Origin of the sequence: Actinomadura macra NBRC 14102 (assembly GCF_001552215.1) — a bacterium.
Classification (GTDB): Bacteria; Actinomycetota; Actinomycetes; order Streptosporangiales; family Streptosporangiaceae; genus Spirillospora; species Spirillospora macra.
On sequence record NZ_BCQT01000026.1, the window covers coordinates 112,705 to 169,689 of the forward strand.

Below are 56,985 nucleotides of genomic sequence, written 5' to 3' on the forward strand. Positions count from 1 at the left end.
TTGGCGGTCAGCGGCGTGCTCACCGTGTAGTAGAAGTCGACCTCGTCCAAATAGTGGATGTCGGTGACGCCGGCCTTGCCGACGGCACGCCTTTCCTCGTTCTCGCGCAGCAGGCCGAGCGGTGGTCCCTCCTCGTTTCCGGCGGCGTTCCCGCCACCCTCACCGCGCGTGACGGTGAGGACGCCGGTCTTGGCCTTCTCGAACTCGTTCCACTGGCCGAGCGTGGACAGCGTGCCGGCCTCGTCGTCAGGGTGCGCCCCGACGAACAGGACGTCCAGCCGCCCGTCATCGGACGGCGCACCGGTCGGCGCACCGGCGTTCGGTGTGGGCGCCGCCTGGGCGGGCGGGCCCGTCAGCGCGATGGTGGAAGCCGCGAGCGCGGCGGACAGGACTGCGGGTAGGGCGAGTCTTCGCATGAACTCTCCTCTTCTTTCCCTACTCCTTGATGGCCCCCGAGAGCATTCCTGCGATGAATTGGCGTTGCAGGAAGACATAAACGATCACGACGGGGGCGGCGATGATCAGTGCGCCCGCCATGAGCAGTGAGTAGTCGGTCTTGTGCGTCCCTTGGAAGAACGACAGCCCGAGAGGCGCGGTGCGCAGCGCCTCGTCCGAGTTGATGATCACCAGCGGCAGCAGGAACTCGTTCCAGGTCCACATGGTGGTGAGCAGGAGCATGGTGAGGATCGCGGGGCGGCCGATCGGCACCAGCACCCGCCACAGCGTCGTCCAGCTCGACGCGCCGTCGATCCGGGCGGCCTCCAGCAGCGACGGCGGGACGCTGCGGAAGAAGGCCCGCATCCAGAACGTGCCGAACGCGACCGACATCGCGACCTGCGGCAGGATCAGCCCGGCGTAGGTGTTGTCGAGCCCCATCGACCTCAGGTCGAAGTAGAGCGGGACGACGACCGCCTCGGTCGGGATGGTCAGCCCCGCGAGGAACAGCAGGAACAACGCCGACGCGCCACGGAAGCGCATCGCGCCGAGCGCGTAGCCGGCCATGATCGACAGCACCGCCGCCACGACCACGGTGATCGTGGTGACGATGAGGCTGTTGCGCAGGTAGGTGGCGAAGTGACCGTCACGCCACGCGGTCCCGAACGACGAGAAGTCCAGACCCGGGAGCCGCAGCGCCTGCGCCACGATCCCGATCATCGGGAAGACGGCGATCACCGCGAAGACGGCGAGGATCGCGTGGTTGACGAGCCGTTCCCGCCGCGGGTTCATGCGTCCCTCCCTTCCACCAGGCGGCCGATGCCCGCCGTGACGGCGAACGCCAGCACCGCCAGCGTCACCCCGATGGCGCAGCCGAGCCCGACCTCGCCGGTGTTGAACGTGCGGTTGTAGACCTCGTAGGCGGGCACCTTGGTCGCGTCGCCCGGCCCGCCTTCGGTGGCCATGTAGATGAGGTCGAAGTTGCGGATCGCCATGATCGTCGTCAGCGTCAGCGCCACCGACAGCTCACGGCGCAGCGCAGGCAGGGTGACCGCGAAGAACTCGCGGACGGGCCCCGCGCCGTCGATCCGCGCGGCCTCGTACAGCTCCCGGGGGATCTTCTGTACCCCCGCCAGGAACAGCACCAGCGCCAGCCCGATCCCGACCCAGGTGCCGACGAGGCCCACGGCGGGCAGCGCGAAGGTGAAATCGCCGAACCAGCCGCGCCGCCAGTCCGGCAGTCCGAGGGCGTGCAGCCAGCCGAGGACGGTGTTGACCGGCCCATCCGTCGAGTACACCCACCGCCATGCCACGGCCACCGCGACCATCGCGATGACCTGCGGCAGGAACAGCACGGTCCGAAAGAACGTCAGACCACGGATCTTCGTCCGGGACATCGCGCCGACCAGCACGAACGCGATGCAGCACGGCAGGATCGAGTAGAACACGATGAGGATCAGCAGGTGCCCGAACGAGCCCCGCAGAGCGGGGTCGGACCAGGTGCTGGTGTAGTTGGAGACGCCGGCCCAGGTCGCCGTCCCGAGGCCGTCCCAGTGGTACAGGGAGAACTGCGCGCCGCGCACCAGCGGCCACAGCAGGAACCCCCCGTACACCAGCAGGGCGGGCAGGACGTACAGCCAGCCGATCCCCCGGGCCTCGCCGGGAGGCCGGCCCCCGTTGCGTCCCCCCGGGCGCCGCGCGGCACGCGCGTCCGGTGCCTCGCGCCGGGATCCCGGCGTCTTGTGCCGCGCGACGGTCGTCATGTGCGGGCTCCCTAGGTCCTCATCGAGCCGGTCTGTGCCCGGCCCCGTGTCACTTCTTGTTCTGGAAGGCGGTGTAGTCGTCCTGCGCCGCCTTCATGACCGCTTCCGCCGACTTCTTGCCGGCGATGAGCTCCTGGAGCGGACCTCCGAACGCGTCGGTGAAGGTGGGCGTCGCGTAGTCGAGGTAGGGCGTGGTGCCGTCGTTCTTGCTCAGCTCGGCCCAGGCCGTCGACACCTCCCGCATCAGCGCCGCCGACGGCTGCCTGGACGCGGGGAGCACCGGCAGGTTGCCGGTCTCGACCGAGACGTCCATCGCCTTCGCCGAGGTGATGAAGTTGATGTAGGCCGCGGCTACGTCCGCGTGCTTGGACTTGGCCGTGATGGACCAGGGCAGGCTCTCGCCGCCCATCGTCGACACGGGCGCCCCCGCCTGGGACGCGGGCGGCAGCATGAAGCCGACCTTCTCCTTCATGCGGTCGTTCAGGTCGGGCGCCCACCAGGTGCCGCCGAACATGAACACGCCCTCGCCCTTGGCGAAGTTCACCGGCGTGTCGTCCCACTTGATGGAGTTGGCGTTCTTGGTGAGGTAGCCCTTCTTGGACCAGTCGCCGAGCTTCTGCGCCGCCTGGACGTTCGGGCCGTCGGTCCACGCGCCGCCGCTGCCGAACACGAGCTTGCGGACGGACTCCTTGTCGGTCAGGCCGTCCTGGAGGATGCCGTAGAGCTGCATCGCGGCCAGCTTCTCGACGTTGCCGAACGCGATGGGGACCTCGCCCTTGCTCTTCGCGGTGGCGAGCGCCTGGTCGAACTCCGCCCACGTCTTTGGCGGCTGGATGCCGAGCTTGGTGAGCTTCTCCTTGTTGTAGTACAAGCCGACGATCTCACCGTTCAGGGAGACGCCGTACAGCTTCCCCGCGCCGATGAGCTTCCCGTCGTCGGTGACGCTGTTGAGGTCCATCAGGCCCTTGGGGTAGCGCTTCTTCCACCCGTACACCTGGTCGTAGGAGTCGAGCGGCAGCAGCATCCCGGCCTTGACGAACTGCGCCATGGACGCGTAGCCCTGGTTGGCCTCCACGACGTCGGGCGGGTTGTTGCCCGACAGCGCGAGCCGCAGGGTCTTCTGCAGGTCGCTGAAGGACCGCGACACCCGATTGATCTTGACGTTGGGGTAGGTGGCCTGGAACTGGGCGTTCAGCTTCTCGATCTGCTCCTTCAGCCCGCCCTGGACCTCCTGGTCCCAGACGGTGAGTGTCACGTTCCCGGCCTTGGCGACATCGGTGCTCACCGCTGCGGGCGCTTTGCTCTCGGGCTTGTCGTTGGACGAGCCCGGGGCGCACGCCGCGGCGAGCACGGTCACGAGGGCCGCCGCCGCGGCGACCGCCCCTCGCCTCATCAGTGTCGGCATTTCTGCGGCTCCCTGCTTCTTCCTGGTCTTGCCGTGTTCTGGTCTCGCCGTGTTCGGTCGTGCGCCGTCCTGGTCGTGTTCGGTCGTACGTCGTCCTGGTCGTGCGCCGTGCCGTCCTCTCGGTCAGGACGGCTGCCGGGGGTCGGCCCGGAGGGTGGGTTCGGCGCGGACGACGGTGTCGGTCGCCGAGTCGGGGATGTAGTCCACGACGAAGGCGTACGGTTCGAGCTCGGATTCGGGGACCTCGCCGGATTCGCCGAACGCGGCGATCTCGCCCCAGCACGGTGCGCCGAGCGAGCCGCTGCGGTGCCGGACCGACAGGCCCGCGCACAGGTTGGCGAACCGCAGCCGTTCCGCGAGCGGCAGCCCCGCGAGGGTCCCGAACAGGAATCCCGCGCCGAACACGTCGCCCGCCCCGGTCGCGTCGAGCGCCTCCACGGGCAGCGCCGAGGTCTCGGCGACCTCGCCCGTCCGGGAGTCGATCGCGATGGCGCCGTCGCCGCCGCGCTTGACCACCACCACCGGGACACGCTCGGAGAGCGCGCGTGCGGCCTCCTCCGGCGAGCCCGTGCGGGTGTAGGCCATGGCCTCCACGGCGTTCGGCAGGAACACGTCCACGTGCTCCAGCCGGTCGAGGACCTCGCTGGACCACGTCTCGGTGGCGTCCCAGCCAAGGTCGGCGAACACGGTGGTGCCCGCCTTCCGCATCTCCTTGGCCCAGCCCGGCACCGGGCGCTCGATGTCGACGAAGCAGGCGCGGGCAGAGGGCGGCGGGGAGCCGAGCACCGCCCCCGAGGGGTCCGTTGAGGCGTCCGCGCCGTCTCCGGCGCCGGTCCTCGTGCCGGACGCGAGGTCCGGCATGGGCCTGGCGTAGGTGACCATGCTGCGGTCGGAGTCGTAGGCCAGCGACACCGTCACGGGCGTCGGCCAGCCCGGCACCCGCCGGGAGTGGCCGAGATCGACGCCCTCCTGTTCGGCGAGGGTCCGCCACAGGTAGGCGCCGAACATGTCGTCCCCGAAGGGGGCGGCGAGCCCGACGCGCAGTCCGAGCCGGCTCATCGCGACCGCGATGTTGGCGACACCGCCGGGCGCCGAGCCGAGCCCGTCGGTGAACAGCTCGGTCCCGGGCGGCGGCAGGCCGGGCAGCCCGGTGAAGATCATGTCCATGAAGACCTGGCCGGACAGGAAGACGTCCAGGTCGTGCGAGGCGGCGGGGCCGCCGGCGCGGCGGAGCAGGTCACCGGCCGGGCCGCGCTCGGCGCACGGGTCGGCCAGCGACGGCTCGGGCGCGCGCCCGAGTGCCGCCTCCTCCCGCGCGGGTTCCGCGGCCGCGGTGCGGGACGAGGCCACGTTGAGGGTTTCCGCTGTCATGACGCCTCCTCACGAGGGCCGTCGGTACTGGTGGTCATGTCGCTCGCGGTGCGCGTCCCGGTCACAGGACGGCGGTGAGCAGGGACACCGCGGACTCCTGACGGGCGATGTCGGCGCGGTCGTACGGCCCGGCCCAGCTCAGCCCGTACAGGTCGCCCTGACGTCCGTGCGCGTACAGCGAGGCGGCTTGCGCGCGCAGGTAGCCGCGGTACGGGTGGCCGGGCAGGACCGTGTCCAGCTCGGCGAGGTTGCGGGCGAAGATGCCCTTGAACGATGCCTGGTCGGCGTTGCAGGTGCCCGCGGGCTCGCACGGCTCGGTCAGGACGCCGCGGGGCGACAGCGCCGGACTCTTGATCACCGCGTCGGCGATGCGCCGGGCCGAGGCCAGCAGCCGCCGGTCGTGGGTCGCCCTGTACAGCTCCGCGAGCCCGCCGAGGACGACGCCCTGGTTGTAGGTCCAGGTCGTCCCGTGGTTGCTGGCGCAGCCGCCGTCCTGGGTGGTCAGGCCGTCGTTGACCAGGTTCTCGCCGTTGATCATCCCGCTGCGCTCGAACCAGCGCCATGCCTCACGGGCACGGGCCAGGTGGACACGGTCGCCGCGGTCACGGTTGTGCAGGGACGCGAGCAGCTTGAAGTACAACTCCAGGCTGATCGCATTCTTGTAAGACTTGCCGGGAATGTCCCACCAGACGCCCCCGCCGCACGTGTCATCCCAGTACTTGCGGATGTACTCCTCGTCGGTCTTGGCGATGGCGAGGTAGCGCCGGTCCCGGGTGATGTCGTACATCCGGACCATGGCCAGCGCCCACCAGCCGGTGTCGTCGGTGGAGTCGGCACGGAACTCCCCGCCGCCCTCCGGCCACCACGGCAGCGGCTTGCGCTGCTGCTCGATGGTGTTCTTCACCTCGCGCATGTAGCGGGTCGACCCGGTCTTCGCCATGTAGTCCAGCAGGGCCTGCAACGCGTTGCCCGACTGCCACCAGGGCGATTCGGGCTGCCAACGGCCCGACTCCCGGTCGTAGAACCGCATCATCGCCTCCACCGACGCCGCCGCCCTGGCCCGGGCGTCCGACCGGTGCGGTGACGCCTGCGCGGGCAGGGCGCCCACGAGCAGCGTCATCGCCACCGCGCCGGCGAGAGCGCCCGCGAGGAGACGGGCCCCGCGCAGTCCGCCGGCGATCAGTCCTCTGGTCATCGTTCGCGCTCCTGTCGGGGGGTCGGGGCCGGCGGCCGGCCGCAGGTCACCTGCGGCCTCCGGCCGTGAAGACCGCCGCCACCTCGGGGATGCGGTCGATGTAGCCGTCGAGCAGCCGGCGGCCGACCGACACCGAGTCGACCAGGGGGTGCAGGGCGAACGCCTTGACGGCGTCCGTCCGCGAGCCGGTGAGGGCGGCGCCGATCGTCAGCCGCTCCACGGCCTTCACCTGCTGCATGAGACCGGTCTGGTGCAGGTCGGGTTGGTCCAGGACGAGCGGGTGGATCCCGTTGGCGTCCACGGTGACGGGGACCTCCACCACGGCGTCGGCGGGCAGCGCCGTGACGGTCGAGCCGTTGCGGACGTTGAGGATCATCGTGGCGGGCTCGTTACGGCTGATCGCGGCCATCACGCTGAGCGCGACGCCGGCGTACCCCTCGTCCACGGGGTCCACCCCGGCGTGGTCGTCGAGGGCCTCGCCGGTTTCCGCGCCCTTCATCTCGGCCATGTAGCTGGCACTGCGGGAGGCGACCGTCTCGCGCCACATCTCCAGCGCCGCGCCGCCGGACGCCGCCGCGATCCGCTCGTAGAACGCCCCCTGCTGCGTGGCGAGGAACTCGCCGCGGGTCTGCGGGGCGTCCAGGGTGGCGCGCACCGCCTCCCGGTTGAAGTAGTAGTAGTAGAGGTACTCGTTGGGGATGACGCCGAGGTCACGCAGCCACTCGCGGCCGAAGACGACGCCCTCCTCCAGCGAGCCGAGGAGCGTGTCGTCGGCGAGCAGGCGGGGCAGCACGTCCACACCGTCGTGCAGGATGCGGCGCATCCAGCCGAGGTGGTTCAGGCCCACGTAGTCGAGCTGGAGCGGCGCGGGCTCCAGCCCGAGCGCGGCTGCGACCCGCGTCCCGAGCCCGGACGGGGTGTCGCAGATGCCGAGCACCCGGTCGCCGAGCACGCTCTGCATCGCCTCGGTGATCATCCCGGCGGGATTGGTGAAGTTGATGACGTAGGCGTCCGGGGCCAGCGCCTTGACGCGGCGGGCGATGTCGACCATGACGGGGATGGTGCGCAGCCCGTAGGCCAGGCCGCCCGCCCCGGTGGTCTCCTGTCCGAGGACGTTCAGGTCGAGTGCGACGCGCTCGTCGCACACCCGCCCGGCGATCCCGCCGACCCGGACGGCGGCGAAGACGAAGTCGGCACCCTCCAGCGCCTTGTCCAGGTTCGTACTGGTGTAGACCGCCGGCGCGTCCTCGGCGCCCTCGGCGAACGCGGCGAGCACCGCCGCCATCGCCTCCAGCCGTCCCGCGTCGGAGTCCTGGAGCCAGACCTCCTCGATGCGCGGAGAGCCGTGGTCGTTCAGCAGGGCCTGGTACACGTAGGGCACCCGGAACCCGCCGCCGCCGAGAATGGCCAGCTTCATGCGATGAACACCTTCCCGCCCGCCTGCCGGCAGAGCTCAAGAGTCTGTGGGTCGGCACCGGGCGTGGTGACCAACGTGTCGATCTGCGCGAGGGAGCACACGCGCAGCGACCCGGTGCCGGGGAACTTGGCCTCGCCCGCGACGAGGACCACCCGGTCGGCGGCCTCGATCATGGCTCGCTTGAGCTGCGTCTCGATCTCCATGTCGTCCACGACGTGGCCGTTCGGCCGGACGCCGGTGCAGCTCAGGAAGACCAGGTCGGCGCTGACCTGGCGGAGCGCCGCCTCGGGCAGCGACCCGACGAGCGAGAGGTAGTTGCGCCGCACGACGCCGCCGAGCAGGCACACCCGGACGGCGTCGTCGTCGCGCAGCTCGTCGAACACCGCGAGGTTGGCGGTGATCACGGTGATCGGCCGGCCGCGCAGCCGCCGGGCGATCAGCCGGGTGCTGGTGCCGATGTCGAGCACGACGACCATGTCGTCCTCGACCAGGGAGGCGGCGCGCTCGGCCACCGCCTCCTTCTCGGCGCTGTCGCGCTGCGCCGACGCCGCGAAGGAGATCTCCGGCGCCGCCGCCTGCGGCGACAGCGCCGCTCCCCCGTAGGTGCGGACGAGTTCGCCGTTGCGGTCCAGCACGTCGAGATCACGCCGGATCGTCGACTCGCTCACCTGGAGGGTCTCGGCCAGCTCACGGACGGAGGCCGCCCCCTTCGTACGCAGGGACGACACGATCTGCGCACGACGCATGCTCGATGTCACGCAGGGGAACGTAACACTTCTGCGCGACTTCAGTCATCAGTCGTGGTGTGTTTGCTCGAACTCCGTCAATCACCTCGCTGACGTGCATGGAGTCGGTCAGACGGACCGTCAGGTCAGGGTTGCGCGTCAATCGTGGGAACGTTCCATAGACACAGGAACCGCCCGCGGTCGCTACCGCGGACGGCCCGGTGCGGCTCCCCTGTCAGAACCGGCTGTCAACCCGGTCGGGAACGGCCAAGGTCACGATCCGGTGAAGACGCCGATGCCGTTGGCGACGGCGCGCTCGGCGCCGTCGGAGGGCGTGTTGCGCACGGTCACCTCCGATTCGTCGCCGCGGCGCGCGGCGAACGTGGTGGAGCCGCCGCCGTCGAGGTTGATCCCGTCGTCCGCGCCCGTCTCCTCCAGCAGCGCGGCCAGCTCGGCGACGGTCAGCCCGCCGCTCTTCGCCGACCTGCCGTCCACGACGAGCAGGGAGAGGTGGCGGCCGTCGCCGCTGACGCCCGCCGCGGTGCGCGGGGCCGGGCCCTTCGGGTCCAGCCCGTCGAGCGGTTCGCCGTCGCGCAGGATCGGGAAGCCTCCTATCGCGAACTGGAGCCGCTTGGTCCCGGTGAACCGGTAGCTGACGCGCACGTGCTGCCCCGGCCGCAGCCCCCGCAGTTCGCCCGCCGCCTTGCCCCGCCCGACCAGGACGGTCGTGCCCGCCGGGATCGCGCCCTCGCCGATCGTGTCCGTCACCTTGACCACGACGCCCTGCCGCACCGTCACCTCGGCGGTGTCGGTGTCGCACGGGTCGTTGCGGCGGGTGTCACTGCCGCAGACCGCGCGCAGCCGCGACACCGTGCCCCACTGGCTGGTGAACGCCCCGGCCGTCCCGACCGGAAGCGCGTACTGGTTGAGCCCGCGCAGGGGGACCGTGACGTCCCCGGCACTGATCGTGCCGGTGAGGTGCAGACGTGCGACCCGGCCGCGCCGGTCGGCACCGACCCCGATGACGTCTTCGGCGGAGGTACCGGGCGGCAGCGCCGGCCCGAACCGCTGCCCGTTCGGGACCGCGGCCTTGCGCGGCTCCCCCTTCTCGACCTCGGGGCCGGACGCGGCACCGGTCGCGGGCACACCCGGACGGGTCTCGCTGACGTTGAAGAAGTCGCCGTTCACTCCGGCGAGCGCGTCCTGCGCGTCCGCCATCTGCGAGACGGTCCGGCGCGCGGCGACCACGGGCGGGTGCAGCAGGCCCACGCGGACGCCGGGCGCGCGCAGGTCGACGTCCAGCAGGTCGCCGAGCACGGGCCCGCCCATGCCGGACGTCTCGAAGGTCTTGAAGACCACGCCCGGTGCCAGCCGGGTCACCGAGGTGTAGCGGGGCGGGGCCACCGCGACCGGGCCGGCGGGTGCCGCGGTCCCCGACCGCGCGTCCGGCCGCTCGCCGGATCCCGCTCCGTCCGGCCCGGCACCGCCCGGCGGTCGTGGGGTTCCGGCGGCGCCGGCCGGGACCGCTCCAGCCAGCACGACCACCGTTCCGGCCGCGAGTGCGGCCGCAATCCTCGTCACCACAGCAACGCCTTTCCCAGCAGAAACAAGGGCCTGTTGATAATGGCGTGCCGGAGGTGAAGGAACGAGGATTTGCGTGCCAACATACTTTGAAGATCACCATGCGGTGCCGTATACGCCCCGGTAGCCGGGTATTCGACGGTTGTCGGCGTCCGCCCTCATCCTCCGCCGTCAGACCGACGTCCAGGTCGACTCGTAGGCCGCGACGGACTCGGTGACGGCGTGGGCCCTGGACTCCAGGTCGCGCGCTACGGCCGCCAGCCGGGCCGGGCCGTCGTCGGGCGTCATCGCCCGCAGGTGCGGGCGGATGAGGTCGCCCAGTTCCAGCCTGGTGCGCTCGTTGCGGAGCAGGGCGTCGAAGAACTGGTCGGCGCAGGCGAACAGCGAGCGGACGGCCGCCGCCGACTCCTCCCGCAGTGCCACCGTCAGGCGTTTCAGGACGTCCTCGATGATGGCCGTGAGCGTCTCCGCCAGCCACCGCGCGGTCTCCTCAGCGCTCTCGGTCACCGGGATCATCGCCGCCGCCCGGTCCGGGGAGAGCCCGCGCACCTCGCCGCGCCGCCGGCTGAACGGAATCGTGGTACTCACATTGATCTCGGCGGGGATCGTCCACGGAGCCAGGCTGACACCGAACTGCAGGCCGGCGCCGGAGGAGTCCGCGGACGCCGGACCGGATCCCGGACCGGACGGCGCGGCGGGCTCTCCCGCCGTCGCGGGGCCGTCCTGGTCGATGCCGACGGCGATCGGCTGGACGACGCGCAGGAACAGGCTCTGGTTCCCGTAGCTGATGCTGAGGGCCGCCAGATCCTCGATGGGCGCCGCGAGGACGGGCAGCCCCTGCGCACGAAGGGCGGCGGCGAACGCGGGTAGCGTTCGCTCGGGCGGCAGCACCGGCTCGGGCAGCCGCGACCAGAGCGCCGCGGCGACCATGCCCTGGAGCTCCGCTATCGCCTGGGCGAGCGAGGCGTCCACGAGCCGCCGGAACGTCTCGGCCACGAAGTGCCGGGCACGGATGAACTCCTGCTCGACGGCCGCCTTCCGGAAGACGAGGATCTTCTTGCGCACCCGTGCCGCAGCCGGTTCAGGTGCTCGTGGTTGGAGGGCACGTCCAGACCGGACGCGCGCCCGCTCCGGGCGAACTCGTCCCAGGACGGGTATGGAAAGGCCGCGAAGTCCTCGATCCGCTGCGGCACCCGCATCCCGAGCGCCTCGTGCCGGGGCCGGAGGTAGACCTCCCTGAAGTCGTCGAACGTGCGCAGGACGACCTCGGCGCGCGGCGACGGCGAGTTGAAGATGCGGCTGCGGGCGGCGGTCGTGGGCAGCAGGTCGTCGGAGGTCGGCAGAACGTCGGCGCCGTGCTCGTCGAGCCCGGAGATGGCGCGCAGGAGCGTGCTCTTGCCCGCCTGGGTCTGGCCGATCACCCCGATGTTGAGCGTCGGCCGGGTCGCGCGGCCTCGGACGGCCTCCAGCCGGTCGGTCGCCGCGGCCAGCCCGTGCCGCAGCCGTCGCGGCCTGCCGTCGTCGAGGAACGGGCGCAGGGCGGCGGCCAGGTCGTCGGCGCGCCCGCCCACCGGCAGGGACGGGTCGAGCCGGCTCCGTTCGGCGTGCTCGACGAGCGCGCCGAACAGGTCGCACAGCTCCCGCCAGGCCTGGAAGAGCCGCTCGATCCGGTCCCGTTGCGCGTGCCGCGCCGCGAGCGCGGCGGCGATCTCGGCCTGGATCTGCTGACCCTGCATGGTGTCGCCTCCTCGGGAGCACTGGTGTCGGACAGGGAGGCGGGGGGACGGGAGGTCCGGGAGACGGTCGGGCGGAACGAGCTAGGCGGGCCAGGTGGTGACGCTGACCGTCAGCGTCTGCTCTTCGACCGCATCGATGACGAGGAGGGCCAGCCGGTCGGCGCTCTTGAGGCAGTACGTCGCGCCCTCGTGCAGTGCCTGGACCAGGCCCGGCAGCCGCTTCTCCACCCGTGCGCGGCACCCGGCCTCCGTCGCCTGCTCCTTCGGTATCGTCCGGAGGACGGCCGAGGATGAGGCGGCCAGCAGCCGCCCGTCTTTGTACTTGGCGTCTCCCTCCTCGGCAACCGCCGCGGGGCCCGGAGTGAGCCTGAGCCAGTTCGTCTTGGGCACCGCTACCGAAGTCGTCTTCGGCGGCGCGGGCACGGGCACGCTCGTACGGGGGCTGTTTCCAAGGCTGGAGTCGGGCCCGGGGTCGTCCCTTTCCCCGCCGCCCATGACCAGGCCCAGGGCGAGGACGGCGACCGCGGCCATGCCGAGTAGCCCGCCGCCACCGGCGATCGCGGGCATCAGCCAGCGCGGCCGAACGGCCGTTCCCGGGCGAGACGCGGTTCCGGGCCCTGGTGGTCGCGCCTGGCTGACGGAACGCCGCTGCGGGACCGAACCCGGCGGGACGGTCTCGGAGAGCCCCGCCTGCGCGGGCGCGTCGGCGACGCCGAGGTGCGTGACACCGTCGCGGCCGGCCTTCGGCATCGTCGCCCATCCCAGGACGACGGTCATCGGTCGGGTGGCGGCGTTCGCCTCGTCCCACACCCGCTCCCACGCGGACAGCGGGACGACCTGCGGCCCGCCCACCCCGCCCGCCAGAGCCGGCCCGCCAGGAGGATGCGCGGCGGGTGGCGATACCGGCCAGGGGGCCTGTTCGGGGCCGGAGCGGCGCGGCTGCCGGAGCTGGCTCATGGGCGACGTCCACACCGGGCCCATCCACCGCTCGTAGACCGCCCCGGCCCACTGCCGGTAGCCGTCCCGCAGCCGCGGCCAGGTCGGGCCGGGCGGCGGGCCGGCCGGTCCGCCGGACGCCGCCCAGCCGACGAAGCAGTACATCTCGCGGGCACCGTCGGAGTGCATCGAGGCACTGAGGTCGGCGGCCTGGCAGGCGACGCCGACGAGCCGGTGCCCGCCCGAACGGGCGAGGACGAAGCGCGGCCGGTCGCGCAGGCCCGCGCCGTCCGCGACGGTCGCCCGGACGACCTCGTCCAGCCACCCGCGGTGGTCGGCCCCCTCGGGGACCACGCGCCACCAGCTGTCGGCGTACCGGGTGCGGCCGTAGAGGACGGGCGCCCAGCCGGCGCCGGCGGGCTCAGCCACGATGCGTCCCGATCCAGGTCGCCGGCCGCCCGCCCTCGAAGACCGGCACGTGCCGCAGCATGGGGACCAGGGCGGCGGACTCGGCGTCGCAGTGGTCGCGCCAGTGCTTCATGGTGGCTTCGCGACGGTCCAGTTCCTGGAGCCGGACGGCGAGCCGCTCGCGGGCACGCCGCGGCCCCCGTCCGGCGCCGGCGGGGAGTGCCGCCCATTCGCGGCGGGCGCCGCCGCGGTCGGTGCGCAGCGCCGCCAGCCGGGCGTCGAGCTCCTCGCGCTCACGCCGGTAGAAGCAGGCCAGATGGAACAGGACCGGCAGGTGGACGTCGGTCGGGTTCACCGAGTCGGGAAGGACTCCGCCGTCGGCCGTCCGCTCCAGGGACCCGACGCTCACCGGGCAGACGGCGGTGGTGACCCCGGGCGAGAACGCGACGGGCAGCAGCGCGCGCAGTTCGTCGGCCAGGTCGGTGAGCCGGCGGGGCGCATCCGTTCCGGTCCAGTCGATGACGTCGGCCTTGGTGACCACGAGGGTCAGCGAGGGCAACGGGCGTCCTGCGCCGGTGCGCGTCGTCAGCGTGTCGGTGACGACGGTGGACATCTGCTGGGTGAGGGTCTCCCTGGCCACCGCCTCGCGCCGCTCCCGGCCGAGCGGCTTGCGAAAGTGCTCCCCGTCCAGGATGAGGAGAAGGCCGTGCGCCGTGGAGATCTCCCAGAGCAACTGCTCGGCGTCGGGCGACCCGTCCGGGCCGACGAAGCTCGGCAGCGCGCCACCCCGGTAGTCGGCCCAGTGCAGGCGCGCCAGCGGCCGCATTTCCCGTGCGTAGACGAACGTGTGGCTATGCGGCACGGTGTTGGTCGGCTCGGGCAGCCGCCCCCGCTCTCCGAGGTCGCGCCACGCGTCGGCGAGCACGACGTCGGAATTGCGGTCGGCCTCGTGCAGTGTGCAGTGCTCCGCCCCCCGCGACATGGCCGCGTAGAGCGCGAGGAGATAGGTCGTCTTCCCCGCTCCCGGCGCCCCCATCGTGGACAGCCCGATCTCATGAAGTTCCGTCATCAGGCCCCCGCCCTCGCCACCCGGCCCCGCTTCCCCGGCGGGGTCCCTCACTTTTAGACGCGCACCCGTTGGAGAAAGAAGCGGAATGCCATATCAATTCGGATAACACTGACCGGTAACTGAAAAGAATCTTTAGTGATGTTCGAATTGATCATTTCTTTTCGGACCGCCGGATACGACATTGACAGCGGCATGAAAAGAAAGTGAGGAGCGGCGCCAAGAATGGTCAGTGCGCCGCGGCGTTCCAGTCGGGTCCGCACCCGATCGCCACGTCCAGGCCCACACTGAGCGGGTAGGCCGCGGTCATCTGCGAGCGGACCAGTCCGGCGACCCGCTCCCGCTCGCCCGGCGCCACCTCAAGGACGATCTCGTCGTGCACCTGAAGCAGCAACCGGCTGCGCAGGCCGGCCGCTTGGAGCGCCCCGTCCACCCGCAGCATCGCGATCTTGACGATGTCGGCGGCCGAGCCCTGGACGGGGGCGTTCAGCGCCATCCGCTCGGCGGTCTCGCGGCGCCGCCGGTCGTCGCTGGACAGGTGCGGGAGGTACCGGCGGCGGCCGAGGACCGTGCGGGTGTAGCCGGTCACGCGAGCCTCGGCGACGACGTGCTCAAGGTAGTCGCGGACACCGCCGAGCCGCGCGAAGTAGGCGTCCATCAGCGGGCGCGCCTCGGCCACCGGCAGGCCGAGCTGCTTGGCGAGCCCGAACGCCGACAGCCCGTAGGCCAGGCCGTAGGACATCGCCTTGATCTTGCGGCGCATGTCCGGGGTGACGGCGTCCGGCGGCACGCCGAAGACCTGCGCCGCCGTCGTGGTGTGCAGGTCCTCGCCGGACGCGAAGGCCGCGAGCAGCGTCGGGTCCTGCGACAGGTGCGCCATGACGCGCAGCTCAAGCTGGCCGTAGTCGGCGGTCATCAGGAACTCGAAGCCGTCGGCGGGCAGGAACGCCCGCCTGATCCGCCGGCCCTCCGGGGTGCGGATCGGGATGACCTGGAGGTTCGGTTCGGTGGAGGTGAGCCGCCCGGTCGCGGCGACGGTCTGCTGGAACGTGGTGTGGATCCGCCCGTCCGCGCCGATCTCCCGGATCAGCCCGGCGACCGTCGTGCGCAGGCGCGCCTGGTCGCGGTGGCGCAGCAGGATCTGCGGCAGCCCGTTGTCGGCCCGGGTCGCGAGCCAGGTCAGCGCGTCCAGGTCGGTGGAGTACCCCGATTTGATCTTCTTGGTCTTGGGCAGGCCCAGCTCGCCGAACAGCACGTCCTGGAGCTGCTTGGTCGAGCCGGGGTTGAACCGGCGCCCGGCGACCGCGGCGGCCTCGTCCGCGGCCCGCTCCATCCCGTCGGCGAAGTGCCGCTCCAGCTCGCGCAGCAGCGCCCCGTCCACATGGACGCCGGTGCGCTCGGCTCGGGCGAGGAGGTCCGAGAGCGGGAGCTCCACGTCGTCCATCACCGTGTCCATCCCGGCCGCGGTCAGCTCCGGGGCAAGCTTGCCCGCCAGGTCGAGGACGGCCCCGGCGCGCAGCATCGTCCCGGCGGCGCCCTCCTCGGAGGGGCGGCGGCCGAGATGGCGGGCCGCGAGGTCGGCGATGCCGTAGGCGGCCAGGCCGGGCAGGAGGAGGTAGGCGGCCATCGCGGTGTCGGACGCGACGCCGCCGACCCGCCAGCCGTGCTCGGGCAGCACCCGCAGCAGCGACTTCACATCGTGCAGCGCCTTCGGGTGGCCGGGGTCGGCGAGCCAGCTCGCGAAGCCCCGCTCGTCCGCCGCGGTCAGGCCGGCGGGCTCGAAGGACGCGGCGTGGCCGTCGGAGGTGGCCAGCGCGATCCGGCCGATCCGGCCTTCGCCGCGCTCCCAGGTGTGGTCGGCGGCCAGCCCGACGAGGCCCGCCGACGCCCGCGCACGCAGCCAGCCGGCCAGCTCGTCCGGGCCGAGCTCGCGCCCCTTCAGCCTCGGCCGGGATCCGGCCGGCCGCCCGCCGCCGGGGTCGGCGGCGAAGAGCCGCTGGCGGAGGCTGGCGTTGCGGAACTCCAGCTCGTCCAGCAGCGAGGTGAGGGCGGACTGGTCGTAGGGGCGGCGGCGCAGGTCGTCCAGGCCGGCGGGGAGGTCCAGGTCGCGGACCAGCTCGGTCAGCCGCCGGTTCAACCGGACGCTGTCTCGCGCCGCCCGCAGCCTCTCCCCCGCCTTGCCGCCGACCTCGTCGGCACGTTCCAGCAGCGCCGCGAGCGACCCGAACTCGCGAATCCATCTGGCGGCCGTCTTCTCCCCGATGCCGGGGATGCTCGGCAGGTTGTCGGACGGGTCACCGCGCAGCGCCGCGAAGTCCGGATACTGGGCCGGCGTCAGACCGTACTTCTCCTGGACGAGTCCGGGCGTGTAGCGGATCATCTCCGACGCCGTCCGGTAGAAGTACAGCACGGTGACGTTCTCTCCGACGAGCTGGAGGGCGTCCCGGTCGCCGGTGACGATCAGCACGGTGTGACCGGCCGCGTCCGCCTGCGTGGCCAGGGTCGCGATGACGTCGTCGGCCTCGTACCCGGGCGCCCGGACCGTCGCGACGCTCATCGCCGCGAGCAGGTCGTCCAGGATCCTCAGCTGGCTGCCGAACTCCTCCGGCGAGCGCGAGCGGCCGGCCTTGTACTCGGGGAACGCCGCGGTGCGAAACGTCCGGCGGGAGACGTCGAAGGCGACCGCGACATGGGTCGGTCTTTCGTCGCGCAACACGTTGGCCAGCATGTTCGCGAACCCGTAGACGACGTTGGTGGGCTGGCCGGAGGTAGTGCTGAAGTTCTCGACCGGCAGCGCGTAGAACGCCCGGTAGGCCAGCGAGTGGCCGTCCAGGAGCAGCAGGCGGGGCCGGTCGGTCATGGATCCCATCCTGGCACCCGGGGTAGGCGGGCATGAAAGAGCCTTAGGTGATGTTGGAGGGGGACATGGCGAACAACGACGTGGGACGGTTCGGAATCTGGCGCCGGTGGCAGGACATGACCCCGGAGCTGGCCAAGGGCGTCGAGGACCTCGGGTACGGGACGATCTGGATCGGCTCCTCGCCCGGCGGTGACCTGGAGATCGCCGACCGGCTGCTGGCCGCGACCGACCGGATCGTGATCGCGACCGGGATCGTGAACATGTGGGCGACGCCCGCCGAGCAGGCCGCCGCGGCCTACCACCGGCTCAACGCCGAGTACGGCGGGCGGTTCCTGCTGGGCGCCGGGATCGGCCACCCGGAGGCGACGCAGCGCTACCGCAGCCCGTACGAGACGATCGTGGACTACCTCGACCGCCTCGACGCGGAGGGCGTCCCGGCGTCCGGGCGGGTCCTCGCCGCGCTGGGCCCGAAGGTGCTCAAGCTCGCCGCGCAGCGCACGCGGGGCGCGCATCCCTACCTGACCACGCCCGAGCACACGCGCCAGGCTCGAAGTGAACTGGGCACGCGGCCGCTGCTGGCGCCGGAGCAGAAGGTCGTCCTGGACACCGATCCGGCGCGGGCCCGCGCGGCCGGCAGGGCGTTGGTCGCCGGCATCTATCTGGGCCTTGCCAATTACACCTCCAACCTCCGGCGGCTGGGCTGGTCCGATAACGATTTCACCGACGGTGGAAGCGACGCTCTCATCGACGCGCTGGTCGCGCACGGCGACCCGGAGACGGTCGCGGCGAAACTGACCGCGCACATCGACGCGGGCGCCGATCACGTCGCCGTCCAGTTGCTGTCGGGAGGGGACGCCGATCCACTACCGGGGCTGGGGACACTCGCCGAGGCACTGCAATTGCGCTAACGGCAATTTCTCGAGAACATGCAATTACGGACCACCTGAAGACATGATGTTTGCATGCACTAATAAGGGTCTTCCTGCGGCATGGTTAGGCTTGCCTTTTACCTGACCATCCGGCGGGAGGCGCGAGGCGTGAACGCTGATGTCGCGGCCGACGGGCCGCCGCGCGACCCGGCCCCGGCCGACGCCGTGATCGCGCGGCTGAGCCTGCTGGCCATGGCCGGCACCCGGATGGCGGGCGCCCTGGACATGGAGCAGGTCGCGCGGCAGCTCGTCGAGGTGGCGCTCGCCGGGTTCGCCGACACGGCCGGGGTATACGTGGCCGAGCATCTCATCGTCGGCGACGAGATCCCCCGGCCGTCGGGCACCCGGTCGGTCGAGGTGCGGCGGATCGCGCTCGGTGCCGCGCACACCGACCTGGAGGACTGCTTCCCTTCCGGTGAGGTCCTGGTCTTCGCGCCCGACAGCGCGGTCGCCGTCTGCGTCCGGGAGGGCACGGTCCAACGGTTCGCGGAGCTGCCCGCCGACATCGGCACCGCGCACCCCGGGGCGCGAGACCGGCTCGGCGACCTGGCCGACTTCCTGCTCGTCCCGCTGAAGACCGACGCGTCGATCCTCGGGTTCGTCGCGTTCGCTCGCGGCCCGGCCGCGGGCCCGTTCAGCGACGAGCACACCGCGGTCGCCGTGGAACTGACGGCGCTCGCCGCCGGATGCCTGGACACCGCCCGCCGCTACCAGCGTGAACACGCGGCGGCGCGGGCCCTGCAGGCCGGGCTGATGCCGCGGCTCCTCGGCACCGTCCCGGGCGTCCAGGTCGCGCACCGGTCGGTGCCCGCCGGGCACGCCAACCTCGTCGGCGGCGACTGGTGCGACATCGTCCCGCTGTCCGCCGGCCGGGTCGCGCTCGTCATCGGGGACGCGATGGGGCACGGCTCGGCCGCCGCCGCGGCCATGGTCCAGTTGCGCGCCGCCGCCCGGACGCTGGCGATGCTCGACCTCGGCCCGGCACGGATCCTCACCTGGCTCGACCGGATCGCACCGAGCCTCGGGCCGGTCCAGTTCGCCACCTGCGTGTGCGCCGTCCTGGACACCACGACGCGGACGGGCGTGCTCGGCCGCGCCGGGCATCCCCCGCCGATCATGCTGCGTCCGGACGGCGGCTGCGACACCGTCGACATGCCACCCGGCCTGCCGCTCGGTCTCGGTAACACCGTCTACGAGGACGTCCGGGTCCCCTTCCCCGACGGAACGACCCTCGTCCTGTACACCGACGGGCTGATCGAGTCCCGCGACCGCGACCTGGAGTCCGGCCTCGCCGCGCTGCGGTCCGCGCTCGCCGACGCCACCGCGAGCCTGGACGAGGCGTGCGGCGCGGTCGTCGCCAAGCTCGTCTCCACACCGAGCCAGGACGACGTCACGGTGATGCTCGTCCGTGCCCATGACCAGGGCGTGAAGAGCGCGCCAGAGGAGAGGTAGCCCGTGGACGAACCCGACTGGACCTCCGGCATCGACCAGAGCCAGGCAAGTGTCGCGCGTGTCTACGACTACCTGCTCGGCGGGGCGCACAACTTCTCCGCCGACCGGGACGTCGCGCGCACCCTGGAGGCGATCGAACCGCAGGCGCGGACGATCGCCGCCGCGAACCGGGCCTTCCTCGCCCGGGCGACCCGCTACCTGGCGGCGGAGGCGGGGGTCCGGCAGTTCATCGACATCGGCTCTGGCATCCCGACGCAGGGCAATGTGCACGAGATCGTCCAGCGGGTGGACCCGGAGGCCAGGGTGGTCTACGTGGACCACGACCCGGTCGCCGTCGCCCACAGCACCTCGATCCTGGCCGAGAATCAGCACGCCGACGTGGTCCAGGCCGACGTGACCGATCCCGGGTCGATCCTGGAGCACCCGACCGTCCAGAAGATGATCGACTTCGAGGAGCCGGTGGGGCTGCTCCTGGTGGCCGTGCTGCACTTCGTCCCGGACGACCGGGATCCCGGCGCGATCCTCGCCGCGCTGACCGCGCCGCTGTCGGCGGGCAGCCACCTGGTCGTCAGCCATGGCACCCACAGGGAGCACACGGGCGAGGCCGTCCGGCAGGTCTACCGGCGCGCGGTGGCGGGCGGCCAGGCCACCCTGCGCACCGCCGACCAGATCCGGGACCTCTTCGCGGGGTTCGACCTCCTCCAGCCCGGTCTCGTGCACGGACCGCTCTGGCGCCCCGACTCCCCCGCCGACGTCCCGGAGAATCCGGAACGGTTCTGGTTCCTGGCGGGCCTCGGCCGCAAACAGTGAACCGCCCCTGACAGGGCGAGGGACGCGCCCCATGCCGGGCGCGTCCCCCGAGAAGGTCACTCAAAGCGGATCATCGGGAGTCACGCGGTCGCGTACGGGCCCGTCTGCTGGGGCGCGGCAGCCTTGTTCTGCGCGCGCTTCCTGGCGTACTCGTTGCCGTTCACCGTCAGCGTGCTGTTGGCGAACAGTTCCGTGACCGCGGCTGTGCCGTCGATCATCTGGTCGAAGCCGGTGAGGCTCACGTTGTCGTAGCGATCGCACGCCTGGTGGTAGCAGGGGTCGTAGGGCTTGCCCGCGGTGCCGCCGTAGACCGTGGCCTGCTGGGGCGTCTTGATGCCCTCGGCGCCGGTGAAGATGCCGCCGGCGGGGATGCCCGCGGTGATGAACGCGTTGTAGTCCGACCGTCCGTTGAAGGGGGTCGGGTCGGTGGCGAGCTTGCCGGAGCCGAAGAAGTCGTTGAACGCCTTCTCGATAGCGCCGGACCCGGCGGGCGCCTCGACGTTGTTCTGGCCCGCGCTGTTGTCGCCGTCGTAGACGAAGCGCACGAAGTTGGGCGAGGCGAGCATGTCGAAGTTGAGGTCCAGCGCGATCTTGTCGCGTTCGGCCTGCGGAAGGCTGTTCACATAGTGCTGGGAACCGAGCAGCCCCTCCTCCTCAGCACCCCAGAACCCGAACCGCACCTGGTTGCGGACCTTGGCGCCGAGCTTGCCGATCTGCTGTGCCACCGCCAGCAGCGTCGCGGTACCCGAACCGTCGTCGTTGATGCCGGGGCCTTCGGCCACGCTGTCGTTGTGCGCGCCGAGGACGACGACGTTGTCGGCCCGTCCGCGCTTGGTGTTGGCGATGACGTTGGAGGTCTCGCGCTTCTGGGTGAGGGTGTCGGTCTTCACGCGCAGCGTGAGGCCGCCGCCCTGCGCCTGCTTCACGAGGTCGGTGCCGACGGCGTTCGTCGGTCCGACCACCGGAAGCGTGTACGGCTTGCCCAGCGTTCCGGCGACCGGACCGGGCGTGCCGGGGAGCTGGTAGATGACCACGGCGCTCGCACCGGCGGCGACGGCGTTGTCCGCCTTGACGGAGAACAGGCAGCCGCCCCGCTGGATCAGTGCGATGTGCCCCTTCGGGAAGCCGGTGAAGTCGGCGGCCTCACAGCCGCTGCCCGTACCGGTGGCGCCCGGGTCGACGGGGGTCGCGGTGGCCGTGACGTCGCCCGATCCCGAGTACTGGAAGGTCTCGAAGTCGGTGTCCGGCGTGTACGTCTTCGGGGTCGGCGCGGTCACGGCGAACGTCGGCGGGGACTTCTCCTGCCAGAAGTCGAACGTGAAGTTCTGTACCTGAGGCGTGTAGCCGGCCCGCTTGAGCTGGTCCGCGATGTACTTCACGGTGATCTTGTTGCCGGGGAGCCCGGCGGCCCGGTTGCCGCCGTTCGCATCCGCGATCTTCTCCAGGTTCAGCTGGTGATGGCGGACGGCCTTGAGCGTGACGAGCGAGGCCAACTTCGATGGTGTCGGCGCGGCCTGCGCCCCGGCCGCCGTCAGGGTGGTGGCGGCGAGCGACAGGCCCAGGAGTGATGCTAGCGCGGCTTTGCGCATGACTCGGTCTCCGATGACGAGGGGGACAAAGCATCCGAAGCCTGGCATGTGCCAAAAACCGCTACAAGGCACAAATCGGCATCGGTACTGCCGGTGACGACCGGCCCACTGGTCCCATCGCCCCCGGCCGTCCGCACACCTCCGGGAGGACCACCGACGAAACCTCCGGCCGCCACGCGACACGACCAGCAAGATCATGCGTCGTGGCCGTGGAACGACACACATCTGATTAACAGAAGAACGCTGGCGTTCGCTAAATCAAACTAAGTATGCTGCCTCACCGCTTGATGGCGGTTTCGGATGACCAGGGAGTAGCCCAGTGACGCGACCCGGACAGGTGCCCGCCCCTCATGCCGCCCCACCGCGGCTGCGCACCAGGCCGGTGACGCACCGCGTCGCGCTGCTGTTGGCGATCCCGCTGGTGTCGCTGATGGTCCAATGGGGCGTCCCCACGGTCGTCACATGGACGCAGGCGCTCCAGCGCTTCGACTACTCGACCGTCTACGACAAGGTCGGCGTACCCGCCCTGGCAGTCACCGAGGTGATCCAGGAGGAGCGCCTCGCGGCGGTCACCGTCCTGAACAGACGCTCCACCGCGGCCGACCAACAGTTCCAGGAACAGGCGGCCAAGACGGACGGGGTGGTGGCGGCGTTCCGCAAGTCGGCCTTCGCCTCCGGCACCAGGGACGCGATGGACGACGCGGTGGAAGAGCGCGTTCGGCAGCTCAGCGACGTCTTCGACGTGCTGATCGGGCTGCGCGAGCAGGTGCGCGGCATCGGCGGCACGCGGACCGCGGCCGTCAACGGGTACAGCTCGATCGTCGACATCACGATCCGCGTGCTGACGACGCTGGTGAGCGTCGACGACATCACCGTCTCCCAGCACACCAACGCCGTGCTGTACGACTACTGGGCCCGCGAGTTCATGCTGCGGGAGAACGCGCTGATGTCCGGCCTGCGGCCTGGCCGGATGAGCGCCGAGGACCGTTCGTCGTTCGCCGCCTGGGCGGGCAGCCGCGTGCAGATGCTGGACCTCGGCCGGGCCGCGGCGGGCGACGACGTTAAAACGATCATGTACGACCTCCAGGGCAACACCGCCTACACCTCCTACGCGACGATGGAGGGCACCGTCCTGTGGAGCGGCATCGCGCCGAACCCGCGGCGGTGGAAGGCCACGATCGACGCGGTGGCCCCGGCGTGGCAGCGGTCCTCCGCGCTGGCCAGCGACACGGTGAACCGCAAGGAGGTCAAGCCCGCCGGGCAGAAGATCCTGGTCGGCTTCTACGCGGTCGGCGGGCTCGGCCTGCTCGGCTTCGTCGTCTCGGTCCTGCTGTCGATCCTGTTCGCGCGCCGGCTCACCGAGGAACTCCGCGTCCTCCAGCGACAGGCGCAGGTGCTGGCGCACGAGCGCCTGCCCCGGGTCGTGGCGCGGCTGCGGCGCGGCGAGCCGGTGAACGTCGACGCCGAGGCACCTCCACCGGAGACCGGCAGAACACTGGAGGTGACGCTGGTCAGCGAGGCGTTCCATGCCGTCCAGCGCACGGCGGTCAGTACCGCGGTCGGCGAGGCCGACCTGCGCGCGAGCATCAACCGCGTCTTCATCAACCTGTCGTGGCGGAGCCAGTCGCTGCTGCACCGGCAACTCAGGCTGCTGGATGCGATGGAGCGCCGCGCACGCAGCCCCGAGGAGCTGGACGACCTGTTCCGGCTCGACCACCTCACGACCCGCATGCGGCGGCACGCCGAGGGCCTGGTCATCCTGTCCGGGTCGCCGACCGTCCGCGCCTGGGACCATCCCGTCGCCGCCGAGGACGTCGTCCGCGCCGCCATCGCCGAGGTGGAGGACTACCGACGGATCGAGGTGACGGGCGCCTCGTCGGCGGCCGTGACCGGCAACGTGGTCGCCGACGTCATCCACCTGCTGGCCGAGCTCATCGAGAACGCCGCGTCGTTCTCCCCGCCGACCACCGAGGTCACCGTGAAGGTGGAGACGGTCGCCAACGGGCTGGCGGTGGAGGTGGTCGACCGCGGCGTCGGCCTGCACCCCGAGGAGATGGCGGAGCTGAACCGGCGGCTCGCCGCCGACGTCGAGTTCGACCTGGTCGACACCGAGCGGCTCGGGCTGTTCGTCGTCGCGCGGCTGGCCGCCCGGCACGGCATCCGGGTCTCGCTCCAGGCCTCCGCCTACGGAGGGACGACCGCGATCGTCCTCGTCCCGCACGCGCTGGTCGTCCTGGACGAGGACTGGGCGCCCGCGCTCGGCACCTCCGAGATCAGGATGCCCGAGCCCGCCGTGACGGCGACGGCGCTGCGGCCGGGCCGTGCCGCACCACCCGCCCTGCCCGCGCTGCCGGGCCCGCCCTCCTACACGCCGCCGGCGATGCCTCCCGCGCAGCCGCAGCCCCAACCGCAGCCGCCGGCACCGATGCCAATGCCGATGCCCGCTCCGGACACCGATCCACTCGGCCGTTTCGCTGGCCACACCCGGCCGTCCACCGAAGATCCGACCACGTCCAACGGCGAGTCCAGCGAGGTCACCGGTCGCCTCCCACGCCGCGTGCGGCAACGGAATCTGGCCCCCCAACTGCGCAAGCGCCCGGAACGCGAACAACCCGGAGAACCGCGGGACGACTTCGAGGAGCCGAGCCCGGAGCTCAGCCGCGACCTCATGTCCTCGCTACAGTCTGGGTGGCTCCGCGGCCGGGACACCGACGACGAGACCGGCGAACCCGGTGCACGTGACGAATGGGGGGAATCATGACGCAGCAGGCACATGCCGGCGGTGAGCTCGACTGGTTGCTCGACGACCTGGTGGAGCGGGTCGGGGAGGTACGCCAGGCGGTCCTGCTGTCGCGCGACGGCCTGGTCATGGGAGCCTCCGGTGGCGTCACCCGCAAGGACGCCGAGTTCCTCGCGGCGCTGTCGTCGGGCTTCCACAGCCTGTCCAACGGCGCGCGCGAGCATTTCGGGGCCAAGCAGGTGCGGCAGACCGTCGTCGAGCTGGACGGCATGCTGTTCTTCGTCATGCCGGCCGGCGACGGCAGTTGCCTCGCGGTGCTGAGCGACGCGGGCGGCAACGCCGGGCTCGTCGCCTACGAGACCACCATGCTGATCAAGCGTGTGCGGCGGCAGCTGGGCGCCGCGCCGCGCTCGTCCGGCGAGCCGTCGGACCCGTCCGCGCGGACCTGAGCCGCCGTGGATACGCCGAAGGAACGCTGGGTCGGCCGTGACGCCGGACCGGTGGTGCGGCCGTATGCGATGACGCGCGGCCGCACCCGGCCCCGGGGCCCGGCCATCGACCTCGTCACGATCCTGGTCGCCACCGGGCACACGCCCACCGACCGGGTGTGGCTCTCGCGCGAGCAACGGCGGCTGCTGGAACTGTGCCGGCAGCCCTCCACGCCCGCGGACCTGGCCTCGGAGACCGATCTACCCTTACAAGTCGTCCAGATCCTGCTGGCCGACCTGCACCAGTACGGTCTGATCGAAGAGAAGCGGCAGTCCGAGCAGCCCGACCGTCCCGATCCCCGGATATTGATGAGAGTGCTCGATGAACTTCGCCGCCTCTGACACCTTCGGCGCTGTCCCGCCACGAGACACCGACGACATCCCCCAGCACACCCTCAAGATCCTCGTGGCCGGCGGCTTCGGCGTCGGCAAGACGACGTTCGTGGGGGTGGTCAGCGAGATCCGCCCGCTGCGCACCGAGGAGAGGCTGACCGACGCCTCGACCGGTGTGGACGATCTGGACGGGCTGGCGAGCAAGTCCACCACGACCGTGGCCATGGACTTCGGCCGGCTCACGTTCTCCGGCGGCGTCCGGCTGTACCTGTTCGGGACGCCCGGCCAGGAGCGGTTCTGGTTCATGTGGGACCAGATCGCCTACGGCGCGGTGGGCGCGATCGTGCTCGTGGACACCCGCAGGCTGTCCACGAGCTTCGCGTCCATCGACTTCTTCGAGCAGCGGGAGATCCCGTTCGTCGTCGCCGCGAACGTCTTCGACGGCGCACGCCTGTACACCGTCGAGGACATCCGGAACGCGCTGGACGTCGATCCCGAGGTGCCCGTCATGCTGTGCGACGTGCGCCGTCCGGACGTCGCGAAGGGCATCCTGGTCACGCTGGTCGAGCACGCCCTCCAGTCATCCGGGCCACAATGAGGGAGGCGAGCGCGGCGTAGGCGGCGGAGTCGTCCAGCCCCGTGCGGGCCTTGATCTCGCCCCGGTGGATGGACTCCATCACCTGGCCCGCGACAACACCGACGAACGCCGCGTCCACATCCGCGTCCGCGTCCGAGGCGGCCTCGGTGACGAGCCCCTGCACGCGCCGGACGGCGAACCCGGTGTTCCGCTGGTAGATCTCGCGGGCGGGGGCGAAGGCGTCGAGGTCGGCGAAGAACGCGGGTGAGGCCGGGGCGAGCGCGTCGGAGATGGCCCGCAGGTACGCGCCGACACGGTCGCGGGGGTCGGCGCTCCCATCGAGCTCCGCCTCGACCTGCGCGGTCGCTCGGCGAAAGAACGCGCGGACCACCGTGACGATGATCTGCTCCCGGCTGGGCGCCACGGTGTAGAGCGTGCTCTTGGAGCAGTGCAGGACGGCGGCCAGCTCCGCCACGCTCAGCTCGGCGAAGCCGCGGTCGAGGAACACCTCGATGAGCCGCTCGACGAGGTCCTCGCGGCGTCGCTCCGTCCGGGCCCGCCCACCGGCCGCCCGCCCATCCGCCGTACGCCCTGTCAGGGTCCGCGCCGTGCCGTCCATCCATGGACAGTACCAAGAACGGTTCTTCAGTACTCCCACTGGTACTCTGGGCTCGGCGAAAGGAGTCACCGATGCCCGCCACGCGCCACCTGCCGACACCGGAGTCCGCCGACCTCGTCGCGCTCGTCCGCGAGATCGCGGCCAAGGAGCTCGCGCCGCGCGTGGCCGATGCCGAGCGCACCGGGACGTTCCCCCGCGAGGTCTTCACGACGCTCGGCCGGGCGGGGCTGCTGACGCTGCCCTACCCGGAGCGGTATGGCGGCGGCGACCAGCCGTACGAGATCTACCTTCAGGCTCTGGAGGAGATCGGCACGGCCTGGGCGAGCGTCGGCGTCGGCGTCAGCGTGCACGCCCTTTCCTGCTTCCCGCTGTTCGCCTACGGCACCGAGGAGCAGCGCCGGCGTTGGCTTCCGGATCTGCTGTCGGGCGAACGGCTGGGCGCGTACTGCCTGTCGGAGGCGCACGCGGGATCCGACCCGGCCGCGATGCGCGCGAAGGCCGTACGCGACGGCGACTCCTATGTCCTGAACGGCGCCAAGGCGTGGACGACGCACGGCGGCGAGGCCGACTTCTACACGGTCATGGCCCGCACGTCCGATGAGAAGTCGCGCGGTATCTCCTGCTTCCATGTGCCGTCCGGGACGCCGGGGCTGGAGTTCGACGAGCCCGAGGACAAGATGGGCCTGATGGGTTCGACGACCGCGACCGTCCGGCTCGTCGACGCGCGGATCCCGGCCGACCACCTCATCGGCGCGGAGGGCCAGGGCCTGGCCATCGCCCTCGCCGGCCTGGACGCGGGGCGCCTCGGCATCGCCGCGGTCGCCACCGGCCTCGCCCAGAGCGCGCTCGACACCGCCGTCGGCTACGCCAAGGAGCGCGAGGCGTTCGGCAAGGCGATCATCGACCACCAGGGGCTCGCGTTCGTCCTCGCGGACATGGCCGCCGCCGTCGAGTCGGCCCGCGCGACCTATCTCGCGGCGGCACGGCTCAAGGACGCGGGCCGCCCCTACGGCCGGAAGGCGTCGATCGCCAAACTGGTCGCCACCGACAACGCGATGAGGGTGACGACCGACGCCGTCCAGGTCCTCGGCGGGGCCGGCTACACCCGTGACTTCCCGGTCGAGCGCTTCATGCGCGAGGCGAAGGTCATGCAGATCTTCGAGGGCACCAACCAGATCCAGCGCCTGGTCATCTCCCGCCACCTCGCCCGCTGACTCCGGCGAGCGTCTTCGCGGGCGTTCCCATGCAGACGTGCACGGATGCAGACGCGCACGGCCCCGGGCACCGCTAGGGCCGCGCCCACCCCCGAGAGTGGACGCGGCCCGGTTTGCTGGCCGTCAGCGGGGTTTGACGACCGTCAGCGGGGTGTTACGGGCACTTCTTCCAAGCGAAGTGGTAGGTCGTCTTGACGCTACCGTCGGTGGAGTCGAAGGCCAGGAAGCTGGTCTTCTTCTCGTCCGTGCCCTTGTTCACGCGCAACTCGGTGTTGACGTTGAAGTTGCGGTCCTCACCACAGGGCTTGAACACCAGCTCGGCGACCGGGGTACGGTCACTGAACTGCCAGTTGTCGGAGTACGAGCCCTTCAGCGTGTGGCTGACGGGGGTCGTCTGCTGCATGCCCTGGTGGTAGTAACTGGCGCGCTCCAGACCTGACGCGCCGGCTTCCAGGTGCGCGAAGCCGCGGTAGTCCGCACCGGCGATCGCGTAGGTGAAGCCCTGCGGCACGTGCAGCCGCAGGTTGATCTGGCAGTTCTTGCGGAAGTCGGTCGCCTTGGAGTCCCCGCCCGCCTGGGCGAGGTAGTCGCTGTAGGTGACCGTGAACGCGGTGTTGTCGCTCGCCGTGGCGACCGCGGCGGTGCCGGCGCGGCAGCCGGAGCCGTTCACGGTGAGGACGTCGATGACGATCCGGTCCGGGGGCGGGGGGTCGTCGGTGACGGCGGAGGCGGCGGGAGCCATTGCACCGGCCAGGGCCATGGCGGTCGCGCACGCCGCCGTGGCGGTGATTGCCTTGCGCATCGGTTGTTCTCTCCTTACGGGGGTGGAGGCACCGTACTCGGGGTCATTCACATCCGGCGCCGGAGGAATTCGGGGGAGCGCCGGATGTGAATGGTCTGCTCGCCTAGGGGCAGCGCTTCCAGGCGAAGTGGTAGGTGGTCTTGATGCTGCCGTCCGTGGAGTCCATGGCCAGGAAGCTGACCTTGGTCGGGTCGGATGTGCCCTTGTTCACCCGCAGCTCGGTGTTGATGTTGAAGTTGCGCTCCTCGCCACATGGCTTGTAGACGAGCTGCGCGACATCGTTCTTGTCGGTGAACTGCCAGTTGTCAGAGTAAGCGCCCTTGATGGGGTGCTCGGCCTGACCGGTCTGCGACATGCCCTGGAAGTAGTAGTGAGCCTTTTCCAGTCCGGTCGCACCCTTTTCGAGCGATGCGAATCCCCGGTAGTCAGCCGACATGATCGCGTAGGTGAAGCCCTGGGGGACGTGCACCTTCATCGCGATCTGGCAGTTCTTCCGGAAGTCGGTGGCCTGCGAGTTGCCGCCTACCTGCGCCATGTAGTCGCTGTAGGTGACGGTGAAGGCCTCCTTGTCATCGGAGATGGCCACGGCGGCGGTGCCCGCGGGGCAGCCAGAACCGTTCACGGTGGCGATCTCGATGGTGACCCCGTTGGGGCCACGGGTGAAGTAGGAGGCGGAGGCAGTGGCCGGCGGGGCGGCCACGGCGGCCGTGGCGGTCATCGCCAGGGCGGCTGCGGAAATGGCGATCCCTTTACGCATGCGATTCCTCTTCGCTGGGGGCGGACGCGATTTTGTTTTCCTTCGGCGGCCGAAGAGTGGAACGTGATCCAGGATCTTGCCCGAAGAGTAACGGCGCCGATCAAGGCGGTCAACGTCCTGTTTTTAACTTCCCTTGAACCTTCTGTAGGACGCCCCCGCAAAGCCCGCCCCCCGCGCTAGGAAACCCGTCCAATCTGCGAAAACGGACCGTCCAACATTCGGCGGATCCTCCGGTTTGCCGCAGGAGCGGTCCAGGAACAGACTCAATCGAAATTCAGAAACCGTTCAGAACGCCTAGAAAGACGCCTCCGGCCTGCGGCGGGACGCCGCCGCGGACGACAGGACACGGGAGGCGCGCCCGCAAGGCGCCGCAGGCCCCGAACGCGTTGCCGGCCGGCGCCGGCGGGAGACCGCAGGGCCCGAGGTGTAGGGGCCGCCACCTGGGGAAAGGTGCCAGCGCCTTGTCCAACGATGGAGGTGGCCGATGAGCAGCCTGATCGGACGCAACCTGCTCGCCGGAGCCGAACCCGACGTCGCCGCCGACGCCGGGTATCCGGACGCGCCCCCGCGGATGGGCTTCTTCACCGACACCTCGGTGTGCATCGGCTGCAAAGCGTGCGAGGTCGCCTGCAAGGAGTGGAACGCCGTCCCGGAAGACGGCCTGGAGTTCACCGGGATGTCCTACGACAACACCCAGGGGCTCGGTGCCGACACCTGGCGGCATGTGGCGTTCATCGAACAGGACAAGCCGATGGGGAACGCCGAGACCGGCGTGCCGGACGGCGCCGCCGGCTCCGGCATGCGCTGGCTGATGGCGTCGGACGTGTGCAAGCACTGCACGCACGCGGCCTGCCTGGACGTCTGCCCCACCGGGTCGCTGTTCCGCACCGAGTTCGGCACCGTCGTCGTCCAGGAGGACATCTGCAACGGGTGCGGCTACTGCGTGCCCGCCTGCCCGTTCGGGGTCATCGACCAGCGCAAGGGCGACGGCCGGGCCTGGAAGTGCACGCTGTGCTACGACCGGCTCGGCGCGGGACAGGAGCCCGCCTGCGCGAAGGCATGTCCCACGGACTCGATCCAGTACGGGCCTCTGGACGAACTGCGCGAGCGCGCCGCCGTGCGTGTCGACCAGCTTCATCAGCTCGGCGTGGACGACGCCCGGCTCTATGGCGAGGACCCGGAGGACGGTGTCGGCGGCGACGGCGCGTTCTTCCTCCTGCTGGACGAGCCCGAGGTGTACGGGCTGCCCCCGGATCCGGTCGTCACCACCCGCGACCTGCCGTCCATGTGGCGGCACGCGGGCGCCGCCGCGCTGACCCTGCTCGGCGGGGCCGCCGCCGTCTTCGCCGTCCACGGCCGTGTGGGGGGCCGGCGATGAGCGGCCCGGACACAGGCGGGGACGGGGTGCGCGGGGCACGCCCCGGCCGGGCTGCCGCGGTAGGGAGGGGTCCGGCCGGCAAGGGCGGCGCCCACCGTAAGAGCCGCGGGCGGCGGGAACGGCGCGGCCGGCGCGGCGAGCGGGCGATGGTGCCGGACGCGGAGTTCACCTCCTACTACGGCAAGCCGATCCTTAACCCTCCCACCTGGAAGGCCCTGGACATCGCCGGGTACTTCTTCCTCGGCGGGCTCGCGGGCGCGGGCTCGGTGCTCGCGGCGGGAGCCCATCTCACCGGCCGCCCGGTGACGGCGCGGGCCCTGAAGATCTCCTCGCTGGTGGCCATCAGCGGGTCCGCCGCCGCGCTGGTCCACGATCTCGGACGTCCGGCCCGGTTCCACCACATGCTGCGGGTCATGAAGCCGACCTCCCCGATGAGCGTCGGCTCCTGGCTGCTGATGGTCTATGGCCCGGCCGCGGGCGGCGCCGCCGTCCTGGGCGTGACGCGCCTGTTCCCCCGCCTCGGCGCGGCGGCCACCGCCGGCGCGGCCGCGCTCGGACCCGCCGTCGCCGCCTACACCGCCGTGCTGGCGGCGGACACGGCCGTGCCCGCCTGGCATGGGGGTCATCGGGAGCTCCCGTTCGTGTTCGCCGGGTCGGCGACGGCCGCCGCGTCCGGGATGGCGCTCATCGCGTGCCCGGTCGTCGAGACGGGTCCGCTGCGCAGCACCGCGGTGTTCGGCACCGTGCTGGAGGCCGGGGCGACCAGGCTGATGGAACGGCGGCTCGGGATGGTGGCGGAGGCGTACCGGCAGGGCAAGGCAGGTCGGCTGATGCGCGCGGCGGAGCTTTTGGGCACCGCCGGAGCCGCCGGGGCCGTGCTGCTCGCCGGACGGAGCCGGACGGCGGCGGTGCTCAGCGGGACCGCGCTGCTCACCGCGTCCGCGTGCACGAGGTTCGGCGTCTTCTACGCGGGCGTGCGATCGGCAGAGGACCCCAAGTACACGGTGGTCCCGCAGCGCGAACGGCGGGACGCCCGCGCCCAGGCGTAAGCGGCCCGCTCGCGGGCTACCGGCCGTCGCCGTGCCGGTACGAACTCCTTGGGGCCGGGTGACACAGTTCTGTCCACCGATGACTACCCACAGTAACTATCCTGTCGCGAGTAGTCATCTCGTGATGGGAGCCCCCGTGAACCGTACGAGCCGACGCGGGGCCTCGGGAGATGCCTGGCTACCGGATGAAAGGGATCCTCGGGCAACCTCCGGGCCGCACGACGTCGGCCCCTACCGCGGCACCAACGTGTGGGAGCGGGCCCGAGAGGTATTCGAACAGCGGATGTCCGAACCCGGAGTGCCCTTCGGCGCCGCTCCCGGCGAGGGCCGACCGGAGGACACTGCCCCCGGCCACGAGCGGCCCGGGCCCGGCGCGGAACGCGCGCCGTGAGGGCCGGGTCGACCGAGCCGGCCGCTCCCCCGTCCGCGTCCCCGCCCGCGCCCGAGGTCGCGGGCGGGGACGGTGCGTGCGCTCTCGGGCTCGGGCTGCGCGTCCCCCACCTGCCGCACGTCCTCGCCGAATGGCCGGACGTCGCCTGGTTCGAGATCATCTCCGAGGACTTCATCGACTCCGGTGGCTACCCGCGGCACGCGCTGGCGCGCATCGCGGAGCGGTACCCGATCGTCATGCACGGCGTGTCCCTGTCCATAGGGGGCACAGACCCGCTCGACCTGGGCTACCTGACCCGGCTCCAGCGCCTGGCCGACGCCACCGGGGCACGATGGGTGTCCGACCACGTGTGCTGGACCGGGGTGACGGGCGTCACCACCGGTGAACTGCTGCCGGTCCCGTTCACCGAGCATTCGCTGCGGCACATCGCCGGACGTGTCCGGCACGTGCAGGATCTGCTGGAGCGACCGCTCGTCCTGGAGAACCTGGGCACCTGCGCGGCGTTCGCGCACTCGACGATGACGGAATGGGAGTTCCTCGCGCGGCTGTGCGAAGACACCGGCTGCGAGCTGCTGCTGGACGTCACCAACGTCTACGTCTCGTCCGTCAACCACGATTTCGACCCCGAGGAGTACATTCGTGCCCTTCCACATGGCCGCGTCGCGCAGGTCCATCTGGCCGGGCATACCGACATGGGCGACCATCTGATCGGCACCCATGACGGCCCGGTCGCCGGACCGGTCTGGGACCTGTACGAGCTGGTCACGTCCCTGACCGGGCCGGTGCCCACCCTCTTGGAGTGGCACGACGACCTCCCGCCGCTGTCCGGCCTGCTGGACGAGTTGCACAAGGCCCGCCACCATCTCGGCGCGCACCAGACCGGGACCCGCGAGACCGGGACGGGCGAGATCGCGGCGCACGGGACCGGGACGCGCGAGATCGAGGCGCGCGATGACTAGCCCGCCGTCCCTGCACGCCGCGCAGCAGTGGCTCCTGCACGCCGTCACCGCACCGTCCATGCCCGCGGACTCCGACGCGGCGATGCTCGCGGGTTCGGATTCCCTCAGCGCGTCGCGACGGCTGGAGATCCACCGGCGCGGCTACCGGCGGCGGCTGATGGAGACGATGCGGCAGGGGCATCCCGCACTGCGGCGGTTGCTCGGCCCCGACCTGTTCGACGCGTTCGCCGCCGGCTACCTCGACGCGCGGCCGCCGCGCTCCTCCCGACCGGCCCGCCTCGGCGACCGGTTCGCCGCCCACCTGGAGGAGAACCGGCCCGACCGCGACCTGCCCGCGGGACGGCGCGAACCGTGGATCGACCTGATGATCGACGTCGTCCGCTACGAGTGCCTGTTCACCGAGGTCTATGACGGCCCGGGCCCCGAGGAGGATCCCCCCGGGGCCTGGACCTGGCCCCCCGCCGAGCCGCCGGAACGGGTGTGCGCCGCGCCCGGCGTCCGCCTGCTGCGAGCCTGCGCGCCCGTCCACCGGTACCACTCCGCGGTCCACCGGGGCGGGCGGCCGGCGGCGCCTCCACTCGTCCCCAGCCACATCGTGATGTTCCGCCGCGACTACCGGGTCGTCACCGCCTCGCCGCCGCCCGTCGCGTTCGTCCTGCTCGAAGCCCTGCTGACCGGGGCTCCACTGGACGAGGCGTCCGCGCGGTCCGGGCTCGACGCCGCCGGCGCCCGCCGGCACGTCCGCCGCTGGATCGCGCAGCGCTGGGTCATCGCCCTCCCGGCACTGCCCGGACAAGAGGTGGGCAAGCCCCAGGGCACGACCGCGAGCAGCGCTTGAGGACACCGTGCGGCGAAGCCGGCCTGAGTCTTCGGGCGCTCGGCGCCGTCCGGGAGCCGGAACCCGCCCCGCTACCCGGGTGTCATGCGCAGGTAGCCGTGCGGATTGAAGAAGATGTCGTCCTCGTCGTACCGGTCGCACGGGTGGTGCCGGAGAACCCAGCGGGGCTCACCGGGCGCGGACCGGAAGCCCTCACCGTCCTCGATCTCCCCGGCGCGGCACTCGGTCAGCAGGTAGAGGGCGAGCGAGTCGATGAGCCCCGCCACGTCCTCGGGATCCGGGTCGCCGGCCGGCTCCAGTTCGACGTCGGGTGCCCCGAGCAGGTGCATTCCGCAACTGAAGTGCAGGGAGCCGTCGGAGATCGGACGCTTCACCAGCGCGCGGTACAGCGGGATCGCCGACTCCTCCGGCGTCCCGTCGTAGATGCCGGCGGCGAGGTCGAGCCACCGGTCCCGGCCGTGGGTGAGCCCGTTGCTCTCGTTCTTCACCGCGGTCGCGCCGGAGCGCAGCAGGTCGGCGGCCAGCACCAGGGTCCGCCGCGCGACGGTGAACGCGACGTCCGGCAGGACGGGCGGCGACAGCACGTAGGCGACCGTGTCGTGCGACTCGACCGCGTCCCAGTCGGCGGTCGTGAAGGAGACACGCGCCGCGCACGCCTCGAACGCCTCCGGCATCCGCGGGTCGGGCTCGGCCCCGGAGTACTCCCAGTCGAGCCCGAAGCCCTCCTTCGCGGCCGCGGCCTCCACCTCGCCGAGGTCCAAACCGGTGCCGAGAACGCACAGGACATGACGTGAGCTCATCAACGTCTGGTCGTCGATCACGCGGCGCAGGCTACGCCAGGACGTGGGTCGCGGCAGCGTTTCGCCAGAATAGGACGGTTCTAGTAATTCTGGTATCACCGCTGGTGACGACACCTGATGTCACATTTCAGACCTTCGGCGCATCTCTTCCATGACGGTTCGGGCGAAGGGCGGGAGAACGGCATGAACGCCGGTTTGGGAGAGAGCGCGCGGCGGCGTTTCGATCTGACGATGCTCTACGCCGCGTACGGCGCGTTCCGGCGCGACATGGGGCGGATGGCCGCGGCGGGGAGGACGGCGGGGCCGGTGGCCGGCGGCACGCCGGCCACCGGCCTGGCCTCCCCCGCGGTGACGAATGGCTGGGCCGTCTTCAAGACGCACTGGCTCGCCCAGCAGGCCGCGGAGAGGCGCGCGTTGTGGACGGTGATGCGCGGCAGGCTGACCGGCGTCCGAGCGGAGTGGCTGGAGGCGATGGAGTCGCAGGCCATCCGGCTCGTCCCGCTGATGGACGCGGTGGACGCGGCGCTGGAGCACGGCGACCGGCACGTCTTCGGCCGTTGCGCGCACGGGCTCCCGGCGTCGCTGGAGGCGCATCTGGACTTCAAGGAGGCGAACGTCCTGCCGCTGATCCACCGCACGCTCACCACGTTCGAGTGGGGCACCTACGACGTCGAGCTCCGCGGGCGGATCGGGGTGCGGGGGCTGCGGGTGTTCCTGCCCTGGCTGCTGGACGGCGCGTCCGAGACGACGAGCGGTGCGGTGCTGCGGCAGTTGCCCCCGCCGGTCCGGGTCGCCCACCGGACGGTCTGGCTCCCCCGGTACCGGCGGCGGGACCTGTGGGGTCACTGACCCTGTGACGCGTCGCACACCCGCCGATGTCACATTCGCCCGGTCGGAACTGTCTTAGGGCGGAGAGCTCGACGAAGGGACTGTGACGATGGCGGGGATACGGGCGCCCGGCGACCGGGCGGCGACCAGCGGACGAAGGCGACCGACGGCCGTGGACGCCGCCTCCCGGGCGCTGGACGAGCGGTTCGGCACGTCCGGCTTCGCCCGCAAGGCCCTGCGCAAGGCGTTCCCGGACCAGTGGAGCTTCCTGGTCGGGGAGATCGCGATGTACTCCTTCGTGATCATTCTGCTGACCGGGGTGTACCTCACACTGTTCTTCAAGCCCAGCATGCACGAGGTCGTCTACAACGGCTCCTACACCAAGCTGCGCGGGGTGGAGATGAGCGAGGCGTACGCCTCGTCTCTGAAGATCAGCTTCGATGTGCGGGGCGGGCTGCTCGTTCGGCAGATCCACCACTGGTCGACGTTGATCTTCATGGGCGCGATCCTCGTCCACCTGCTGCGCAACTTCTTCAGCGGCGCGTTCCGCAAGCCGCGGGAGCTGAACTGGATCATCGGCGTCACCATGTTCATGCTCGTCATGGTGAACGGGCTGTTCGGCTACTCGCTGCCGGACGACCTGCTGTCGGGCACCGGCATCCGCATCCTGGAAGGGGTGACGGCCTCGGTCCCGCTGGTCGGGTCCTATCTCGTGATGTTCCTGTTCGGCGGGGAGTTCCCGGGCACCGACATCATCCCCCGCCTCTACATCGTCCACGTGCTGCTGATCCCGGGCCTGCTGGCGGCGTTGATCCCGCTGCACGCGATCGTCCTGACGTGGCGGCAGACGCACACGCAGTTCCCCGGCAAGGGCAGCTCGAACACCACCGTCCGCGGCTACCCGTTCTTCCCGGTGTTCGTGGCCAAGACCTCGGCGCTGTTCCTGTGGGTGCTCGGCGTCACGACGCTGCTGGCGGCCTTCGTCCAGATCAACCCGATCTGGCTGTTCGGCCCGTACGATCCCGGTGCCATCAGCTCGGGCTCGCAGCCGGACTGGTACATGGGCTGGCTGGAGGGCGCGCTGCGGATCATGCCGGCCTGGGAGGTCACGGCGTGGGGCCACACCGTGACGATGAGCGTCGTCGTGCCGGCACTGGTCGTCCCCGGGATCCTGTTCACCGGGCTCGCCGTCTACCCGTTCCTGGAGCGCTGGGTGACCGGCGACCACCAGATCCACCATCTGCTCGACCGGCCCCGCGACGTCCCGGCGCGGACGGGGGTGGGCGTCGGCGGGATCGTCTTCTACGGAGTGCTGTGGGCGGCGGGCGGCAACGACGTCCTGGCGGCCAGGTTCCACGTCTCGCTGTTCTGGACGACGTGGTTCTTCCGCGGCGCCGTCGTCCTCGGGCCCGTCCTGGCCTACATCGTCGCCTACCGGATCTGCGTCGGCCTCCAGCGCCGTGACCTCGGCCTCGTCCAGCACGGGCTGGAGACGGGCGTCGTCCGCCAGTCCCCGGAAGGCGGGTTCAGCGAGGTGGAACGGCACCTGCCCGCCGAGCGGATCGCCGCGATCACCGATCCGCGCCCGGCGCCCGCCGTCGACCTTGACGTGCCGCCCCCCGTCGAGGGGGTCGAGAGCCCCCGCGGGCGCAGCGCGCTCGGGCGGGTGCGCGCGGCCCTCAACCGCCGGTTCAGGGCGGACCTCGCCACCGTTCCCGACCGCCCCGCCGCCGCCCGGGAAGAGCTGGAAGAACAGGAGCGGCGACGGCTCACCAAGTCGGGGTCATCGTCGGGGTCATCGTCGGGGTAGACCGCCTGTTTCACGTCAGCGCGCGAACAGGAGGTGGATGACCGGACGGGCGGCGGCCACGGGGTCGTCGCCCAGGTCTGCGGGCAGCGCGCCGCTCAGCCACAGGACGGCGAAGCCGTGCACGATGGACCAGGCGGCGATCGCGGCCGTCCGGTCGCCCTCCGGGACACTCGGCGAGACGTTCCGGACGCCCTTGGCGAGCACCGCGTCCGCGCGCCGCCGGGCGGCGTCCACCTCCGGGTCGTCCGCACGGTAGAGCTCGGGCCGGAACATCACCTCGAAGTGCGCGCGGTGGTCGACGGCGAAGCGGACATAGGCCAGCCCCACGTCGTGGAGGTCGTCGCCGGCCCGCTCCAGCGCGTCCGCGAACAGGGCGTATCCCTCGGCGGCCACGGCGGTCAGCACCCCGGCCTTGTCACCGAAGTGGTGGGCCGGTGCGGCGTGCGAGACACCGGCCCGGCGGGCCAGCCCGCGCAGGCTCCAGGCGGCCGTGCCGGACTCGGCGATCGCGTCCACCGCGGCCCGCATGATGACCCGGCGCAGGTCGCCGTGGTGGTAGTTCGGCTGCTCGATGTCGCTCGCCTCCTGGGTCGCCGGTTGCCCGCCACCCTATCTTGTCATTGACAAGTTCGAGGTCGGCAAGGCAATCTAGTCAGTGACTAGATTTGCTGAGGAGAGGACACGCCATGCCGACGCTTCCGTGGATTCCGATGGAGAAGGCCGACCCCGGCACCAAGGTGCTGGTCATGGCCTCCCGCCTGGAGGTGCGCTCACTGCGCCACGTGCCGGGGTTCTTCCTCGCCTCGCTGGCACTCCTGCGCCAGGCCCGCCGGTCGGAGGGCGCCCACGGCTTCACGCTGAAGGCCCAGCTCCTCAAGCGCACGTTCTGGACGCTCTCCGCCTGGAGCGACCGCAAGGCCCTCCAGTCCTACGCCGCCGCCGAGCCGCACGCCTCCACCATGCGCCGCAAACGGGCGGTCATGCGCGACTCCACCTTCGTCTTCTGGGACGTACAGGGGGCGGACCTGCCCATCGATTGGGCGGACGCGCGGCGACGCATCGCCGAGCACGCCCGTGACGCGTGAGCGTCGCGCATCGGCCGCGTCAGATCCGTCTCAGTCGCGGTCCCGGGCGAAGGCGCGCAGGCCGGGCAGGTCGACGACCGTGATCCTGCGCCAGCCGGTGCGGATCAGGCCGTCGCGACGCAACCCGTTCAGGGCGCGGGCGACGGTCTCGCGGGAGGCGTCCATCCAACTGCCCAGTTCCTCCTGCGACAGCGGCGGGCCGATGTCGATGCTGCCGTCCTGCGCGGGCGGGGTGTGCTGCGCCGACAGCTCGGCGAGGTCGGCGAGCAGCTGCGCGAGCCGCTGCGTGCCCCGGCTGGTGACATGCGCCTTCAGGCGCCGGTCCGAGTCGTCCAGCCGTTGCACGAAGGTGCCGGTGACCAGCATCCACACCTCGGGGTGGGCGTCCAGGAAGCCGGTGAAGCGGGCGGCGGGCACCACCAGGGCCCGGACGGGTGACAGCGCCGTCACGGTGGCCGAGCGGGTGCGCCCGCCGAGCACCGCGCTCTCGGCCAGCAGGTCGCCGGGACCGCGGACGGCGAGCACCACGTTGTGGCCGTCCTCGGTCGCCGAGGTCACCTTCGCCCAGCCCCGCTCGATGATGATGACGTGGTCGGACTCGTCGCCCTGGTAGACCAGCGGCGCCTTCACCGGGAAATGGCGGGGGCGCGCGGCGGACCGCAGCGCGGCCTGCTGGACCCGGTCGAGCGCCGCCCAGAAACCCGGGCGCGGGGAGGACGGCGCGTACGGCGTCAAGGGGCCCCCTCCTCCTCGTCATGACCGGGTTACCCGAACGGTAAACCGGTCATGCCGACCAGGGGAAGGCGGTTGCCGGGTGGTCCCGGCCACGGCCGCGCCACCGCGTGGAATCTCGGTCCTCCTTACCAGTCGTCCTCCGCGGGCTTCCCGGATGCAGGATTCGGTCCACGGCGTCAGTCGGCCCTGTCGATCCCCGTGGCCGCGGCCCGGTAGGCGCTGGGCGTGACCCCGTAGGCGGCGCGAAACGCGCGGCTGAACGCGGCGGCATCGGGCAGTCCCCATCGGCAGGCGATGGCACCGATCCGCTGGGTGGCGAGGAACGGGTCGCGCAACTCCCGGCGGCAGTGCTCCAGGCGACGAGCGCGGATGTACCGGGCGACGGTGGTGCCCTGCGGCTGGAAGACCCGGTAGAGCTGACGGACGGAGATGTGATGAGCGGCGGCGATGGCGGCGGGCGTCAGCCCGGCGTCGTGCAGCCGCGTCTCGATCCAGTCCACGATGGCGCGGAGCATCTCCGCGGCCTCCGGGGACGGGGCCGGCTCCGCGCCGAGCCATTCGCTCGCCGCGCCCGTCACCAGCTCGACGACCGCGCCGCCGAGGTGGTGGGCGTACGGCTCGTCCGCCTCCCCGCCGTCCTCGGCGAGGGCCGCGAGCAGCGAGGTCACCAGCCGGCCGGTGCGGGCCCGCTCGGACAGCAGCGTGCCGCCGAGCTCGGCCAGCCGGTCCGCCGACAGCGGAACCGCCCGGTGCGGGATGACGACGGTGAAGATGTGATGGGCGTCGAAGGCGATCTCGACCGGGCGGGTGAGGTCGTAGAAGACCACGTCTCCCGGCCCGACCCGGACCTGCCGGTCGTTCTGCCGCAGGACACATGAGCCGCGCAGCACCAACCCGAGCTTGTAGCACTCGCGGGTGTCGTGATCGATCTGCCGGGCCGTGCGCCGCACCGCGTGCGCCGGGGCACGCACGTCGCTGGCCTCGATGGGGCCGAGCGCGCGGGCCACGAGCCGCGCGGCGAACGGACCACGGCCGGCCGGCTGCAGGTGGAAGGGACCGAAGGCACTGTTGATCAGGTGGCGCCAGTAGTCCGCCTGATCGGCGGCAGGGTGGTCCGAGGTGTTGACGAGCGTGGGCATTGCGCTCCCTCGCGCTGGATGGACAGTTCCCGGACGCCACATGCAAGGCTTCTACGTTGGGTCAAGAAGGTCAATGAGCGAGTCGGCACGACGATAGCGGGGGTCTTTGGCACACGCCGCCAAAGTTGCGGCAGGCATGGCCAAGACCGTCCGTCCGCATGCGGCCTATACATAACCCGACGAACGTCCTGGGTGCGCGCCCCCACACACCTCGAAGACCCGCCGAGAGGAACCCGCCATGCCAGAGGACGAGCAGGAAACTAGCGGCATCAGCCGCAAGCACTTCATCGTCGCCGCAGGCGTCGGTGCGCTGGCCGTCCCGGCCGCGCTCTCCGCCGCCGCTCCCGCGCAGGCTCGGATGCAGCTCCCGAAGGGGCAGCTTCTGACGCCGACCCCGAAGTGCACCGACGGTGACAACGAGAGGACCCCTGCTCAGACGGAGGGGCCGTACTTCAAGCCCAACTCCCCCGAGCGGTCGGACCTGACCACGCCCGGTATGCCCGGCACCAAGCTCACGGTGAGCGGCGTCGTCTACTCGACGTCCTGCAAGCCGATCGCGAAGGCGCTGCTGGACTTCTGGCAGGCCGACAACGCTGGGAACTATGACAACACCGGGTTCACGTTGCGCGGTCACCTGTTCACCGACGACCAGGGTCGCTACAAGCTCACGACGATCGTGCCCGGCCTCTACCCCGGCCGCACCCGGCACATCCACGTGAAGCTTCAGGCGCCCAGCCGTCCGATCCTGACGACGCAGACGTACTTCCCGGGCGAACCCCGCAACCAGACGGACACGATCTACGACGCCCGGTTGCTCATGAAGGTCACGAACACCCCCACCGGCCGCGACGCCGTGATGGACTTCGTGCTCAACGTTCCGTAAAGCAGCTCCCCCTGCGGAACCCCGTCCCCGCCAGGCCACCGCTGGGCCTGGTGGGGACGGCTCGTGCCCGGACCTCCACGCGGACCGCGACCGAGACGTAACGCGAATCCCCCACGAAACGTCAAAGGAATGGATAGTCTCCCAACGATCACTCTTGTACGCGTTGGGAAATCTGGAGCACACCCCGCATGAGCGCTGCCAACCGGGCCCAGGCCATCACACGGTGGGGAGCCATCGCCTTCATGGCCGCCGCGGTCATGACCGCCACCGTGGGCGGCTTCGCCCAGTCCTACGCCGGTCTCTATCACTGGGCCCTCGAACACGGGTTGCGAGGTTGGAAGGCCGACTCGTTCCCCCTGCTGGTGGACCTGTTCATCATCGTGGGCGAGCTCGGCCTGTTCCTGCTGGCCGTGGACGCCTTCGTGCTGCACCGCCGCCAGCTGCTGAGCTGGCTGGACTTCTTCCTCCCGCTGAGCATCGCCCTCGCTGGCTGGACGGCGAGCCTCATCTTCAACGTGGGCCACGTCGGACACCGGACGTTCTCCTATCAGGCGACGGCCGCCGTCCCGCCCATCGTGTCGATGCTCGGCCTGTTTGTCCTGCTGCGGACGCTGCACCGGTACGTGTCGCGGCAAGACGAGGACGAGGCGCCCAAGCAGCCCGAGCCGCAGCACCGGGCCATCGCCGGGCCGGTCACGCTTCAGCAGATCACGCTGATGCCGCTGCGCAACACCGGCCCGTTCCCGCAGATCCAGGTGCCCGGGCACTCCGGGAAGGCGATCGAGTCCGGGTCGTCGGACGCCGGGACCCCCGCGGAGGGCACGTCCGACACCGGTGACCGCGAGCCCGCCCCGGCCGCCGCGGCATCGGCCGCGGCATCGGCCGCCGCGTCGCCGGCACCCCCGGCGCCCGCACCTGAGCCGGTGCCCGAACCGGCGCCCGCCCCGGCACCCGAACCCGAGCTGGCCGTCGTCAGTGCCGCCACCCGCGGCAGCCTCAACGGCCACAGCACCTACGGCTCCGTCCAGGAAGACCTGGCGCCCGCGCAGAACAGCGAGAGCCTGCGCAGCCTGGTCATCGACGTTCTGGAACGCCGGCACGGCGACGTCGCGGCCACGCTCGCGGAGGTCCGCGCCGAGGGCTACGTCTGCGACGAGGCCGAGATCCAGCGGATCAGCGACAACCACTGGTTCCCATACGCGGTGTATCGGCTGCTGGCCAAGCACCACGGCGACGGCGATCTGGTGGCACAGGAACTGATCTCGCAGGGCATCCTGTTCGACCAGTCCGCGCTGGACGAGCTCGTCCGTTCCTGGCGCGTCTGACGGCCTCCGGCGGGAACGGCCCCTTCGGTGCGTCCGATCCGTGCTGAAGTGCGGCCGTTATCCGCCGTATCGCGGTGATCACGCTCCGCCCGTGCGACGCTGGGCACGTCCGCACCAGCGATGCCGGGAGAGCGAATGAAGACGCGTCTCGCCGCCGTGGCCGCCCTCGCCGCCCTCGGCGGCGCCGTCACCGGATACCTGATCGCCCCATTACCCGGGGACGCCGCCGCCCGCCCGGTCGCGGCCCGCGCGAGCGGCACCCTGCACCTCGCACTGAACATGCCCGCCGGCGACCGCGCGAAGGCCGCCCGGCTCGGCTACGACCTGTTCGACGTCGATCCCGACGAGGGCGACATCGCCGCGCTGCCCGAGGGCGGCCGGGCCCTGCTCTGGGTCGGCAACACCACCTGCGGCGACTTCCAGATCGCCGACTCCTCCGCGTTCGCCGAGACCGTCAAGCGGTTCGCCCGGAACGAGCGCGTCTACGGCTGGTACCTCTCGGACGAGCCGAACCCCGCCGAGTGCCCCGGGATCGCCGCGAAGATCCGGGAGCGTGCCGACATCGTCCACAGGCACGCGCCTGGGCAGAAGGCGTTCGCCTCGCTCACCGACTGGCCGATGCGGTCGCTCCGGCCGGCCGAGACCCATCTCGACCTCATCGGCCTCGACCCCTATCCCTGCCGCGCGGACACGAAGGGCTGCGACCTCACGGCCATCGACACGATGGTCGGCCAGGCGGTCCGTGCCGGGTTCCCGCGCCCGATGATCGTCCCCGTCGTGCAGACGTTCGGGCAGTCCTGCAACGACGGCGAGCGGAACTGGCGGTTGCCCGACGGCGCGCAACTGAAGTCGATCCTGAACCGGTGGGACCGGCTCGTCCCGAACCCGGCGTTCGACATCAGCTACTCGTGGGGGCGCCAGGACGCGTGGGCATGCCCGACCCTCGCCGACGCCGACGGGACGGGGGGCCGGCCCGACCTCCAGTCCGTGATGAAACGGCATAACCTGCGCAGAACAGGCCCGGCGCCGGCCGCTCCGTCCCGCACGCCCGCGACGCCCACGCCGCAAGGGCCCTGCCCGACCCCGTCAGAGACGTCCTAGACGGTCGCGGGGGGTCTGGTGAACGGGGCCTGCCCCGGCTCTGGGATCCTGCTGGCCATGACGGGGACGACGCGACACCGGCTGGACCTGGAGGACGAGCGGCTGCTGGCGTTCTGGCGGGAACGGCATCTGTGCACACTGGTCACGATCCGCCCGGACGGCACGCCGCACGCGGTGCCCGTGGGCGCCACGCTGGACGCGGCCGCCGGACTCGTCCGGGTGATCACCTCGGGCGCGTCGGCGAAGGCGCGGCACGTCGGGCGGGCGGGATCGGGCGGGCTGCCCGTCGCGGTCGGCCAGGTGGACGGGCGCCGCTGGGCGACGATCGAGGGCCGCGCCGTGCTGCGGACGGACGCGGAGTCCGTGGCCGACGCCGAGCGCCGCTACGCCGAGCGGTACCGGCCGCCGCGCGCCAACCCGCAGCGTGTCGTCATCGAGATCGCGATCACCCGGGTGCTCGGCAATGTCTGAGGCCCCCTGGCCCGAGGTCACCGTCGTCGGTATCGGCGCGGACGGCTGGGACGGCCTGTCCGGTGCCGCCCGGGCGGCGTTCCGGGCGGCCGAGGTGGTGATGGGGGGCGCGCGGCAGCTCGGGCTGTTGCCGGACCTGCCCGGCGAGCGCGTCCCGTGGCCGTCGCCGATGCTGCCCGCGTTGCCCGGGCTCTTCGAGGCGCACCGGGGGCGGCGGATCGCGGTGGCGGCGAGCGGCGACCCGATGTTCTACGGCGTCGGGTCCGTGCTGGTCGGGTTGCTGGGTTCGGTGCGGGTGCTGCCGCACCCCTCGTCGGTGTCGCTGGCCTGCGCGCGGCTCGGCTGGCCGGTCGAGGACACCGAGGTCGTCAGCGCGGTGGGCCGTCCGCTGGCCGCGCTGAACGCGGTGCTGGCGCCGGGCCGCCGGGTGCTGGTGCTCAGCGCGGGAGCCGGGACGCCCGCTCAGGTCGCGGCCCTGCTGGAGGAGCGCGGCTACGGCCGCAGCGAGCTGACCGTCCTGGAACGGCTCGGCGCGCCGGACGAGCGGGTCGGGCCCCTGCGCGACGGCGTCGACGCCCTCAACATCGTGGCCGTCCGCTGCCGCGGCGAGGGCGTGTCCCTCGCGCCGGGGCTGCCGGACGAGGCGTACGACCACGACGGGCAGCTCACCAAGCGGGAGGTCCGCGCGATCACCCTCGCCCGGCTCGGTCCCGTCCCGGGCGAGCTGCTGTGGGACGTGGGGGCGGGCGCGGGCAGCATCGCCGTCGAATGGATGCGGACGCACCGGTCGTGCCGCGCCGTCGCGATCGAGCGGGACCCCGAGCGCGCGGCGCGGGTCGGCACGAACGCCGCGTCCCTCGGCGTGCCCGGGCTGCGCCTGGTGATCGGCCCGGCGCCCGCCGCGCTCGCGGGCCTGGACGCGCCGGACGCGGTCTTCGTCGGCGGCGGCGTCACCGTCCCCGGCATGGTGGACACGTGCTGGGAGGCGCTCCGGCCGGGCGGGCGGCTGGTGGTGAACGCCGTCACCCTGGAGTCGGAGCAGGTCGTCGCCGAGGCCCGCGGGCGGCTCGGTGGCGAACTGACCAGGATCGCGATCAGCAGGGCCGCGCCGGTCGGCGGGTTCACGGGATGGAGGCCGATGATGCCGGTGACCCAGTGGACGGCGGTGCGGGAACGGTGACGGTGCACTTCATCGGCGCCGGTCCGGGTGCCGCCGACCTGATGACCGTGCGCGGGCGCGACCTGATCGCCGCGTCGCCGGTCTGCCTCTACGCGGGGAGCCTCGTCCCACGCGAGGTGCTGGAGTGGTGCCCGGCGGGCGCGCGCGTGGTGGACACCGCGGCGATGGTGCTGGACGACATCGTCGCCGAACTGGTGGACGCGCACGCCCGGGGCCAGGACGCGGCGCGGCTGCACTCGGGCGACCCGTCGGTGTTCAGCGCCATGGCCGAGCAGATGCGCCGCCTCGACGCGGAGGGCGTCCCCTACGACGTGACACCGGGCGTCCCCGCGTTCGCCGCGGCCGCCGCCGCCCTCGGCCGGGAGCTGACCGTCCCGGAGGTGGCGCAGACCGTCGTGCTCACCCGGACGTCGGCGCGGGCCACCCCGATGCCGCCGGGCGAGGACCTCGGCACGCTCGGACGGAGCCGCGCCACGATGGTGCTGCATCTCGCCGTCCAGCGGATCGAGGCGGTGGTGGACGAGCTGACACCGAACTACGGTGCGGACTGTCCGGTGGCCGTCGTCGCCTGCGCGTCCCGTCCGGACGAGGTGGTGGTGCGGGGGACGCTGGCCGACATCGCCGCACGGGTCCGTGCGGCGGGCATCAGCAGGACCGCCGTGATCATCGTCGGCGCGGTCCTCACGGCCACGGGCTTCACCGACAGCCACCTGTACTCCGCGGCCCGCCGCCGTTGACGCCGCCTGCTCACGCGGATTCACCGGCACGGCCGACGATCGTTCCGGCGCGGTCGATGACCACGACGTCGACCGCGACCGGCGCGCCGCGCAGGACGCCGAGCGCGGTGTCACGGGCCCGGGCGGCCACGAGATCCCCGAGCGGGACGCCCGCCCGCCCGCAGATCTGGAGGGCGTCCAGCGCGGTGTTGGCGGCCCGGACACGGCCGGCCGTGTCCGGGTCGCCGACCATCGAGGCGAGCAGCGCGAAGTCGACCTGGGAGCGCGCCGAGTGCAGGTCGAGGTGCCCGGCGGCGAGCTTGGCGAGCTTGCCGATACCGCCGGCGATCGTCAGCCTCGGCACCGGGTGCCGCCGCAGATACTTCAGGACGGCGCCGGCGAAGTCGCCCATGTCGAGCAGCGCCTCCTCGGGCAGGCCGTACAGTTCGGCGACGACCCGCTCGGACGTGCTGCCCGTCGCGCCCGCGACGTGGGTGCGCCCGGCCGCCCGCGCGACGTCGATGCCGCGCCGGATGCTGTCGATCCACGCCGAGCAGGAGTACGGGACGACGACGCCGGTCGTGCCGAGAATCGACAGCCCGCCGAGGATCCCGAGGCGCGGGTTCCAGGTCCTGCGGGCCAGTTCGGCACCGCCGTCCACGGAGATCTCCACGATCACGTCGGCGTCGCCGAGGACGTCCCGCATCATCTGCCGGGGCACAGGGTTGATCGCGGGCTCCCCCACGTCCAGCGGCAGGCCGGGCCGGGTCACGGTGCCGACGCCCGGGCCCGCGCGGAACGCCACGCCGGTCCCCGGCGCGCCGCGCCGGACGGTCGAGCGGATGAGCGCGCCGTGCGTCACGTCCGGGTCGTCGCCGGCGTCCTTGACGATCCCGGCGGTCGCGAAGCCGTCGCCGATCTCCTCCACGGCCAGGGCGAACGCGGGCCGCTGCCCCTTCGGTAGCGTGATCTCCACCGGGTCGGGGAACTCGCCGGTGAGCAGCGCCGCGTGCGCGGCCTTGGTCGCGGCCGTCGCGCACGCGCCGGTCGTCCATCCGTAGCGGAGCCCTCCCGCGTCCGGCCTGCTCACACCCCTACCATGCCCTCGTGACCATGCGCGTACTGCTGCTGGGCGGCACCGGCGAGGCCCGCAGGCTGGCGGCGGACCTTTCGGGCGACCCGTCCCGCGAGGTGATCAGTTCCCTGGCGGGCCGCACCGCCGCGCCGGACCTGCCACCGGGCCGCAGCCGGATCGGCGGCTTCGGCGGGCCGGACGGCCTCGCCGCCTGGCTGCGCGAGGAGCGGATCGACGCCGTGGTGGACGCGACGCACCCGTTCGCCGCGCTGATGACCGCCTCCGCCGTCGTGGCGGCCCGGCGCACCGGCGTGCCGCTGCTCGTCCTGCGCCGCCCCGGCTGGACGCCGGCACCCGGCGACGACTGGCGGCGCGTCCCGTCCCTGAAGGTCGCCGCGGCGACCCTGCCCGGCGAGCGGGTCTTCCTGACGACGGGCCGCAAGAACCTCGCCGCGTTCGCCGCGGACGCGCGTCGCTGGTTCCTCGTGCGGTCGGTGGATCCGCCCGAGCCGCCGGTGCCGCCGCGCATGGAGACCGTCCTCGCGCGGGGCCCGTTCACCGTGGGCGAGGAGCTGGCGCTGATGCGGCGCCACGCGATCGACACGCTGGTCACCAAGGACAGCGGCAGCGCGATGACGTCCGCGAAGCTCACCGCCGCCCGGACGCTGGGGCTCCCGGTCGTGATGGTCGACCGGCCGCCCGCCCCCGAGGGCGTGCCCGTCGTGGCGACGGTCGGGGAGGCGGCGGACTGGCTTGCGCGTCACGGGTAGCGGCGCGGCGTGAAGACCGTGGGGCGCCCGTCGCCCCGCTCGGCCACCCGTGTCCGGGACGAGCCGACCAGCAGCAGGCAGCGCATGTCGACGCCGTCCGCGCAGAGGTCGGCGAGCCGGACGACGCGGACGCTCTCCTCGGGGCCGCCGACATCGCGTCCGATGACGACGGGGGTGTCCGGGGACCGGTGCGCCAGCAGGACGTCCCGCGCCTTGGCCACCTGGGCGGTGCGGGTCCTGGACGCCGGGTTGTAGATCGCGATCACGAGGTCGGCCGAGGCGGCGGCGGCCAGCCGCGCCTCGATGACGTCCCAGGGCTTGAGCCGGTCCGACAGCGACAGGACGCAGTAGTCGTGCCCGAGCGGCGCGCCGATCCGGGCCGCGACCGCGTTCGCGGCGGTCAGGCCGGGCAGGACCCGCACCGGGATGTCCTTCCAGCGGTCCTCGGCGGCCACCTCCAGGACGGCGGCGGCCATCGCGAACACGCCCGGGTCGCCGGACGACACCACCGCGACCCGCCGCCCGCGTTCGGCCAGCGCCAGCGCGAACTCGGCACGCTCGGACTCGACCCGGTTGTCGGACGCGTGGCGCTCCTGCCGGGGGTTGGGCGGGACGCGCGCCAGGTAGGGGCCGTAGCCGACCAGGTCGTCCGCCGCGGCCAGGGCGTCCTGCGCCTCGGGGGTCAGCCAGGCGCGTCCGGCGGGGCCGAGTCCGACGATCGCGACCTCGCCGGCGCCGTGCCCGGCCGCCCGCTCCGGCAGGCTCCGGCGCGTCCGCTCGTGCACCCGGCTCGGCAGGAGCGCCACGGAGAAGTAGGGGACGCTCGCGGGGTCCACGTCCGCGAGGGGCAGCGCGCGCTGCTCGTCGGTGGTGGCCCGCTCGACGTACCAGGCGTCGTCCAGGCGGCCGGCCTCGTCCAGGGCCTGCCGAACGTTCCCGAACGTCCGGCCGAGCTTGAGGATCGCGGCCGAGTCGGTCACGGCGAGACGGTGGGCCAGTTCGCCTGGCGGCAGCGTCCCCGGCAGGACGGTCAGCACCTCGTCGCGCTCGACCAGAGGCCGTCCCAGCTCGGCGGACGCCCCGCTGACCGAGGTGATGCCCGGTACCACCGTCGTCGGGTACCGCCCGTCCAGCCTCTTGTGAAGGTGCATGTAGGAGCCGTAGAAGAGCGGGTCGCCCTCGCAGAGCACGACCACGTCACGCCCGGCGTCGAGGTGCTCGGCCAGCCGGGCGGCGCACCGCTCGTAGAACTCCTCCAGGACACGCCGGTAGTCCCCGGTCGCCTCCGTCGTCACCGGGTAGATCAGCGGTTCCTCGATCTGCCCGTCCCGCAGATGCCCCGCGGCGATGGACCGGGCGATGCTGCGCCCGTGCCGGGCCGAGTGGTAGACGACCACCTCCGCGGCCTCGATCAGCCGGGCCGCCTTGAGCGTGATCAGCTCGGGGTCGCCGGGGCCGAGGCCCACGCCGTACAGGTGTCCGGTCATCACTCTTCCTCGCTGGCGATGGCGTTGACCGCGGCGGCGGTCATGGCGCTGCCGCCCCGCCGGCCCCGCACGACCAGGTACGGCAGGCCGGACGCGGCGAGCGCCTCCTTGGACTCGGCCGCGCCGATGAACCCGACCGGGACGCCGATCACCGCGGCCGGGACGCCCGCGCCGTCCGCGACCATCTCCAGCAGCCGGAACAGGGCCGTCGGCGCGTTCCCGATCGCCACCACCGACCCGGCGAGCCGGTCGCGCCACAGCTCCAGGGCGGCGGCGCTGCGGGTGGTGCCGAGTTCCCTCGCCAGCCCCGGCACACGGGGGTCGCCGAGTGTGCAGACCACGTCATTGTCCGCCGGCAGCCGCGCGCGCGTCACCCCGGCCGCGACCATGCGCGCATCGCAGAAAACGGGCCGTCCGTCCACCAACGCCGCCCGCGCCGCCGCCACCGCCCCGGGCGCGTACCCGAGATCCTGCACCAGGTCGGTCATCCCGCACGCGTGGATCATGCGGACGGCGACCCGGGCGACGTCCTCGGGCAGGCCCGCGAGGTCCGCCTCCGCCCTGATGGTCGCGAACGACCGCCGGTAGATCTCCGCACCGTCGCGGACGTAGTCGATCACTCGCTCCTCCGTGTCGTCGCGACGGCCGCCGCCGTCGCCGTCAGGTCGCCCGTGCGCACCGTCCCATCGAGCCGCACCTCGTACCCGCCGGGCGTCGCCACGACCGCCACGTGCCGGTCGGCCGGGCGCCCGCACTGCCGCTCGCAGCCCGACCAGTGCACCGGCAGCCCGCCCGCGGCCCGCGTCCGGGCGGCGTCGGCGCGGACGTCCGTCAGCGACTTGGCGCAGCCCGGCCGCCCCGCGCAGGAGGTGAGTCCGTCCCACTCCGGCGCGGTGACCAGGCCAGGGAAGTGTGGCACGTCCGAAAGATCCGGAATCACGACCCCCCGCCACGGAGTGACAATGATCTCTCCGGCGCCGTGCAGCGGCGCCGGGTCGAGGCGGCCGAGCGGGACGAGCCCGGAGAACGCCGTCCGCCCGTCTCGCTGCGGGATCGCGCCCAGCGCCGTCCGCCGTGGAGCCACCGGAACGGCCACGGGCTCCGCACGCGCACCGGGCAGCGGAAGCCCGCCGGCCAGCTCGGCCACCCGCCACTCCCCCGTCCGGACGCGCAGGAACGCACGCGCGGCGCTGAGCGCGAGATCGACCGCCTCCTCGGGACGGGCCCGGAGCCCGCTGTCGGCACCGGCGAGGACGAGGGCCATCTCGTCAGCGCCCACGGCGTAGAGCCCGACGTCACCGCGCATCGCGATGACATCGCCGCGCCCGTCGTCCAGGGTGAACAGGAACCGTCCGGGCAGTTCGGCCAGCCCGGGGTCGGCGCACAGCTCCGCGTCGAGTCGCGCGACGAGGGGCCGGACGTCGAGCAGCCCGGCCCCGTCCCGCCCGCTGAGCACGCTCGCGGCGATGTTCCGGACCCGCTCATGCGTGGTGGACGGCAGCAGGCCGGCGGCGCGCAGCCGCGCGCCGAGCTCCCGTTCCGCACCGTCCGAGAGCCCCCTGACCTGCACGTTGGCCCGCGAGGTGAGCTCAAGGAACCCATCCCCGAGCTCCGCGGCGGCCGCCGCGAGCACCGCGAACCGCGGCCCGCTGATCACCCCGCCGGGCAGCCGGACGCGCGCCAGTCCGCCATCGGCGGCGGCATGCACCCGCACCAACCCCGGACACCCGTCCGCCCCAGCACGCATGACCGGATCCTACGACCGGTTCAGGAGACCATGGCCGTCCCGCAGCGGCCAAGGCTTCGCGAGCCGGCCTCGAAGCGTTCCTCGATGACGCGCCCGAAGGCGTCGGGCCCGGTCAGGCAGGCGTGGCGGGGCTCCACCATCGACACGAAGCCGAGCGTAACGATCTTGTTCGGGTCGGGCCGGTAGGTCTTGGTGATCCGCATCTCCCGTCCCTCCTCGAAGGTGAACAGGACGGTGGTCGCGGGCCTGCCCCTGCGCATGACGCCGTAGCCGGTGCGTCCGTCCGGGGCCATGACGGCGGTCGTGACCGTCCAGCCGCCGGCGGGCACGCGGAACAGCGGGCGGCCGGCCGAAAGGTCCGTGCCCGGGGCGCCGGTGTCGAGGGCGCGTACCGCGGCGTTCGCCGCGGTCTCGCCGGTGATCGAGTCAGCGGCGGTTCCCTCGACGATGTCGCTGGTGGAGTAGCCGAGGGTACGGCCGTCCGCGGCCCAGACGATGTGGCCGACGACCTTGTCTCCGGCCATCCCCCAGGTGCGACGCCGTCCGGTGCCGGTGTCCAGGACCGTCACGGTGGCCCGTGGCGGGCCCGCCGGCCGCAGGTCGCCGGCACAGGGGGCCGTGGCGTAGGCGATCCGCTGCCCGTCCGGGCTCACGGCGGTCCCCGCCACGAGGCCGGGCGTGGTGCCCGCGCGCAGCGGCGCCAGATCCTTCACGTGGCCGTCGCTCGTCAGCCGGAAGCCGTAGAACCGCGACTCGCAGGGGTCGGTTGTCGAGGAGACGACCACGAACGCGCCCCTGGGGCCCTCGATGATCTCCTGTGCCGCTCCGGCGGACGGTGGTGTCCGCACCGAGTCCGCGAGCTCCGGTCGCCCGTCCGGCCGGAACTCGTGAACCTGGAAGAACGGCGCCGGCCCGCTGGGCCCGCTGGGCTCGGAGCCGGCGCCGCTCCGGCCCACGGCGATCATGAATCGGGGTGGCGTGTAAGCCGGGTGCGGCGGGGCCGTGCCGGGCGGGCCGCTCTCGTCCACCGCCAGCCGCACCCCGCCGATGGCGGTGGCGACCAGCACGGCGAGCGCGACCGGTGCCGCCCAGCGCCGCACCCGCCACGCGGCCGGCTCAGCGTCCCGCAGAATGTCCGGTTCCATCGGGTGATCATGACGCCTTCGTCCGGACGCCTGGACGGTTTTCGGGAAATCGGCGGGCGTCCCGCCCGCACCGCGAGGCCCTCCCGTGCCTCCCCGGCTGATGGGGACCGGTTAGGGTGTGGGCGGCGACTTGTGGAGGAAGCCGGTGCGAATCCGGCGCGGTCCCGCCACTGTCACCGGGGAGCGGACCCCGCGTACGGCCACCGCGTGAGCGGGAAGGCCGGGGCGAGCGCCGATCCGGGAGCCAGGAGACTCCGGGCCGCCACCGATTCAGCCTGCGATTCGGGGCGAGGACCCCGGGTGAGGACCCGATCCGCGTGATCTTGCTGCTGTCCACCTCGGACACCGATCTGCTCAGTGCGCGCGCCAGCGGCGCCGACTTCCGTCTCGCCAACCCCGCGCGTACCGGTGTGGAGGACCTCCCCGGGCTCGTCGAGGGCACCGATCTCGTCGTCGTCCGGCTGCTCGGCGGGCGACGGGCCTGGGAGGAGGGTCTGGACGCGCTGCTCGCCGGGCCCCGCCCGGTGGTGGTCCTCAGCGGGGAGCAGTCCCCCGACGCCGAGTTGATGGGGCTGTCCACCGTGCCCGCGGGCGTCAGCGCGGAGGCCCACGCGTATCTCGCGCATGGCGGACCCGGCAACCTGGGAGAACTGTTCCGGTTCCTCTCCGACACCGTCCTGCTGACGGGGTTCGGGTTCGCGCCGCCGGCGGCGACGCCCACGTGGGGCGTGCTGGAGCGCGAACCCGCGGAGCGGAACGGCCCCCTGGTGGGGGTGCTCTACTACCGGGCCCATCACCTCGCCGGGAACACCGCGTTCGTCGAGGCGTTGTGCGCGGCGATCGAGGCCGCGGGCGGGCGGGCGCTGCCGGTGTTCTGCGCGTCGCTGCGGACCGCCGAGGGCCCGCTGCTGGAAACGCTCGGACGCGTCGACGCGCTGGTCGTCACCGTGCTCGCCGCCGGCGGGACGAAACCCGCCTTCGCCGGCGCGGGAGGTGACGACGAGGCATGGGACGTGGGCGCCCTGGCCGAGTTGGACGTGCCGATCCTGCAAGGGCTGTGCCTCACGAGCGAGCGGGCGGCCTGGGAGGACAACGACGACGGGCTCTCCCCGCTGGACACGGCGACGCAGGTGGCCGTGCCCGAGTTCGACGGCCGGATCATCACCGTCCCCTTCTCGTTCAAGGAGACCGACGAGGACGGGCTCAGCGTCTACGTGGCCGATCCCGAGCGGGCGGCCCGGGTCGCCGGGATCGCGGTCCGGCACGGGGCCCTGCGGCACGTCCCGGCGGGCGAGAAGCGGGTCGCGCTGATGCTGTCGGCGTATCCGACCAAGCACGCGCGCATCGGCAACGCGGTCGGGCTGGACACGCCCGCCAGCGTCGTCGGGCTGCTCGCCGCGATGCGCGAGCACGGCTATGACGTCGGGGACGACCTGCCGGGCGAGGGCGACGCGCTGATGCACGCGCTGATCGCGGCGGGCGGGCAGGACCCCGACTGGCTGACCGAGGCGCAGCTGACCGGCAACCCCGTCCGCATCCCGGCGGCGACGTACGAGCGCTGGTACGCGACCCTTCCCGGAGAACTGCGGGCGGACGTCGAGCGGCACTGGGGCCCACCGCCCGGGGAACTGTTCGTGGACGACTCGGGCGAACCGGAGATCGTCCTCGCCGCACTGCGGTCCGGGAACGTGGTGCTGATCGTCCAGCCGCCGCGGGGATTCGGGGAGAATCCGGTCGCGATCTACCACGATCCAGACCTGCCGCCCAGCCACCACTACCTCGCCGCGTACCGGTGGATCGCGGACGAGTTCGGCGCGCACGCGGTGGTCCACGTCGGCAAGCACGGGAACCTGGAATGGCTGCCCGGCAAGTCCGCCGGGATGTCGGCGTCGTGCGGTCCCGACGCGGCGATCGGCGACCTGCCGCTGATCTACCCGTTCCTGGTGAACGACCCCGGCGAGGGGACGCAGGCCAAGCGGCGCGCCCACGCGACGCTGGTCGACCACCTGATCCCGCCGATGGCGCGCGCCGAGAGCTACGGCGACATCGCCCGGCTCGAACAGCTGCTGGACGAGCACGCGAACATCGCCGCGCTCGACCCGGCGAAGCTCCCGGCGATCCGCGCGCAGATCTGGACGCTGATCCAGGCGGCGCGGCTCGACCACGACCTCGGCCTGGACGACCGCCCGCACGACGCGGAGTTCGACGACTTCCTCCTGCACGTGGACGGCTGGCTCTGCGAGGTCAAGGACGTCCAGATCCGCGACGGGCTGCACGTGCTCGGCGCCGCGCCGGAGGGCGCGACACGGGTCGACCTCGTCCTGGCCATGCTGCGGGCCCGGCAGATGTGGGGCGGCTCCATGACGTTGCCCGGCCTGCGCGAGGCGCTCGGGCTGGACGAGCAGAGCACCGTCCGGCAGGACGTCGATGCGGTCGAGGAGCGGGCACGCGCGCTGGTCGCCGCCATGGAGGAGCGCGGCTGGGAACCGGACGCCGCGGACGAGGTCGCGGACGGGCAGGTCGCGGAGATCCTGCGGTTCGCCGCGACCGAGATCGTCCCCCGGCTCGCCCGGACCACGGATGAGATCGGCAACGTGCTGCACGCGCTGGACGGCGGGTACGTCCCGGCGGGGCCGAGCGGCTCGCCGCTGCGCGGGCTCATCAACGTGCTGCCGACCGGCCGCAACTTCTACTCCGTCGACCCGAAGGCGGTCCCGAGCCGCCTGGCGTACGAGACGGGCCGGGCGATGGCCGACTCGCTGCTCGCCCGCTACCGCGAGGACACCGGCGAGTGGCCGCGCTCGGTGGGCCTGTCGGTGTGGGGCACCAGCGCGATGCGGACGTCCGGCGACGACATCGCCGAAGTCCTCGCGCTGCTCGGCGTCCGCCCGGTGTGGGACGAGGCGTCCCGGCGCGTGACAGGGCTGGAGCCCGTCCCCGTAGCGGAGCTGGGGCGCCCGCGCATCGACGTCACGATCAGGATCAGCGGGTTCTTCCGCGACGCGTTCCCGCACGCCGTGGCGATGCTGGACGACGCCGTCCAGATCGCGGCGGGCCAGGACGAGCCGGAGGAGGACAACTACGTCCGCGCCCACGTCCGGGCCGACCGGGAGGCGCACGGCGACGAGCGGCGCGCGACCCTGCGCGTCTTCGGGTCGCGGCCGGGTGCCTACGGTGCCGGGATCCTGCCGCTGATCGACAGCCGCAACTGGCGCGACGACTCCGACCTCGCCGAGGTGTACGCGGTGTGGGGCGGCTTCGCCTACGGCCGCGGGCTGGACGGCGTCCCGGCGCGCGGCGACATGGAGAACGCCTACCGGCGGATCAGCGTCGCGGCCAAGAACACCGACACCCGTGAGCACGACATCGCCGACTCCGACGACTACTTCCAGTACCACGGCGGCATGATCGCGACGGTCCGGGCGCTGACCGGGCGCGCTCCGCGGGCCTACATCGGCGACAGCACCCGCCCGGACGCCGTCCGCACCCGCACCCTGGACGAGGAGACCTCCCGTGTCTTCCGCGCCCGGGTCGTCAATCCGCGGTGGCTGGCCGCGATGCGGCGGCACGGCTACAAGGGCGCGTTCGAGCTGGCCGCCACCGTCGACTACCTGTTCGGATACGACGCGACCGCCGGCGTCGTCGCCGACTGGATGTACGAGCAGCTCGCCCGCACCTACGCGCTGGACGAGGAGAACCAGGCGTTCTTCAACGAGTCCAATCCGTGGGCGCTGCACGGCATCACCGAGCGGCTGCTGGAGGCCGCCGATCGGGGCATGTGGGAACACCCGGAGCAGGAGACGCTGGACGCCCTCAAGCGCCTCTACCTGGAAGTGGAAGGCGACCTGGAGGACGGCTGACCTTCGCTCCGGCCTTCGGACGCGCACCGGGCCGTGGCGACGGCGGCCTGCCCGAGGCTGATGCCGCCGTCGTTGGGCGGGACGCGATGGTGCGTCAGCACCTCGAAGCCCGCCTCGCGCAGCCCGCTCACGGCGCGTTCCAGGAGGAACATGTTCTGGAACACGCCACCGGACAGCGCGACCGTCCCGAGCCCCGTCGCGTCCCGGACCCGGGCCGCGGCCTCGACGGTCAGCGCCGCCACGCCGTTGTGGAAGCGCGCCGCGATCACCGGGACGGCCGTGCCCGCGCGGAGGTCGTCCACCACCTCCCCGACCAGGTCCGCTCCCGCCACCGTGAACACCTCGGCCGTCGTGATGGCGGCCCGGTAGGCGGCCCGTTCGGCGGGATCGGCCCGTTGTTCCAGCTCGATCGCGGCCTGCCCCTCGTAGCTGACCCGGTCCCGGACGCGCAGGACGGCCGCCACCGCGTCGAACAGCCGTCCCATGCTGGAGGTGAACGGCGCGAGGGGCGCGCCGGCGGCGGCCAGGGCGGTGACGGCGTCCCACTCGGGGCGGCGGGCGACCGGCAGGTCGCCGGGGACGCCGTACGCCGCCGCCATCCGCCAGGGTTCGCGGACCGCCGCCGCGCCGCCCGGCAGCGGGACGGGCGCGAGGTGCCCGGCCCGCCGGAACCCGCGCAGGTCCGCGACGAGGAACTCGCCGCCCCACAGCGTGCCGTCCGTCCCGAGGCCGGTGCCGTCGAACGCCACGCCGATCACCGGACCGTCCACCCCGTTGTCGGCGAGGCAGGAGGCGATGTGCGCGTGGTGGTGCTGGACGGCGACCGCCGGGAGGTCCAGCTCCAGCGCGTACTTGGTCGACAGGTACTCCGGATGCGGGTCGTGCGCCACCAGTTCAGGGGCGATGTCGAACAGCCGCCGGAAGTGCTCGATCCCGTCCTCGAATGCGCGGAGCGTCTCGTGGTTCTCCAGGTCGCCGATGTGGTGGGAGACGAACGCCCGTCCG

At 72.2% G+C, this 56,985-nt stretch carries 50 protein-coding genes and 1 riboswitch (2 of these 51 cut by a window edge); of the genes, 23 read left to right on the plus strand and 27 right to left on the minus strand.

Annotated features, from left to right (window positions below):
- The 13 genes from AMA02S_RS35595 to polA form a co-directional block, all read right to left on the minus strand.
- Positions 1-416, minus strand: the start of a protein-coding gene (locus tag AMA02S_RS35595) for a sugar-binding protein (RefSeq protein ID WP_067467989.1). Its footprint begins 2,290 nt before the window's first position; only the first 416 of its 2,706 coding nucleotides appear in the window; it begins with the start codon at positions 414-416; its stop codon lies off the left edge, out of view.
- Positions 417-435: 19 nt separating this feature from the next.
- Complete coding sequence (locus AMA02S_RS35600) at positions 436-1,227, minus strand: carbohydrate ABC transporter permease (protein WP_067467992.1); 792 nt, start codon at positions 1,225-1,227, stop codon at positions 436-438.
- A complete protein-coding gene (locus tag AMA02S_RS35605) occupies positions 1,224-2,198 on the minus strand; it encodes a carbohydrate ABC transporter permease (protein WP_084265950.1) in 975 nt (324 codons plus the stop codon). Before AMA02S_RS35605 ends, AMA02S_RS35600 begins: the two co-directional genes overlap by 4 nt.
- A 49-nt stretch (positions 2,199-2,247) precedes the next feature.
- Positions 2,248-3,603, minus strand: coding sequence for an extracellular solute-binding protein (locus AMA02S_RS35610; RefSeq protein WP_157431055.1), 1,356 nt, complete (start codon positions 3,601-3,603; stop codon positions 2,248-2,250).
- Between the two features lie 123 nt (positions 3,604-3,726).
- Complete coding sequence (locus AMA02S_RS35615) at positions 3,727-4,974, minus strand: carbohydrate kinase family protein (RefSeq protein WP_084265951.1); 1,248 nt, start codon at positions 4,972-4,974, stop codon at positions 3,727-3,729.
- Positions 4,975-5,035: 61 nt separating this feature from the next.
- Entirely contained in the window at positions 5,036-6,169 is a 1,134-nt protein-coding gene (locus AMA02S_RS35620) for a glycoside hydrolase family 76 protein (RefSeq protein ID WP_067467995.1), read from the minus strand.
- 46 nt (positions 6,170-6,215) lie between these two features.
- Positions 6,216-7,586, minus strand: a complete 1,371-nt coding sequence (locus AMA02S_RS35625) for a 6-phospho-beta-glucosidase (RefSeq protein WP_067467998.1) — start codon at positions 7,584-7,586, stop codon at positions 6,216-6,218.
- A complete protein-coding gene (locus tag AMA02S_RS35630) occupies positions 7,583-8,344 on the minus strand; it encodes a DeoR/GlpR family DNA-binding transcription regulator (protein WP_218005233.1) in 762 nt (253 codons plus the stop codon). Before AMA02S_RS35630 ends, AMA02S_RS35625 begins: the two co-directional genes overlap by 4 nt.
- Positions 8,345-8,584: 240 nt before the next feature.
- Positions 8,585-9,892, minus strand: a complete 1,308-nt coding sequence (locus AMA02S_RS35635; protein ID WP_218005234.1) for a phosphodiester glycosidase family protein — start codon at positions 9,890-9,892, stop codon at positions 8,585-8,587.
- A gap of 171 nt (positions 9,893-10,063) precedes the next feature.
- Entirely contained in the window at positions 10,064-10,957 is an 894-nt protein-coding gene (locus AMA02S_RS35640; protein ID WP_169806955.1) for a hypothetical protein, read from the minus strand.
- 752 nt (positions 10,958-11,709) lie between these two features.
- Entirely contained in the window at positions 11,710-12,993 is a 1,284-nt protein-coding gene (locus tag AMA02S_RS35650) for a hypothetical protein (RefSeq protein WP_067468009.1), read from the minus strand.
- Positions 12,986-14,041, minus strand: a complete 1,056-nt coding sequence (locus tag AMA02S_RS35655) for a TRAFAC clade GTPase domain-containing protein (RefSeq protein ID WP_067468011.1) — start codon at positions 14,039-14,041, stop codon at positions 12,986-12,988. Before AMA02S_RS35655 ends, AMA02S_RS35650 begins: the two co-directional genes overlap by 8 nt.
- 226 nt (positions 14,042-14,267) lie before the next feature.
- Positions 14,268-16,898 (minus strand): DNA polymerase I, encoded by a 2,631-nt coding sequence (polA, locus tag AMA02S_RS35660; RefSeq protein ID WP_218005235.1) that lies wholly within the window; start codon positions 16,896-16,898, stop codon positions 14,268-14,270.
- 65 nt (positions 16,899-16,963) lie between these two features.
- On the opposite strand from polA, the gene AMA02S_RS35665 reads away from it, so the two are divergent.
- The 3 genes from AMA02S_RS35665 to AMA02S_RS35675 all read left to right on the plus strand — a co-directional run bounded on the left by AMA02S_RS35665 (position 16,964) and on the right by AMA02S_RS35675 (position 20,089).
- Complete coding sequence (locus AMA02S_RS35665) at positions 16,964-17,806, plus strand: LLM class F420-dependent oxidoreductase (RefSeq protein WP_067468182.1); 843 nt, start codon at positions 16,964-16,966, stop codon at positions 17,804-17,806.
- A gap of 129 nt (positions 17,807-17,935) precedes the next feature.
- Positions 17,936-19,279 (plus strand): PP2C family protein-serine/threonine phosphatase, encoded by a 1,344-nt coding sequence (locus tag AMA02S_RS35670; protein ID WP_067468018.1) that lies wholly within the window; start codon positions 17,936-17,938, stop codon positions 19,277-19,279.
- A 3-nt stretch (positions 19,280-19,282) separates the two neighbouring features.
- Complete coding sequence (locus AMA02S_RS35675) at positions 19,283-20,089, plus strand: SAM-dependent methyltransferase (RefSeq protein ID WP_067468021.1); 807 nt, start codon at positions 19,283-19,285, stop codon at positions 20,087-20,089.
- 80 nt (positions 20,090-20,169) lie between these two features.
- Here the strand turns inward: AMA02S_RS35675 and AMA02S_RS35680 are convergent, their stop codons facing one another.
- Positions 20,170-21,678, minus strand: a complete 1,509-nt coding sequence (locus AMA02S_RS35680) for a M20/M25/M40 family metallo-hydrolase (protein WP_067468023.1) — start codon at positions 21,676-21,678, stop codon at positions 20,170-20,172.
- Between the two features lie 319 nt (positions 21,679-21,997).
- On the opposite strand from AMA02S_RS35680, the gene AMA02S_RS35685 reads away from it, so the two are divergent.
- Genes AMA02S_RS35685 through AMA02S_RS35700 form a run of 4 tightly spaced genes read left to right on the plus strand, consistent with a single transcriptional unit; the run spans position 21,998 to position 25,837 of the window.
- Positions 21,998-24,439, plus strand: a complete 2,442-nt coding sequence (locus AMA02S_RS35685) for a sensor histidine kinase (RefSeq protein WP_157431056.1) — start codon at positions 21,998-22,000, stop codon at positions 24,437-24,439.
- Complete coding sequence (locus AMA02S_RS35690) at positions 24,436-24,867, plus strand: roadblock/LC7 domain-containing protein (protein WP_067468032.1); 432 nt, start codon at positions 24,436-24,438, stop codon at positions 24,865-24,867. The genes AMA02S_RS35685 and AMA02S_RS35690 overlap by 4 nt, the downstream gene beginning before the upstream one ends.
- 6 nt (positions 24,868-24,873) lie before the next feature.
- Positions 24,874-25,248, plus strand: a complete 375-nt coding sequence (locus AMA02S_RS35695) for a DUF742 domain-containing protein (RefSeq protein WP_067468035.1) — start codon at positions 24,874-24,876, stop codon at positions 25,246-25,248.
- Positions 25,229-25,837 (plus strand): GTP-binding protein, encoded by a 609-nt coding sequence (locus AMA02S_RS35700; RefSeq protein WP_084265953.1) that lies wholly within the window; start codon positions 25,229-25,231, stop codon positions 25,835-25,837. Before AMA02S_RS35695 ends, AMA02S_RS35700 begins: the two co-directional genes overlap by 20 nt.
- Here AMA02S_RS35700 and AMA02S_RS35705 read toward each other — a convergent pair.
- Positions 25,794-26,435 (minus strand): TetR/AcrR family transcriptional regulator, encoded by a 642-nt coding sequence (locus AMA02S_RS35705; protein ID WP_157431058.1) that lies wholly within the window; start codon positions 26,433-26,435, stop codon positions 25,794-25,796. The genes AMA02S_RS35700 and AMA02S_RS35705 overlap by 44 nt on opposite strands.
- A 71-nt stretch (positions 26,436-26,506) precedes the next feature.
- Here AMA02S_RS35705 and AMA02S_RS35710 point away from each other — a divergent pair, with 71 nt between their 5' ends.
- Positions 26,507-27,649 (plus strand): acyl-CoA dehydrogenase family protein, encoded by a 1,143-nt coding sequence (locus AMA02S_RS35710; protein ID WP_067468037.1) that lies wholly within the window; start codon positions 26,507-26,509, stop codon positions 27,647-27,649.
- A gap of 154 nt (positions 27,650-27,803) precedes the next feature.
- Here AMA02S_RS35710 and AMA02S_RS35715 read toward each other — a convergent pair whose 3' ends face one another.
- Positions 27,804-28,451: a DUF4360 domain-containing protein gene (locus AMA02S_RS35715; RefSeq protein WP_067468039.1), complete on the minus strand. Its 648-nt coding sequence runs from the start codon at positions 28,449-28,451 to the stop codon at positions 27,804-27,806.
- Between the two features lie 103 nt (positions 28,452-28,554).
- Complete coding sequence (locus AMA02S_RS35720; protein WP_067468042.1) at positions 28,555-29,208, minus strand: DUF4360 domain-containing protein; 654 nt, start codon at positions 29,206-29,208, stop codon at positions 28,555-28,557.
- A gap of 571 nt (positions 29,209-29,779) precedes the next feature.
- On the opposite strand from AMA02S_RS35720, the gene AMA02S_RS35725 reads away from it, so the two are divergent.
- From AMA02S_RS35725 to AMA02S_RS35740, 4 genes are all read left to right on the plus strand, one after another.
- Positions 29,780-30,586, plus strand: a complete 807-nt coding sequence (locus AMA02S_RS35725; RefSeq protein ID WP_245667977.1) for a 4Fe-4S dicluster domain-containing protein — start codon at positions 29,780-29,782, stop codon at positions 30,584-30,586.
- Complete coding sequence (gene nrfD / locus AMA02S_RS35730) at positions 30,583-31,635, plus strand: NrfD/PsrC family molybdoenzyme membrane anchor subunit (protein ID WP_084265954.1); 1,053 nt, start codon at positions 30,583-30,585, stop codon at positions 31,633-31,635. The genes AMA02S_RS35725 and nrfD overlap by 4 nt, the downstream gene beginning before the upstream one ends.
- Before the next feature lie 387 nt (positions 31,636-32,022).
- Positions 32,023-32,985, plus strand: coding sequence for an MNIO family bufferin maturase (gene bufB, locus AMA02S_RS35735; RefSeq protein ID WP_084265955.1), 963 nt, complete (start codon positions 32,023-32,025; stop codon positions 32,983-32,985).
- The gene (locus AMA02S_RS35740; protein WP_067468049.1) at positions 32,978-33,823 is read left to right on the plus strand and encodes an HvfC/BufC N-terminal domain-containing protein; all 846 of its coding nucleotides are present in this window, start codon (positions 32,978-32,980) and stop codon (positions 33,821-33,823) included. Before bufB ends, AMA02S_RS35740 begins: the two co-directional genes overlap by 8 nt.
- Before the next feature lie 71 nt (positions 33,824-33,894).
- Here the strand turns inward: AMA02S_RS35740 and AMA02S_RS35745 are convergent, their stop codons facing one another.
- A complete protein-coding gene (locus tag AMA02S_RS35745) occupies positions 33,895-34,644 on the minus strand; it encodes a DUF4261 domain-containing protein (protein ID WP_067468051.1) in 750 nt (249 codons plus the stop codon).
- Between the two features lie 162 nt (positions 34,645-34,806).
- Here AMA02S_RS35745 and AMA02S_RS35750 point away from each other — a divergent pair, with 162 nt between their 5' ends.
- Together AMA02S_RS35750 and qcrB are read left to right on the plus strand one after the other, a co-directional pair.
- Positions 34,807-35,472: a hemerythrin domain-containing protein gene (locus AMA02S_RS35750; RefSeq protein ID WP_067468053.1), complete on the plus strand. Its 666-nt coding sequence runs from the start codon at positions 34,807-34,809 to the stop codon at positions 35,470-35,472.
- 88 nt (positions 35,473-35,560) lie between these two features.
- Positions 35,561-37,261 (plus strand): cytochrome bc1 complex cytochrome b subunit, encoded by a 1,701-nt coding sequence (qcrB, locus tag AMA02S_RS35755; protein ID WP_067468196.1) that lies wholly within the window; start codon positions 35,561-35,563, stop codon positions 37,259-37,261.
- 15 nt (positions 37,262-37,276) lie between these two features.
- Here the strand turns inward: qcrB and AMA02S_RS35760 are convergent, their stop codons facing one another.
- Positions 37,277-37,789, minus strand: a complete 513-nt coding sequence (locus AMA02S_RS35760) for a TetR/AcrR family transcriptional regulator (RefSeq protein ID WP_084265956.1) — start codon at positions 37,787-37,789, stop codon at positions 37,277-37,279.
- A gap of 158 nt (positions 37,790-37,947) precedes the next feature.
- Between AMA02S_RS35760 and AMA02S_RS35765 the strand changes: the two genes are divergently transcribed.
- Positions 37,948-38,346: a DUF3291 domain-containing protein gene (locus AMA02S_RS35765; protein WP_067468058.1), complete on the plus strand. Its 399-nt coding sequence runs from the start codon at positions 37,948-37,950 to the stop codon at positions 38,344-38,346.
- A 30-nt stretch (positions 38,347-38,376) separates the two neighbouring features.
- Here the strand turns inward: AMA02S_RS35765 and AMA02S_RS35770 are convergent, their stop codons facing one another.
- Entirely contained in the window at positions 38,377-39,081 is a 705-nt protein-coding gene (locus AMA02S_RS35770; RefSeq protein ID WP_067468061.1) for a Crp/Fnr family transcriptional regulator, read from the minus strand.
- A gap of 176 nt (positions 39,082-39,257) precedes the next feature.
- Complete coding sequence (locus AMA02S_RS35775) at positions 39,258-40,220, minus strand: AraC-like ligand-binding domain-containing protein (RefSeq protein WP_067468063.1); 963 nt, start codon at positions 40,218-40,220, stop codon at positions 39,258-39,260.
- Positions 40,221-40,458: 238 nt separating this feature from the next.
- On the opposite strand from AMA02S_RS35775, the gene AMA02S_RS35780 reads away from it, so the two are divergent.
- From AMA02S_RS35780 to cobM, 6 genes are all read left to right on the plus strand, one after another.
- Entirely contained in the window at positions 40,459-41,103 is a 645-nt protein-coding gene (locus tag AMA02S_RS35780) for a dioxygenase family protein (RefSeq protein ID WP_067468065.1), read from the plus strand.
- A 188-nt stretch (positions 41,104-41,291) separates the two neighbouring features.
- On the plus strand, positions 41,292-42,428 hold the full coding sequence (locus tag AMA02S_RS35785; protein ID WP_067468068.1) for a DUF2637 domain-containing protein: 1,137 nt from the start codon (positions 41,292-41,294) through the stop codon (positions 42,426-42,428).
- A gap of 135 nt (positions 42,429-42,563) precedes the next feature.
- Positions 42,564-43,529 carry a hypothetical protein gene (locus tag AMA02S_RS35790; RefSeq protein WP_067468070.1) on the plus strand — a complete coding sequence of 322 codons (966 nt, stop codon included), beginning with the start codon at positions 42,564-42,566 and terminating at the stop codon, positions 43,527-43,529.
- A gap of 57 nt (positions 43,530-43,586) precedes the next feature.
- Positions 43,587-44,000: a pyridoxamine 5'-phosphate oxidase family protein gene (locus AMA02S_RS35795; RefSeq protein WP_067468072.1), complete on the plus strand. Its 414-nt coding sequence runs from the start codon at positions 43,587-43,589 to the stop codon at positions 43,998-44,000.
- Complete coding sequence (locus tag AMA02S_RS35800) at positions 43,993-45,180, plus strand: bifunctional cobalt-precorrin-7 (C(5))-methyltransferase/cobalt-precorrin-6B (C(15))-methyltransferase (RefSeq protein ID WP_067468074.1); 1,188 nt, start codon at positions 43,993-43,995, stop codon at positions 45,178-45,180. The genes AMA02S_RS35795 and AMA02S_RS35800 overlap by 8 nt, the downstream gene beginning before the upstream one ends.
- Positions 45,177-45,917 (plus strand): precorrin-4 C(11)-methyltransferase, encoded by a 741-nt coding sequence (cobM, locus tag AMA02S_RS35805; protein ID WP_067468199.1) that lies wholly within the window; start codon positions 45,177-45,179, stop codon positions 45,915-45,917. The genes AMA02S_RS35800 and cobM overlap by 4 nt, the downstream gene beginning before the upstream one ends.
- A 10-nt stretch (positions 45,918-45,927) precedes the next feature.
- Here cobM and AMA02S_RS35810 read toward each other — a convergent pair whose 3' ends face one another.
- Positions 45,928-46,986 carry a cobalt-precorrin-5B (C(1))-methyltransferase gene (locus AMA02S_RS35810; RefSeq protein WP_067468076.1) on the minus strand — a complete coding sequence of 353 codons (1,059 nt, stop codon included), beginning with the start codon at positions 46,984-46,986 and terminating at the stop codon, positions 45,928-45,930.
- A gap of 23 nt (positions 46,987-47,009) precedes the next feature.
- Between AMA02S_RS35810 and AMA02S_RS35815 the strand changes: the two genes are divergently transcribed.
- On the plus strand, positions 47,010-47,741 hold the full coding sequence (locus tag AMA02S_RS35815; protein WP_067468079.1) for a cobalt-precorrin-6A reductase: 732 nt from the start codon (positions 47,010-47,012) through the stop codon (positions 47,739-47,741).
- Here the strand turns inward: AMA02S_RS35815 and AMA02S_RS35820 are convergent.
- The 4 genes from AMA02S_RS35820 to AMA02S_RS35835 are packed head-to-tail and all read right to left on the minus strand — an operon-like array spanning position 47,732 to position 52,120.
- Positions 47,732-49,228 carry a precorrin-2 C(20)-methyltransferase gene (locus AMA02S_RS35820; RefSeq protein ID WP_067468081.1) on the minus strand — a complete coding sequence of 499 codons (1,497 nt, stop codon included), beginning with the start codon at positions 49,226-49,228 and terminating at the stop codon, positions 47,732-47,734. The two genes, AMA02S_RS35815 and AMA02S_RS35820, sit on opposite strands and share 10 nt — an antisense overlap.
- Entirely contained in the window at positions 49,228-49,848 is a 621-nt protein-coding gene (locus AMA02S_RS35825) for a precorrin-8X methylmutase (RefSeq protein ID WP_067468083.1), read from the minus strand. The genes AMA02S_RS35820 and AMA02S_RS35825 overlap by 1 nt, the downstream gene beginning before the upstream one ends.
- A complete protein-coding gene (locus AMA02S_RS35830) occupies positions 49,845-50,975 on the minus strand; it encodes a ferredoxin-like domain-containing protein (RefSeq protein ID WP_067468086.1) in 1,131 nt (376 codons plus the stop codon). Before AMA02S_RS35830 ends, AMA02S_RS35825 begins: the two co-directional genes overlap by 4 nt.
- 20 nt (positions 50,976-50,995) lie before the next feature.
- Entirely contained in the window at positions 50,996-52,120 is a 1,125-nt protein-coding gene (locus tag AMA02S_RS35835; RefSeq protein ID WP_067468089.1) for a WD40 repeat domain-containing protein, read from the minus strand.
- Between the two features lie 136 nt (positions 52,121-52,256).
- A riboswitch (cobalamin riboswitch) is annotated at positions 52,257-52,374 on the plus strand.
- Between the two features lie 63 nt (positions 52,375-52,437).
- Between AMA02S_RS35835 and cobN the strand changes: the two genes are divergently transcribed.
- Positions 52,438-55,980 (plus strand): cobaltochelatase subunit CobN, encoded by a 3,543-nt coding sequence (gene cobN, locus AMA02S_RS35840; RefSeq protein ID WP_067468092.1) that lies wholly within the window; start codon positions 52,438-52,440, stop codon positions 55,978-55,980.
- On the opposite strand, the gene hypF is transcribed toward cobN, so the two are convergent.
- Positions 55,944-56,985: the 3' portion of a carbamoyltransferase HypF gene (gene hypF, locus AMA02S_RS35845; protein ID WP_245667976.1), read on the minus strand. The gene runs 1,217 nt beyond the window's last position; only the last 1,042 of its 2,259 coding nucleotides appear in the window; its start codon lies off the right edge, out of view — the gene reads right to left on this strand; its stop codon occupies positions 55,944-55,946. The two genes, cobN and hypF, sit on opposite strands and share 37 nt — an antisense overlap.

What these genes read in the sequence shown, in the direction of transcription:
- AMA02S_RS35750 (WP_067468053.1), top strand. Translation starts at nt 34,807, where the DNA reads ATGAACGCCGGTTTGGGAGAGAGCGCGCGGCGGCGTTTCGATCTGACG.
- AMA02S_RS35815 (WP_067468079.1), top strand. Translation starts at nt 47,010, where the DNA reads ATGCGCGTACTGCTGCTGGGCGGCACCGGCGAGGCCCGCAGGCTGGCG.
- AMA02S_RS35765 (WP_067468058.1), top strand. Translation starts at nt 37,948, where the DNA reads ATGCCGACGCTTCCGTGGATTCCGATGGAGAAGGCCGACCCCGGCACC.
- AMA02S_RS35680 (WP_067468023.1), bottom strand. Translation starts at nt 21,678, where the DNA reads ATGCGCAAAGCCGCGCTAGCATCACTCCTGGGCCTGTCGCTCGCCGCC.
- AMA02S_RS35690 (WP_067468032.1), top strand. Translation starts at nt 24,436, where the DNA reads ATGACGCAGCAGGCACATGCCGGCGGTGAGCTCGACTGGTTGCTCGAC.
- AMA02S_RS35720 (WP_067468042.1), bottom strand. Translation starts at nt 29,208, where the DNA reads ATGCGTAAAGGGATCGCCATTTCCGCAGCCGCCCTGGCGATGACCGCC.
- polA (WP_218005235.1), bottom strand. Translation starts at nt 16,898, where the DNA reads ATGACCGACCGGCCCCGCCTGCTGCTCCTGGACGGCCACTCGCTGGCC.
- AMA02S_RS35705 (WP_157431058.1), bottom strand. Translation starts at nt 26,435, where the DNA reads ATGGACGGCACGGCGCGGACCCTGACAGGGCGTACGGCGGATGGGCGG.
- AMA02S_RS35740 (WP_067468049.1), top strand. Translation starts at nt 32,978, where the DNA reads ATGACTAGCCCGCCGTCCCTGCACGCCGCGCAGCAGTGGCTCCTGCAC.
- AMA02S_RS35625 (WP_067467998.1), bottom strand. Translation starts at nt 7,586, where the DNA reads ATGAAGCTGGCCATTCTCGGCGGCGGCGGGTTCCGGGTGCCCTACGTG.
- AMA02S_RS35795 (WP_067468072.1), top strand. Translation starts at nt 43,587, where the DNA reads ATGACGGGGACGACGCGACACCGGCTGGACCTGGAGGACGAGCGGCTG.
- AMA02S_RS35715 (WP_067468039.1), bottom strand. Translation starts at nt 28,451, where the DNA reads ATGCGCAAGGCAATCACCGCCACGGCGGCGTGCGCGACCGCCATGGCC.
- AMA02S_RS35725 (WP_245667977.1), top strand. Translation starts at nt 29,780, where the DNA reads ATGGGCTTCTTCACCGACACCTCGGTGTGCATCGGCTGCAAAGCGTGC.
- AMA02S_RS35820 (WP_067468081.1), bottom strand. Translation starts at nt 49,228, where the DNA reads ATGACCGGACACCTGTACGGCGTGGGCCTCGGCCCCGGCGACCCCGAG.
- AMA02S_RS35665 (WP_067468182.1), top strand. Translation starts at nt 16,964, where the DNA reads ATGGCGAACAACGACGTGGGACGGTTCGGAATCTGGCGCCGGTGGCAG.
- AMA02S_RS35600 (WP_067467992.1), bottom strand. Translation starts at nt 1,227, where the DNA reads ATGAACCCGCGGCGGGAACGGCTCGTCAACCACGCGATCCTCGCCGTC.
- AMA02S_RS35700 (WP_084265953.1), top strand. Translation starts at nt 25,229, where the DNA reads ATGAACTTCGCCGCCTCTGACACCTTCGGCGCTGTCCCGCCACGAGAC.
- AMA02S_RS35605 (WP_084265950.1), bottom strand. Translation starts at nt 2,198, where the DNA reads ATGACGACCGTCGCGCGGCACAAGACGCCGGGATCCCGGCGCGAGGCA.
- AMA02S_RS35835 (WP_067468089.1), bottom strand. Translation starts at nt 52,120, where the DNA reads ATGGAACCGGACATTCTGCGGGACGCTGAGCCGGCCGCGTGGCGGGTG.
- qcrB (WP_067468196.1), top strand. Translation starts at nt 35,561, where the DNA reads ATGGCGGGGATACGGGCGCCCGGCGACCGGGCGGCGACCAGCGGACGA.
- AMA02S_RS35780 (WP_067468065.1), top strand. Translation starts at nt 40,459, where the DNA reads ATGCCAGAGGACGAGCAGGAAACTAGCGGCATCAGCCGCAAGCACTTC.
- nrfD (WP_084265954.1), top strand. Translation starts at nt 30,583, where the DNA reads ATGAGCGGCCCGGACACAGGCGGGGACGGGGTGCGCGGGGCACGCCCC.
- AMA02S_RS35620 (WP_067467995.1), bottom strand. Translation starts at nt 6,169, where the DNA reads ATGACCAGAGGACTGATCGCCGGCGGACTGCGCGGGGCCCGTCTCCTC.
- AMA02S_RS35830 (WP_067468086.1), bottom strand. Translation starts at nt 50,975, where the DNA reads ATGCGTGCTGGGGCGGACGGGTGTCCGGGGTTGGTGCGGGTGCATGCC.
- AMA02S_RS35790 (WP_067468070.1), top strand. Translation starts at nt 42,564, where the DNA reads ATGAAGACGCGTCTCGCCGCCGTGGCCGCCCTCGCCGCCCTCGGCGGC.
- AMA02S_RS35800 (WP_067468074.1), top strand. Translation starts at nt 43,993, where the DNA reads ATGTCTGAGGCCCCCTGGCCCGAGGTCACCGTCGTCGGTATCGGCGCG.
- AMA02S_RS35610 (WP_157431055.1), bottom strand. Translation starts at nt 3,603, where the DNA reads ATGCCGACACTGATGAGGCGAGGGGCGGTCGCCGCGGCGGCGGCCCTC.
- AMA02S_RS35760 (WP_084265956.1), bottom strand. Translation starts at nt 37,789, where the DNA reads ATGCGGGCCGCGGTGGACGCGATCGCCGAGTCCGGCACGGCCGCCTGG.
- AMA02S_RS35775 (WP_067468063.1), bottom strand. Translation starts at nt 40,220, where the DNA reads ATGCCCACGCTCGTCAACACCTCGGACCACCCTGCCGCCGATCAGGCG.
- AMA02S_RS35710 (WP_067468037.1), top strand. Translation starts at nt 26,507, where the DNA reads ATGCCCGCCACGCGCCACCTGCCGACACCGGAGTCCGCCGACCTCGTC.
- AMA02S_RS35655 (WP_067468011.1), bottom strand. Translation starts at nt 14,041, where the DNA reads ATGACGGAACTTCATGAGATCGGGCTGTCCACGATGGGGGCGCCGGGA.
- AMA02S_RS35615 (WP_084265951.1), bottom strand. Translation starts at nt 4,974, where the DNA reads ATGACAGCGGAAACCCTCAACGTGGCCTCGTCCCGCACCGCGGCCGCG.
- AMA02S_RS35785 (WP_067468068.1), top strand. Translation starts at nt 41,292, where the DNA reads ATGAGCGCTGCCAACCGGGCCCAGGCCATCACACGGTGGGGAGCCATC.